At 72.1% G+C, this 55,662-nt stretch carries 52 protein-coding genes, 1 tRNA gene and 1 pseudogene; 26 read left to right on the top strand and 28 right to left on the bottom strand.

Annotated features, from left to right (window positions below; all coding sequences use genetic code 11):
- Positions 1-215: 215 nt before the first annotated feature.
- The 4 genes from ACWCPW_RS44140 to ACWCPW_RS44125 form a co-directional block, all read right to left on the bottom strand.
- Positions 216-1,340, bottom strand: coding sequence for a nitronate monooxygenase (locus tag ACWCPW_RS44140; RefSeq protein WP_449767275.1), 1,125 nt, complete (start codon positions 1,338-1,340; stop codon positions 216-218).
- A gap of 177 nt (positions 1,341-1,517) precedes the next feature.
- Complete coding sequence (locus ACWCPW_RS44135; RefSeq protein ID WP_395864239.1) at positions 1,518-2,675, bottom strand: thiolase domain-containing protein; 1,158 nt, start codon at positions 2,673-2,675, stop codon at positions 1,518-1,520.
- The gene (locus ACWCPW_RS44130) at positions 2,672-3,811 is read right to left on the bottom strand and encodes a lipid-transfer protein (RefSeq protein WP_449767274.1); all 1,140 of its coding nucleotides are present in this window, start codon (positions 3,809-3,811) and stop codon (positions 2,672-2,674) included. The genes ACWCPW_RS44135 and ACWCPW_RS44130 overlap by 4 nt, the downstream gene beginning before the upstream one ends.
- On the bottom strand, positions 3,811-4,806 hold the full coding sequence (locus ACWCPW_RS44125; RefSeq protein WP_449767273.1) for a Zn-ribbon domain-containing OB-fold protein: 996 nt from the start codon (positions 4,804-4,806) through the stop codon (positions 3,811-3,813). Before ACWCPW_RS44125 ends, ACWCPW_RS44130 begins: the two co-directional genes overlap by 1 nt.
- Before the next feature lie 165 nt (positions 4,807-4,971).
- Here ACWCPW_RS44125 and ACWCPW_RS44120 point away from each other — a divergent pair, with 165 nt between their 5' ends.
- On the top strand, positions 4,972-6,570 hold the full coding sequence (locus ACWCPW_RS44120; protein ID WP_449767272.1) for an AMP-binding protein: 1,599 nt from the start codon (positions 4,972-4,974) through the stop codon (positions 6,568-6,570).
- 112 nt (positions 6,571-6,682) lie between these two features.
- Here the strand turns inward: ACWCPW_RS44120 and ACWCPW_RS44115 are convergent, their stop codons facing one another.
- Complete coding sequence (locus ACWCPW_RS44115) at positions 6,683-7,498, bottom strand: SDR family oxidoreductase (protein ID WP_449767271.1); 816 nt, start codon at positions 7,496-7,498, stop codon at positions 6,683-6,685.
- Between the two features lie 398 nt (positions 7,499-7,896).
- Between ACWCPW_RS44115 and ACWCPW_RS44110 the strand changes: the two genes are divergently transcribed.
- Positions 7,897-8,961 carry a saccharopine dehydrogenase NADP-binding domain-containing protein gene (locus ACWCPW_RS44110; RefSeq protein ID WP_449767270.1) on the top strand — a complete coding sequence of 355 codons (1,065 nt, stop codon included), beginning with the start codon at positions 7,897-7,899 and terminating at the stop codon, positions 8,959-8,961.
- Positions 8,962-9,290: 329 nt separating this feature from the next.
- Here the strand turns inward: ACWCPW_RS44110 and ACWCPW_RS44105 are convergent, their stop codons facing one another.
- Positions 9,291-10,106, bottom strand: a complete 816-nt coding sequence (locus tag ACWCPW_RS44105) for an AfsR/SARP family transcriptional regulator (RefSeq protein ID WP_449767269.1) — start codon at positions 10,104-10,106, stop codon at positions 9,291-9,293.
- A 499-nt stretch (positions 10,107-10,605) separates the two neighbouring features.
- On the opposite strand from ACWCPW_RS44105, the gene ACWCPW_RS44100 reads away from it, so the two are divergent.
- Complete coding sequence (locus ACWCPW_RS44100; protein ID WP_449767268.1) at positions 10,606-12,873, top strand: ATP-binding cassette domain-containing protein; 2,268 nt, start codon at positions 10,606-10,608, stop codon at positions 12,871-12,873.
- Between the two features lie 199 nt (positions 12,874-13,072).
- Positions 13,073-14,062, top strand: coding sequence for a response regulator transcription factor (locus ACWCPW_RS44095; protein WP_449767267.1), 990 nt, complete (start codon positions 13,073-13,075; stop codon positions 14,060-14,062).
- A 22-nt stretch (positions 14,063-14,084) separates the two neighbouring features.
- Here the strand turns inward: ACWCPW_RS44095 and ACWCPW_RS44090 are convergent, their stop codons facing one another.
- Entirely contained in the window at positions 14,085-15,140 is a 1,056-nt protein-coding gene (locus tag ACWCPW_RS44090) for a cupin (protein ID WP_449767266.1), read from the bottom strand.
- Between the two features lie 101 nt (positions 15,141-15,241).
- A complete protein-coding gene (locus tag ACWCPW_RS44085; protein ID WP_449767265.1) occupies positions 15,242-15,364 on the bottom strand; it encodes a hypothetical protein in 123 nt (40 codons plus the stop codon).
- A 166-nt stretch (positions 15,365-15,530) separates the two neighbouring features.
- Here ACWCPW_RS44085 and ACWCPW_RS44080 point away from each other — a divergent pair, with 166 nt between their 5' ends.
- The gene (locus ACWCPW_RS44080; RefSeq protein ID WP_449767264.1) at positions 15,531-15,767 is read left to right on the top strand and encodes a hypothetical protein; all 237 of its coding nucleotides are present in this window, start codon (positions 15,531-15,533) and stop codon (positions 15,765-15,767) included.
- Here ACWCPW_RS44080 and ACWCPW_RS44075 read toward each other — a convergent pair.
- Complete coding sequence (locus tag ACWCPW_RS44075; RefSeq protein WP_449767263.1) at positions 15,754-15,891, bottom strand: hypothetical protein; 138 nt, start codon at positions 15,889-15,891, stop codon at positions 15,754-15,756. The two genes, ACWCPW_RS44080 and ACWCPW_RS44075, sit on opposite strands and share 14 nt — an antisense overlap.
- A 27-nt stretch (positions 15,892-15,918) precedes the next feature.
- On the opposite strand from ACWCPW_RS44075, the gene ACWCPW_RS44070 reads away from it, so the two are divergent.
- The 3 genes from ACWCPW_RS44070 to ACWCPW_RS44060 are packed head-to-tail and all read left to right on the top strand — an operon-like array spanning position 15,919 to position 18,121.
- Positions 15,919-16,239, top strand: a complete 321-nt coding sequence (locus ACWCPW_RS44070; protein WP_449767262.1) for an ABC transporter permease — start codon at positions 15,919-15,921, stop codon at positions 16,237-16,239.
- Complete coding sequence (locus ACWCPW_RS44065; RefSeq protein WP_449767261.1) at positions 16,236-17,492, top strand: sensor histidine kinase; 1,257 nt, start codon at positions 16,236-16,238, stop codon at positions 17,490-17,492. Before ACWCPW_RS44070 ends, ACWCPW_RS44065 begins: the two co-directional genes overlap by 4 nt.
- Positions 17,489-18,121: a response regulator gene (locus ACWCPW_RS44060; protein ID WP_449767260.1), complete on the top strand. Its 633-nt coding sequence runs from the start codon at positions 17,489-17,491 to the stop codon at positions 18,119-18,121. The genes ACWCPW_RS44065 and ACWCPW_RS44060 overlap by 4 nt, the downstream gene beginning before the upstream one ends.
- Positions 18,122-18,161: 40 nt before the next feature.
- On the opposite strand, the gene ACWCPW_RS44055 is transcribed toward ACWCPW_RS44060, so the two are convergent.
- Positions 18,162-18,665 carry a flavin reductase family protein gene (locus ACWCPW_RS44055; RefSeq protein ID WP_449767259.1) on the bottom strand — a complete coding sequence of 168 codons (504 nt, stop codon included), beginning with the start codon at positions 18,663-18,665 and terminating at the stop codon, positions 18,162-18,164.
- A 240-nt stretch (positions 18,666-18,905) separates the two neighbouring features.
- On the opposite strand from ACWCPW_RS44055, the gene ACWCPW_RS44050 reads away from it, so the two are divergent.
- On the top strand, positions 18,906-19,481 hold the full coding sequence (locus tag ACWCPW_RS44050) for a TerD family protein (RefSeq protein ID WP_449767258.1): 576 nt from the start codon (positions 18,906-18,908) through the stop codon (positions 19,479-19,481).
- A 192-nt stretch (positions 19,482-19,673) separates the two neighbouring features.
- Here the strand turns inward: ACWCPW_RS44050 and ACWCPW_RS44045 are convergent, their stop codons facing one another.
- Entirely contained in the window at positions 19,674-20,849 is a 1,176-nt protein-coding gene (locus tag ACWCPW_RS44045) for a 4-hydroxybenzoate 3-monooxygenase (RefSeq protein ID WP_449767257.1), read from the bottom strand.
- A gap of 231 nt (positions 20,850-21,080) precedes the next feature.
- Between ACWCPW_RS44045 and ACWCPW_RS44040 the strand changes: the two genes are divergently transcribed.
- Entirely contained in the window at positions 21,081-21,755 is a 675-nt protein-coding gene (locus tag ACWCPW_RS44040; protein WP_449767256.1) for a hypothetical protein, read from the top strand.
- A gap of 128 nt (positions 21,756-21,883) precedes the next feature.
- Positions 21,884-22,489, top strand: a complete 606-nt coding sequence (locus tag ACWCPW_RS44035; protein ID WP_449767255.1) for a hypothetical protein — start codon at positions 21,884-21,886, stop codon at positions 22,487-22,489.
- Positions 22,490-22,582: 93 nt separating this feature from the next.
- Here ACWCPW_RS44035 and ACWCPW_RS44030 read toward each other — a convergent pair whose 3' ends face one another.
- The 6 genes and pseudogenes from ACWCPW_RS44030 to ACWCPW_RS44005 form a co-directional block, all read right to left on the bottom strand.
- Positions 22,583-23,392, bottom strand: coding sequence for an IclR family transcriptional regulator (locus tag ACWCPW_RS44030; protein ID WP_449767254.1), 810 nt, complete (start codon positions 23,390-23,392; stop codon positions 22,583-22,585).
- A gap of 140 nt (positions 23,393-23,532) precedes the next feature.
- Positions 23,533-24,674, bottom strand: a pseudogene (pcaDC, locus tag ACWCPW_RS44025) (bifunctional 3-oxoadipate enol-lactonase/4-carboxymuconolactone decarboxylase PcaDC).
- Positions 24,671-26,032 (bottom strand): 3-carboxy-cis,cis-muconate cycloisomerase, encoded by a 1,362-nt coding sequence (gene pcaB, locus ACWCPW_RS44020; protein ID WP_449767253.1) that lies wholly within the window; start codon positions 26,030-26,032, stop codon positions 24,671-24,673. Before pcaB ends, pcaDC begins: the two are co-directional and overlap by 4 nt.
- Positions 26,022-26,606 (bottom strand): protocatechuate 3,4-dioxygenase subunit alpha, encoded by a 585-nt coding sequence (pcaG, locus tag ACWCPW_RS44015; protein ID WP_449767252.1) that lies wholly within the window; start codon positions 26,604-26,606, stop codon positions 26,022-26,024. The genes pcaB and pcaG overlap by 11 nt, the downstream gene beginning before the upstream one ends.
- The gene (gene pcaH / locus ACWCPW_RS44010; RefSeq protein WP_449767251.1) at positions 26,603-27,349 is read right to left on the bottom strand and encodes a protocatechuate 3,4-dioxygenase subunit beta; all 747 of its coding nucleotides are present in this window, start codon (positions 27,347-27,349) and stop codon (positions 26,603-26,605) included. The genes pcaG and pcaH overlap by 4 nt, the downstream gene beginning before the upstream one ends.
- 10 nt (positions 27,350-27,359) lie before the next feature.
- Positions 27,360-28,547: a thiolase family protein gene (locus tag ACWCPW_RS44005; RefSeq protein WP_449767250.1), complete on the bottom strand. Its 1,188-nt coding sequence runs from the start codon at positions 28,545-28,547 to the stop codon at positions 27,360-27,362.
- Between the two features lie 300 nt (positions 28,548-28,847).
- Here ACWCPW_RS44005 and ACWCPW_RS44000 point away from each other — a divergent pair, with 300 nt between their 5' ends.
- The gene (locus ACWCPW_RS44000; protein ID WP_449767249.1) at positions 28,848-29,477 is read left to right on the top strand and encodes a hypothetical protein; all 630 of its coding nucleotides are present in this window, start codon (positions 28,848-28,850) and stop codon (positions 29,475-29,477) included.
- Between the two features lie 51 nt (positions 29,478-29,528).
- Here the strand turns inward: ACWCPW_RS44000 and ACWCPW_RS43995 are convergent, their stop codons facing one another.
- From ACWCPW_RS43995 to ACWCPW_RS43985, 3 genes are all read right to left on the bottom strand, one after another.
- Positions 29,529-30,107: a pyridoxamine 5'-phosphate oxidase family protein gene (locus tag ACWCPW_RS43995; protein ID WP_449767248.1), complete on the bottom strand. Its 579-nt coding sequence runs from the start codon at positions 30,105-30,107 to the stop codon at positions 29,529-29,531.
- A gap of 120 nt (positions 30,108-30,227) precedes the next feature.
- Positions 30,228-31,757, bottom strand: a complete 1,530-nt coding sequence (locus ACWCPW_RS43990) for a putative PEP-binding protein (RefSeq protein WP_449767247.1) — start codon at positions 31,755-31,757, stop codon at positions 30,228-30,230.
- 367 nt (positions 31,758-32,124) lie between these two features.
- Positions 32,125-32,631, bottom strand: coding sequence for a MarR family winged helix-turn-helix transcriptional regulator (locus ACWCPW_RS43985; RefSeq protein ID WP_395864291.1), 507 nt, complete (start codon positions 32,629-32,631; stop codon positions 32,125-32,127).
- Between the two features lie 214 nt (positions 32,632-32,845).
- Between ACWCPW_RS43985 and ACWCPW_RS43980 the strand changes: the two genes are divergently transcribed.
- Positions 32,846-33,607 (top strand): SDR family NAD(P)-dependent oxidoreductase, encoded by a 762-nt coding sequence (locus ACWCPW_RS43980; RefSeq protein ID WP_449767246.1) that lies wholly within the window; start codon positions 32,846-32,848, stop codon positions 33,605-33,607.
- Between the two features lie 79 nt (positions 33,608-33,686).
- Positions 33,687-34,988: a cytochrome P450 gene (locus ACWCPW_RS43975; protein ID WP_449767245.1), complete on the top strand. Its 1,302-nt coding sequence runs from the start codon at positions 33,687-33,689 to the stop codon at positions 34,986-34,988.
- Here the strand turns inward: ACWCPW_RS43975 and ACWCPW_RS43970 are convergent.
- The gene (locus ACWCPW_RS43970) at positions 34,966-35,817 is read right to left on the bottom strand and encodes a YidB family protein (protein ID WP_449767244.1); all 852 of its coding nucleotides are present in this window, start codon (positions 35,815-35,817) and stop codon (positions 34,966-34,968) included. The genes ACWCPW_RS43975 and ACWCPW_RS43970 overlap by 23 nt on opposite strands.
- A gap of 169 nt (positions 35,818-35,986) precedes the next feature.
- Entirely contained in the window at positions 35,987-37,030 is a 1,044-nt protein-coding gene (locus ACWCPW_RS43965) for an alcohol dehydrogenase catalytic domain-containing protein (protein WP_449767243.1), read from the bottom strand.
- A gap of 194 nt (positions 37,031-37,224) precedes the next feature.
- Here ACWCPW_RS43965 and ACWCPW_RS43960 point away from each other — a divergent pair, with 194 nt between their 5' ends.
- On the top strand, positions 37,225-37,956 hold the full coding sequence (locus ACWCPW_RS43960; protein WP_449767242.1) for an acyltransferase: 732 nt from the start codon (positions 37,225-37,227) through the stop codon (positions 37,954-37,956).
- A 104-nt stretch (positions 37,957-38,060) separates the two neighbouring features.
- Here the strand turns inward: ACWCPW_RS43960 and surE are convergent, their stop codons facing one another.
- A complete protein-coding gene (gene surE / locus ACWCPW_RS43955) occupies positions 38,061-39,014 on the bottom strand; it encodes a 5'/3'-nucleotidase SurE (protein ID WP_449767241.1) in 954 nt (317 codons plus the stop codon).
- A 411-nt stretch (positions 39,015-39,425) separates the two neighbouring features.
- Between surE and ACWCPW_RS43950 the strand changes: the two genes are divergently transcribed.
- The 6 genes from ACWCPW_RS43950 (at position 39,426) to ACWCPW_RS43925 (ending at position 45,266) form a co-directional block, all read left to right on the top strand.
- On the top strand, positions 39,426-40,208 hold the full coding sequence (locus tag ACWCPW_RS43950; RefSeq protein ID WP_449767240.1) for an SDR family oxidoreductase: 783 nt from the start codon (positions 39,426-39,428) through the stop codon (positions 40,206-40,208).
- A gap of 149 nt (positions 40,209-40,357) precedes the next feature.
- Positions 40,358-41,137, top strand: coding sequence for an HAD family hydrolase (locus ACWCPW_RS43945; RefSeq protein WP_449767239.1), 780 nt, complete (start codon positions 40,358-40,360; stop codon positions 41,135-41,137).
- A complete protein-coding gene (locus ACWCPW_RS43940; protein ID WP_449767238.1) occupies positions 41,134-43,518 on the top strand; it encodes a glycoside hydrolase family 65 protein in 2,385 nt (794 codons plus the stop codon). Before ACWCPW_RS43945 ends, ACWCPW_RS43940 begins: the two co-directional genes overlap by 4 nt.
- Before the next feature lie 117 nt (positions 43,519-43,635).
- On the top strand, positions 43,636-44,139 hold the full coding sequence (locus ACWCPW_RS43935; RefSeq protein ID WP_449767237.1) for a MerR family transcriptional regulator: 504 nt from the start codon (positions 43,636-43,638) through the stop codon (positions 44,137-44,139).
- Positions 44,139-44,486 carry a thioredoxin gene (trxA, locus tag ACWCPW_RS43930; RefSeq protein ID WP_449767236.1) on the top strand — a complete coding sequence of 116 codons (348 nt, stop codon included), beginning with the start codon at positions 44,139-44,141 and terminating at the stop codon, positions 44,484-44,486. Before ACWCPW_RS43935 ends, trxA begins: the two co-directional genes overlap by 1 nt.
- A 9-nt stretch (positions 44,487-44,495) precedes the next feature.
- On the top strand, positions 44,496-45,266 hold the full coding sequence (locus tag ACWCPW_RS43925; RefSeq protein ID WP_449767235.1) for an SAM hydrolase/SAM-dependent halogenase family protein: 771 nt from the start codon (positions 44,496-44,498) through the stop codon (positions 45,264-45,266).
- Here ACWCPW_RS43925 and ACWCPW_RS43920 read toward each other — a convergent pair.
- Positions 45,259-46,011, bottom strand: coding sequence for a CBM35 domain-containing protein (locus ACWCPW_RS43920; RefSeq protein WP_449767234.1), 753 nt, complete (start codon positions 46,009-46,011; stop codon positions 45,259-45,261). The genes ACWCPW_RS43925 and ACWCPW_RS43920 overlap by 8 nt on opposite strands.
- 486 nt (positions 46,012-46,497) lie before the next feature.
- On the bottom strand, positions 46,498-48,144 hold the full coding sequence (locus tag ACWCPW_RS43915; RefSeq protein ID WP_449767233.1) for a diguanylate cyclase domain-containing protein: 1,647 nt from the start codon (positions 48,142-48,144) through the stop codon (positions 46,498-46,500).
- 470 nt (positions 48,145-48,614) lie between these two features.
- On the opposite strand from ACWCPW_RS43915, the gene ACWCPW_RS43910 reads away from it, so the two are divergent.
- Positions 48,615-50,009: a class I adenylate-forming enzyme family protein gene (locus ACWCPW_RS43910; protein WP_449767232.1), complete on the top strand. Its 1,395-nt coding sequence runs from the start codon at positions 48,615-48,617 to the stop codon at positions 50,007-50,009.
- Between the two features lie 196 nt (positions 50,010-50,205).
- Positions 50,206-50,736, top strand: a complete 531-nt coding sequence (locus tag ACWCPW_RS43905; RefSeq protein WP_449767231.1) for a flavin reductase family protein — start codon at positions 50,206-50,208, stop codon at positions 50,734-50,736.
- Positions 50,737-50,756: 20 nt separating this feature from the next.
- On the opposite strand, the gene ACWCPW_RS43900 is transcribed toward ACWCPW_RS43905, so the two are convergent.
- Together ACWCPW_RS43900 and ACWCPW_RS43895 are read right to left on the bottom strand one after the other, a co-directional pair.
- Positions 50,757-51,632, bottom strand: a complete 876-nt coding sequence (locus tag ACWCPW_RS43900) for an acyl-CoA thioesterase (RefSeq protein ID WP_449767230.1) — start codon at positions 51,630-51,632, stop codon at positions 50,757-50,759.
- Positions 51,633-51,768: 136 nt separating this feature from the next.
- Positions 51,769-52,032, bottom strand: a complete 264-nt coding sequence (locus ACWCPW_RS43895) for a GlsB/YeaQ/YmgE family stress response membrane protein (RefSeq protein ID WP_449767229.1) — start codon at positions 52,030-52,032, stop codon at positions 51,769-51,771.
- A 176-nt stretch (positions 52,033-52,208) separates the two neighbouring features.
- Here ACWCPW_RS43895 and ACWCPW_RS43890 point away from each other — a divergent pair.
- A tRNA-Thr gene (locus tag ACWCPW_RS43890) sits at positions 52,209-52,282 on the top strand.
- 51 nt (positions 52,283-52,333) lie between these two features.
- Here the strand turns inward: ACWCPW_RS43890 and ACWCPW_RS43885 are convergent.
- Complete coding sequence (locus tag ACWCPW_RS43885; RefSeq protein WP_406297943.1) at positions 52,334-53,371, bottom strand: LacI family DNA-binding transcriptional regulator; 1,038 nt, start codon at positions 53,369-53,371, stop codon at positions 52,334-52,336.
- 236 nt (positions 53,372-53,607) lie between these two features.
- Here ACWCPW_RS43885 and ACWCPW_RS43880 point away from each other — a divergent pair, with 236 nt between their 5' ends.
- Positions 53,608-54,717, top strand: a complete 1,110-nt coding sequence (locus tag ACWCPW_RS43880; protein ID WP_449767228.1) for an ABC transporter ATP-binding protein — start codon at positions 53,608-53,610, stop codon at positions 54,715-54,717.
- 429 nt (positions 54,718-55,146) lie between these two features.
- Entirely contained in the window at positions 55,147-55,575 is a 429-nt protein-coding gene (locus ACWCPW_RS43875; RefSeq protein ID WP_449767227.1) for a PPOX class F420-dependent oxidoreductase, read from the top strand.
- Positions 55,576-55,662: the final 87 nt, after the last annotated feature.

The following is a 55,662-nucleotide window of genomic DNA, read 5'->3' as shown; positions in this document are numbered from 1 at the left end:
CGGATTTTACCGACATCTCGCCGCTGACGCCCCCAAAACGCTCAGGTTGCGGAAATACCGAGACAGTTCGCGATACCCATAGGCGCGGGACCGGTGTCACTCACTCCCGTGGCCCGCCGACCGCCGGGCCGTGCACGCGAGTCCTCCCGCGCGCCCGGCCCGGCAGGTCTCGGCCGGATCGAAGTCGCCGCCGGATCCGAATCGCCGCGGCGCGCTCAGTCGTCGGCGAGGAACGCGCTCAGCCGCTCGGTCGTCTCGATCCACTCCTCGACCAGGGACAGGACGACCTCCTGCGTCGGCCGCACCCGGTCGAGCATGCCCACGACCTGGCCCACCGGCCAGCCGTTGAGCTCCTTGTTCTTCGTCCGGGTGAACCGCCGGGACGCCGCGTTGTAGATGATGCCCTGGAGCGGCATCGGCAGCGGGTCGGGATTCGCCGGGTCCTCCCACGCCTCGGTCCACGCGCTCTTGAGCTGGCGGGCCGGCTTGCCGGTCATCGCCCGCGAGCGCACGGTGTCGGTGGACCTGGCCTCCAGCAGGTTCTGTACGGCCACCTCGTGGGTGTCCGCCTCGGCGACGGTGAGCCACAGACTCCCCGTCCACACCCCCTGCGCACCGAGCGCCAGTGCGGCGGCCATCTGCCGACCACCGCCGATGCCGCCGGCCGCGAGCACCGGGACGTCCGGGCCGACCGTGTCCACCACCTGCGGGATGAGCACCATCGTGGAGATCTCGCCGCAGTGCCCGCCGGCCTCGGTGCCCTGCGCGACCACCACGTCCACGCCCGCCTCGACCTGCTTCTGCGCATGCCGGGGGCTGCCGCACAGCGCGCCGACCAGGACGCCCGCCGCGTGGCACGCGTCGATGATGTCGGCCGGCGGCGGGCCGAGCGCGTTGACGAACATCTTGACCAGCGGGTGCTTGAGCGACACCTCGATCTGCGCGCGCGACTCCAGGTCCACGTTCAGCCCGGCGGCCTTGACCGGCTTGTCCGTCAACTCGGCGGGCAGCGCCGGGATCCCGTGGTGCTCCAGCAGTTCGTCGACGAACTTCCAGTGCTGCTCCGGGATCAGCTTCTCCAGATTGCTCGGCAGCGCGGCGTCGCCGCCGCCCTTGCCGATGTACGCCATCGGGATCGCCAGGTCGACGCCGTAGGGCTTGCCGTCGGTGTGCTCGTCGAGCCAGGCCAGCTCGATCTCCAGTTGCTCGGGATCGAACGCGAGCGCGCCGAGGACGCCGAAGCCGCCGGCTCGGCTGACCGCCGCGACCACGTCACGGCAGTGGGAGAACGCGAAGATCGGGAAGTCGATCCCGAGCCTCGCGCAGATGGGGGGCTTCATCGCCAGAACCTCCGGTCACCGGGTGAAGGCCCCAGAATAGGAAGGCTCCTTGACCAAATCAAGGTCAAGGAGCCTTACCATTTGCCGGTCGACACCTCGCTCGACACCTCGCTCGACACCTCGGCCGTCGCGCCGAGCCGGGTTCCCGCGCGATGTCGCCGGTGCGGCGCGGGGCCGCTAGGGCTTGTCCGCGCCCACCGCCCACATCGCGAAGTACTGCGCCGCGGCGCCGTACGCCTGCGCCAGCGCGACCTTCGCGCCGTCCACCTGGTGCTCCCCGGCCGCGCCCCGCACCTGGAGGGCCGCCTCCAGGAAGCGCAGCATGCCGGACGCGCCGATCGGGTTGGAGGACAACACGCCGCCCGACGGGTTCACCGGGAAGTCGCCGTCGAACGCGGTCTCACCGCGGTCGACCATCTTCCAGCCCTCGCCCACGGGCGCGATGTCGTGGCCCTCCAGCCACATCGGCTCGTACCAGGAGAACGGCACGTACAACTCGGCCACGTCGATCTGCCGGCGCGGGTCGGTGATCCCGGCCTGCCGGTAGACGTCCCACGCGCAGTCGACGCCCGCCTGCGGGCGGATCGGGTCGCGGCCGTTGAACGAGGACGGCTCGGAACGCATCGAGGTGCCCAGGATCCAGGCCGGGGCCCGGCCGTCGGCCGCCGCCGCGTCGCCGCCCGCCTCGTCGGTCAGCACGATCGCGCCGGCGCCGTCCGAGGACGGGCACGACTCCAGGAAGTGCAGCGGGTCCCACATCATCGGCGACTCGCGGACCTTGTCGATCGAGATGTCCTTGAGTTGCAGGTGCGCGTACTGGTTGCGCAGCGCGTTCTGCCGGTCCTTGACCGCCACCTGCCAGCCGATGTGCTCGGGCGCCCCGGACTTTTGGATGTAGGCCCGAATCCAGGGCGCGAACGCGCCGCCCGCGCCGATCGATCCGGACTTGCCGCCGCCCAGGCCGAATTGCGCGTTGCCCTCGGACTGCTTCTCCCACGCGACGGCCAACACCCGCTTGTGCACGCGACTGCTGATCAGGTGCGAGGCGACGATCGCGGTGGACCCACCCACGCTGCCCGCGGTGTGCACCCGAAACACCGGCTTCCCGGCCCCGCCGAGCGCGTCCGCGAGGTAGAGCTCGGGCTTCATCACACCCTCGAAGATGTCGGGCGCCTTCCCGATCACCACCGCGTCGATGTCGCTCCAGGTCATCCGCGCGTCGTCGAGCGCGCGCTGGGCGGCCTCGCGGACGAGGCCCGCGATGGACAGGTCGTCCCGCCGCTTCTTGTGCTTGGTCTGGCCGATGCCGACGACGGCAACGCGCTCATGGGTCATCGGTTGTCACCTTCCAGGACACAGACGAGGTTCTGCTGGAGTGCCGGACCGGACGTGGCGTGCCCGAGCGTGCGCGAGTGGCCGTCGACCAGGATCCGGTCGGCGGCGGCGGCGATCCGGACCAGGCCGGTGGCCATCAGCGGGTTGCCGGTGAGCGCGCCGCCGGAGGGGTTGACCAGCACGTCGTCGGCCAGGCCCAGGGACTGCCGCAGGATCACCTCCTGCGCGGTGAACGGAGCCATCAGCTCGGCCACCTCGACGCCCGCCACACCACCGGCGCGCTCGGCGGCGATCCGGGTCGAGGGCGAGTCGGTCAGGTCGCGCAGCGCCGGGTTGTGCACCTCGCTGCGGTGGTCGAGGCCGGTGATCCAGGCCGGACGCCCGGTCAGTTCGGCCGCGCGCGGACCGCGGACGAGCACCACCGCGCACGCGCCGTCCGAGATCGGCGGCAGGTCGCTCTTGCGCAGCGGGTTGCGCAGGTAGGCCTCGGCGAGCAGCTTGTCCACGTCCTGCTCGGCGTTGCGCACCTGCTGTTTGGGATTGCCCGCCGCGTCGCGCCGCGAGCGGGCGGCGATCTCGGCGAGTTCGCGTTCGGTGGTCTTGCCCGACTCGATCAGCCGCCGGGCCTGGAGCGCGGCCAGCGAGACCGGGTCCAGACCGAGCGGCGCGAGGTAGTACGGGTCGAGTTCCTGCGGGTAGATCGCGGCCGGGTCGCCGGTGGAGGACTTGCCCGAGCCCATCGCCACCGCGATGTCGATGTCGCCGTGCTTGAGCCGCACCCAGGCCTCGTACATCGCCCACGCGCCGTCCATCTCCACGTGCGACTCGTGGATCGGCGGCCACGCGCCCATCGCGTCCAGGTTGGGCACGAACGAGAACGTGCCGCCGGAGATGTAGTCGCACGAGCCCTGGCAACTGAACCCGATGTCGGAGCGCTTGAGGTCGACCTTGCCCAGGGCCTCGTCCACGACCATCAGCAACATCTCGGTCTCGGTGAGCTCCTGCCGGCGCACCGCCGGGAGCTGCGCGGTCGCGACGATCGCGATGTCGCTGTCCTGCCGCACTGCCGTCTCCCTTGTCTCGCCCGCCTCTTGGCCGGTCCGGCCGGTGCCGTCCGCGTTGTGACGCGCCGTCATCAGAACACCCGGTTCATGTACTGCTCGGCGGGCTCGTCCGGCTCGCCGGTGTGCCGCCAACCCTTGACGAAGCCCGAGACCGTGCCCCAGCCCTTGCTGGTGATCTCCGCCGCGTCCCGCTCGGCTTCGGGCATCCACTCCGCCTGGACCCGCATGCCGACCCGGATCTCGGACACCGGGATGTCCAGGATCTGCTGCTGCGCGATCACCATCTCGTCGCCTTCGAGCACGACGGAGGCCCGCGCGAACGGCTCGGTCTCCTTCTGCCCGGGGTAGGGCGTGGGGGTGATGATCGTGTAGTTGGACACCACGCCCCGGTCCGGCAGCACCTCGTCCAGCTCGGGGCCGAGCAGGATGGCGTCCACCGAGCAGTAACCCCGGCCCAGGAACACGCGGTTGCACTGCGGGCAGCGCTGGCCGGTGAGCCGGCCGGCCCGCAGGTTGTTCGCGTAGCGGACCAGGGTGGGCGAGAGCACGTCGGTGTAGGTGATCTTGGAGAAGTACTCCATCGTGGTCACCTCCTGCGCCTCGCCGGGCTCCCCCGCCGGGGTCTCGGCGCTCTCGCCCGGCACGAAGCAGACGATGTCGTCGATCCGGCCGACGGGCTCGTCGCGCCAGCGCGGCGCGACCCGCATGCCGGTGCTCACCGCGTCCTCGCCGCCGGCGTCCAGCACGTGCACCAGGTCGGTGTCCGCGCCGTCCAGCCGCACCAGCACGAAGGCGAACGGCCGGTCCAGCGGGTGCGATTCGATCGGTTCGGCGACCCAGGTCCAGGACCGGACGGTGCCGGCCGGACCCACCTCGACGAAGTCGTGCGCGAGCTCGTTCCCGGTCTCCGGGTCGTACTCCATGGGCGGCACGATCACCCGCTCACCGGAGCGGATCCCGACGATGCGACGGGCGGTCAGCTCCGAGAAGAAGCGGCCCATGACCGGTCCGAGTGTGCGCTTGTAGGGGAACTGGATAGTACTGACGGTCTGTGTCGACACGGTCATCCTCTCGGCCTGGGAACGAGGTCGGCCACCGGCCGAACGATAGGTAAGGTTCCTTGACGAGGTCAATGGATGGCGAAAACATGTTCTCGTACGGCGACGCCTTCGGCGTCCGCCACGGTCCGCCGCCGTCCGTCATCGTCCACCGCCTCCGAGGGGAAGCCGCAGATGTCGTACGACCTGCCCGCCGCGCTGCACCGCCCGGTATTCGTCCCCGATCTGCTCCTGCACGCGCTGACCAGGCACGCCGACAAGCCGGCCGTCTACCTGACCGACCGACCGGCGGGCGAGGACGTCTTGACGGCGCGTCAGGTCCGCGACGAGATCAGCCGGTACCAGCAGGCGTACGCGTCGCAGGGCGTGGTCAAGGGCACCATGGTCTCGGTGCTGTCCGCGAACCGGCCCGAGGTGTTGTTCGCGACCGGCTGCAACATGCTGACCGGCTGTCGCGCGACGCCGCTGCACCCGATGGGTTCGCTGGAGGACCACGCGTACGTGCTGGCCGACGCCGGTGTCGAGGCGCTGATCTACGACCCGGGACCGTACGGCGAGCGGGCCGCGGCGCTGAAGGAGCGGCTGCCGCACCTGAAGCTGCTCGCCTTCGGGCCGACCGCGGACGGGCTCGGGGTCGATCTGCTCGCGCTGGCCGCCAAGTTCGAGCCGGGTGCGATCACGCCGCCGGAGGTGAGCGCCGAGGACGTCTCGGGCTACGCGTACACCGGCGGCACGACGGGGCGGCCCAAGGGCGTGATGTCCACGTACCGTTCCGGGGTGACCCTGCCGACCATCCAACTCGCCGAGTGGGACTGGCCGGACGAGGTGCGCTTCCTGGTCGCGACGCCGCTGTCGCACGCGGGCATGTCGGCCTTCATCCCGACGCTGCTGCGCGGCGGCTCGATCGTGGTGTTGCCGCACTTCGATCCGAAGCAGGTGCTCGCGGCGATCGAGAAGTACCGGATCACCGCGACGATGCTGGTGCCGACCATGCTGTACGTACTGCTGGACCACCCCGACCTGGACAAGCACGACCTGTCCAGCCTGGAGACCGTGTTCTACGGCGCCTCCGCGATGTCGCCGGCGCGGCTCAAGGAGGGTATCGAGCGGCTGGGCCCGATCTTCTTCCAGTACTACGGTCAGGCCGAGTGCCCGATGACGATCACCGTGCTGCGCCGGGACGAGCACGACCCGAACGACCCGGCGCGCCTCGCCTCGTGCGGTCGGCCGGTCCCGTACCTGACGGTGCGGCTGCTCGACGACGACCTGAACGAGGTGGCCCAGGGCGAGCCGGGCGAGATCTGCGTACGCGGGCCGCTGGTGATGGCGGGCTACCTGAACAAGCCCGAGCAGACCGAAGAGGCGCTGCGTGGCGGGTGGTTGCACACCGGGGACATCGCGCGGGCGGACCCGGACGGCTTCCTGACCATCGTGGACCGCAAGAAGGACATGATCATCACCGGCGGCTTCAACGTCTTCCCACGCGAGGTCGAGGACGTGATCTCGGCGCATCCGGCGGTGGCGGCGGTCGCGGTGGTCGGCGTGCCGGACGACAAGTGGGGCGAGGCGGTCAAGGCGGTCGTGGTGCTCCGGCCGGGCCTGGAGGTGGATCCGGCGGAGCTGATCGCGCTGGTGAAGGAGCGCAAGGGCGCGGTACAGGCCCCCAAGTCGATCGACTTCGCCGATGCGATTCCGCTGTCGCCGCTGGGCAAGCCGGACAAGAAGACGCTGCGGGCCCGGTATTGGGGGGAGGGCGGGCGGCAGGTGAACTGAGTCGGGGCACCGGGGCGGGGCCTTCCGTGGGTGTGGCGCGTTGCGCGCGTGTCGCGCGTTCCGGTGGAAGGCCCAACTCGGCGTAGGGTCCGGCCCTGGGCCCGGCCACGGACTACTTCGCGCCCGTGTTCGCGTCCGCGTTCGGCTTCGCGTTCGCGTTCGTGTTCGCGTTCACACGCTCGGCGAGGAAGTCCTCCCAGGTGCGGGTACCGAGTGTGGCGCCTTCCAGGGTCAGGTTCTCGCCGGCGCGGTACGCCCGACCGGCCTTTCCCGGGAAGCGCACCGGCATCATCGGCCGACGCCGGCCGCGCGCCCGCAGGTAGCCGCGGCTCAGCTCGCGCATCCCGTACACCTTCGGGCCGGCCAGGTCCCGCACCAGCCCGGCCGGCTCGCCGAGTGTCAACTCGACCAGCCGCTGGGCCACGTCGCGCGTGTCGACCGGCTGGAGCCGGACCCCGCCCGGCACCGGTACCACCGGCAGCTTGGTCATCTTGTCGACGGCGGTCAGCATCAGGTCGTGGAACTGGGCGGCGCGCAGCGTGGTCCACGGCAGACCCGACTCGGCCACCGCCCGCTCGGCGCCGAACTTGGCCTTGAAGTAGCCGAGTGGGACGCGGTCGGCGCCGATCACCGAGATGTAGACGAGGTGCCGTACGTCGGCGTCCTTCGCGGCCCGGACCAGGTTGCGGGTGGCCTCGTCGTCACCCTTGGGGCCGCCGGCCAGGTGCAGAACGGTGTCCACGCCGGCCACCGCCGCTTCGACGCCCTCGTTCTCGAGCAGGTCGGCGGTCACGTACTCGACGCCTTCCGCGGCCGGGCCGCCGGTGCGGCTGAGCACCCGGATGTGGTGGCCCGCGTCGCGCAGCAGCGGGACGACCAGGCGGCCCAGGGTGCCTGTACCGCCGGTGACCAGGATCGACTTCGTCATGACAGCTCCCGTTGTGCGGACCGGGCTCGGTTCCCGGTCTGGGTGGAGCCCCGATGGGCTCCTGCCTCCATGACGGAAGGGCCGGAAAAAGTGTGACGGAGTGATCGGGGTCGGGTTCCACGGCGGACCCCGGACGGGCGGACGGGCGGGTTCGGCGGACGAAGCCGGACATGGCGGCCGGGCGGACGTCGGGCACTGTCCACAGGCTGTGCATGAAATCTGGGGATCAGTGGTGCTCGGGTGTGCGGAAGCCGCCCGGGCGACTCCGCGCACCGCTCGCAACCGGCCCGACATGGCGCACGCGCACGTGCGACCGACGTCGGACGGGGTGCGCCGTCGCTTCGCCGAGCAGCGCCGAAGGGCTGACCTGTGGATACCTGGGTGCCTATCATCGACCGATGAGCACTGTGGTGATCATCGGTGTGGGCGACATGGGTCGGCGGCTGGCGGCGGGGCTCGTCGAGGGGGGCCGGGTTCGGCGGATTGTGGTCGCCGGGCGGTCGCAGGGCACGGTGGATGCCGTGGCGAAGAGCATCGGTGGCGCGCCGGGTTGCGTGGTCGAGGGGGTTCGGCTCGATGCGCTTCGGGTCGACGATGTCGCGGAGTTGCTCGGGCGGACTCGGCCCGATCTGGTCGTGCAGTGCGCCGCCCTGCGTGGGCCGTGGGCGCTGGCCGATCGTGCGGACGCCACGGCGCGAGGGATCGTCGCCGCCGGGCTCGGCCTGCGGCTGCCCTACCAACTGCCCGTCGTGCTGGGCGTCATGCGCGCCGCGCGGGCCGCCGGCCATGCCGGTCCCATCGCGAACCTGTCGTTCCCGGACGTCACCGGGCCGATCCTCCGATGCCTGGGCCTGGCTCCGACGCTCGGGCTGGGCAACGTCGGGATGATGCTGGGCCGGGTGCGTACCGCACTGCACGCGGCCCGCCCGCACGCCGAGCCGCCGCTGATCCGCGTCCTCGGCCACCACTCCCAGGTCTTCGACGTGATGCAGGCCCTCGAGCCGGCCGACCCGGACGAACGCTGCCGCGTGTACCTCGACGAGGACGGGCGCCGCGAGGACGCACTCGCCTACCGAGCACCCGCGCTGGCACCGGGAGTTCGCTACAACCCGGTCACCTCGGAGGCCGCCCTTCCGGTATTGGAGGCCCTGTTGCCGGGAGCGGCCCCGCTGCGCTGGTCCACCCCCGCACCCAACGGCCTGCCCGGCGGCTACCCGGTACGGATCGCCGACGGCTCGGTCACCCTCGACCTGCCGACCGGTGTCACCGCCGAGGAGTCGATCATGTACAACGAACGCATGGGCCGCCGGGACGGCGTCGAGCGCATCGACGAGGACGGCACCGTGCACTTCACCGCGGCCTGCCACGAAGCGGTGGCCGATTTCGCCCCGGACCTCGCCGAACCCCTGCCGATCGCCGACCTCCGGGCCCGAGCCGCTCGCCTCGACGCGGTTCTCGCATAGCGACACCCGCCACGCTCGGCCCGCGCGAGGACTGCGCACGACCGGCCCGCCCCGACCGCCGTCCCCACGGCTTGGTACAACCACCGCCTTCCCGAACCACCGCCGTAGGCCCGAGCCGCCGTAGACCCCAGCCGCCATGGACCCGCCTCGCCGTGGACCGAACCACCGTGCGGACCCGACCTCGTCATGAACCCGACCCAGCCGTGGCCGAACCACCCCCGCGGGTCGGGCATCCCCCGCTCCGGGCACACCCCGTACGAACCGGAGGAGCCCGCGGCCGCCGAGCAGGGCCCGGTGGCGGGGCGCCGTGCCGACGCCCCGCCCGGCCGCTACCAGCGCCGGTGCGGCGAATCCCGGTGTGGGCAAGGGACGCGCAGTCGTCCGACGACGACGCCGCGTCGGCCCCGGCACACCGAGGCCGCCGGTTTCCGCTCGGGACCGGCCAGCGCCGGATCCTGTCGCAGGATCGCGGCCTGGAGTTCGCGCAGCCGAGGCCCCGGGTCCAGGCCCAACTCCTCCGCGCACAATCGCCGACCGGCCTCCAATACCGCCAGCGCCTCCGCCTGTCGGCCCGATCGGTAGAGAGCCAGGGCGAGTTGCGCCCTCGGTCGCTCGCGCAGCGGGTACTCCCGGACCAATACCATCAGGTCGCCGATCACCGACGCGTGTGCGCCGAGCGCGAGTCGGCACTCGGCCGCCTCCTCCGACAGGCCGGCGCGCTCCTCGGCCAGCCGCGCCCGTTCGGCCTGGGCCACCTCGTGATCGACCAACTCGGCGAACGGGTCACCCGACCACAACGCCACCGCCGCGCGGAAGAGTTCGTCGGCCCGACCGTACGCCCCCGCCGCACTCGCGGCCCGCGCCGCCTCGGCCAGCCGACGCCACCGGCCGGTGTCCAGCCCCCCGACCGGCACCTCCAGGGCGTAGGAGTCATCGCGCGTAGTCAATACCCGAAAGGGCGCCCGCCGCCCGGGCTCCAACACCCGGCGCAGGCCGGAAAGATACGCGTGCAACGTGGATCGCGCGCCGGGCGGCGGACGCCCGTTCCACAACTCCTCGGCCAGCCGGTCCACCGGGACCGCCACCCCGGGCCGCAGCAACAGCAGGGTCAACAACTCCCGTTGCCGCCTCGGTCCGATGTTCAACTCGCACCCGTCGGGGCCCAAAACGCGGGTCGGCCCCAACACATGGAAGGACAAGCCCCCCGATTCATCGTTGCGCGGTGGCTCCCCAACCTGCCCGCGCGACGGAATCCCCCTCGTCATATGGAAAGTGACGACACCTCAGGACATCGGGTTCCGTTCCCGCGCCGAGTCGAGGGACCCTCAGGCTCTTTCCGGCCCGCCCGGGTTCGGCGGCCGGCTCGAAGAACTCGTCGCCCGACCGATCACGCCAGGATCCCGTCGCCGATCCGGCGAGCCCGGACGCGCTCGTGCACCCGGGCGAGTCGGCCCACCCGGCTGCGTCGCCCCGCCACACGCGGTCGGCCCCGTCCCCACCCATCGGCCCACCCGCGATGTCGGTGCCATCCCGTAGTCTGCCGGACCCGGCCGCGTCCCCTCCCCGCCCGCAGACACGCGGTCCGGTCCGATCCGGACACCCGCCCTGGTCCGCCATCGAAGAGCCGAAGAGCTACGGAGCCGCATGATCAACGACATCGTCATCACCGGCGCGCGCGAGAACAACCTCAAGGACGTCTCGCTGCGCATCCCGAAGAACCGCATCGTCGTCTTCACCGGTCCGTCCGGATCCGGCAAGTCCTCGATCGTCTTCGACACCGTCGCCGTCGAGTCGAAGCGGCAGCTCAACGAGACCTTCTCGGCGTTCGAACGCAAGTTCCTGCCCCGCTACGAACGCCCGCACGCCGACGCGATCGAGAACGTGTCCCCGGCCATCGTGGTGGACCAGAAGCCGATCGGGTCCAACTCGCGCTCGACGGTCGGCACGATGACCGACATCAACCCGCTCCTGCGGGTGCTCTTCTCCCGCGTCGCCGAGCCCTCGGCCGGCACGCCCGGGATGTACTCGTTCAACGACCCCGGCGGCATGTGCACCACGTGCGACGGCATCGGTCGGACCGTACGGGCCGACTACACCCGCCTGCTGGATCGGTCCAAGTCGATCAACGACGGCGCGTTCCTGCTCGGCCTGCTGGCCGTCGGGCTCTACCAGGCGTCCGGCCTGTTCGACAACGACAAGCCGATCGCCGACTACACCGATGCCGAGTTCGCACTGCTGACCCGAGGCGACCCGGACCGGGTGATCAAGTTCAAGTGGGTCACCCCGGACGGCACGGCCAACGTGACCTTCGAGGGCCTGTACACCCGCTTCGACCGGCTCTACCTCAATCGCGACACCTCCTCGCTCAGCGCCAAGACCCGCGAGACGGTGGAGACCTACCTGACCGAGGGCCCGTGCCCGGACTGCGCCGGCGCCCGACTCAACCCGGCCGTTCTCGCCGCGCGCATCCACGGACTCAACATCGCCGACTACTGCGCGCTCGAAGTGGGCGACCTGATCGAGGTGTTGGCCCGGATCGAGGACCCGATCGGCGGCCCGGTGGCCGCGGCGGCCGCCGCGGCGCTGCGGCGGATCGTCGACATCGGCCTGTCCTACCTCAGCCTGGACCGGGAGACCTCGACGTTGTCCGGCGGCGAGGGGCAGCGGCTCAAGATGGTCCGCCACCTGGGCTCCAGCCTCACCGGCATGACCTACATCTTCGACGAGCCCAGCGTCGGCCTGCACCCGCGCGACGTGCACCGCCTGAACGAACTCCTGGTCGCACTGCGGGACAAGGGCAACAGCGTGCTGGTCGTCGAGCACGACCCGGACGTGATCGCGGTCGCCGACCACGTGATCGACATGGGCCCGCACGCCGGCTCGCACGGCGGCGAACTGGTCTTCGCGGGCACGGTCAAGGAGCTGATCGAGTCGGACACGCTCACCGGCCGCTTCCTGAACCGGGGCACGGTGGTCAAGACCGACTACCGCAGCCCCACCGGGCACATCCCGGTGCGCGGCGCGGATCTGCACAACCTCAAGCACGTCGACGTGGACATCCCCACCGGCGTACTGACCGTGTTCACCGGCGTCGCGGGCTCCGGCAAGAGCACCCTGGTATCCGAGGTGTTCACCGCCGCGCACCCCGGCACGATCGTCATCGACCAGGCCGCGATCGCGGCCAACTCCCGTTCCACCCCCGCCAGTCACATCGGCATCATGGACCCGATCCGGGCCTTGTTCGCGAAGGCGAGCGGGCAGAAGCCGGGCCTGTTCAGCTTCAACTCGGCGGGCGCCTGCCAGGCCTGCCAAGGGCGCGGCTCGGTCACCGTGGAGATGGCCTTCATGGACCCGGTGACCACGATCTGCGAGCGCTGCGAGGGTCGTCGCTTCGACGACAAGGTGCTGGAGTACCCGCTGCGCGGCAAGTCGATCATCGACGTGCTGGCGCTCACCGTCGAGGACGCGCACGAGTTCTTCACCGAGAAGCGCATCCGGCCGCACCTGGCCGCGCTCGTCGAGGTCGGCCTGGGCTACGTCACGCTGGGCCAGCCGCTCAGCACGCTCTCCGGCGGCGAGCGGCAACGACTCAAGCTGGCGGGCGAGTTGCACAAGACCGGCAGTGTCTACGTGCTGGACGAGCCGACCACAGGCCTGCACATGTCCGACGTGGACACCGTGATCGCGCTGCTGGACCGGCTGGTGGACGGCGGCAACACGCTCCTGGTGATCGAGCACAACCTGGACGTGGTCGGCCGCGCGGACTGGGTGATCGACCTGGGCCCGGACGGCGGCAAGCACGGCGGAACGGTGGTCTTCGAGGGCACCCCCGAGCAACTCCTGCTCGCCGAGCACTCGTTGACCGGCGAGTTCCTGCGCCGCAACCTCGACCGGGACGCGACCGGACGGTAGACGGGGCCGGACCCCTCCGGCCTCGGATCCGGAACCGGCCTTCGATCCATCCATGACGTGCCGAGGCGAGGGTGCGCAACTCGGTCCGCACACACCGAGATTGCCCACCCTCGCCTCATGCGTGTGATGAACCCGCGCGGCGAGTCGTCCAGTTGATCGGTACTGGACAACGCTCCAAAGGGTCGCGACCCTTGCCGGTATGACCGGCGTTTCAGGGGAAATCACCGATCTGGCGCACCATGTGACCTGCCCGGCGGAGTTCGGCGAGGGCATCGCGTCGGCCCTGGGCCGGGTGGTGGAGTTCGACGGCCGGCGTCTGCTGGGCATCGCCCCCGAGGGCGTCGTGCCGTCCTTCCACCTCGGCCGGGACAGCCACGGGGACTGCCGTCGGCTCTTCGAACGGGACCTGTACGGCTTTCGCGACCTGCAGCGTGCCCCGTGCCCCGCCCGTGTGCTCGGCGGCGACGGAGCCCTCGCCCGGGACTGCGGCCCGCTCCCGCACGACGAGATGGGGCCGCCCGGGGTGATCAGCGAGATGCGCATCGCGATCGGCACCGGCCGGACCCTGTTGGCCGGCCTCGTCCTGCTGCGCCGGCGCCCGCATCGCCCGTTCGCCGACCGGGAGGCGGATCGGGTCGGCCGGCTCGTGCCGATGATCTCGCAGGCGCTGCGCCGGCCCGTGCCCGCCGTCCCGCCCACGAGTACGCCGCTGCCGCCGGGCGTCGTCGTCCTCGATCGTCGCGGTCACCCCGACACGATCAGCGCCGCCGCGTACTCGTGGTTCGTGGAACTGGCCGGCGCGTCGCCCGTATGTCGCGACTCGGGCCTGCCCCATGTGGTGGTCCAGACCGGCCTGACCGCCGCCGCCCGGTCCGAAGCGGCCACGTGCCTGCAGACGCCGACCGGGCGATGGCTCCACCTGCACGGCTCCGCGTTGGACGACACGCGCACCGTCGTCGTCCTCCAACAGGCCACCGCGCGCCAGATCCTGCCGGCGCTCGCGCTGCGCCACGCCTTCACCCGGCGGGAGTGCGAGGTCCTGGACCTGGTGGCGCGAGGATGCCCCGACAAGCACATCGCCTCGGCGTTGGGCATCTCCCGCCACACGGTCAACGACCATCTCAAGTCCCTGTTCGCCAAGGCCGGCGTGCACCGTCGGGACGAACTCGTCGCGCGGCTCCTGAGCTGACCACCGGCCCGCCGGCGGCGCCCTACCGCCGATCGCTGAAGCGGATGTCCAGGCTGCGCAGGTAGGTCTGCAGGCCCGCGTCCTGGATCGGGATCAGATGCGCGGGGCTGCCGGACTCGTTGTGGTGGGCGTGCCACTTGCCGGGCGGTGTGACGAACGCGCCGCCCGGCTCCCAGTCCACCCGCTGCGGGTCGAGGATCTCGCCGCGCTCGTCCAACCGGTCGCCGAGCAGCGTGAAGCAGCCCGGCTCGCAGTCCAGGATCAGGTCCAGGGCGACCGACTGGTGCCGGTGCGGGCGCTGGATCTGGTCCACCGGGAGCAGGCCGAACATCGCCCACAGGGTGTGCGTGACGGTCAGCGTCTGGTCCTGGTCGATCGTGTTCAGGAGCACGCTGACCCGGTTCTTGGCGTTGGCGCCGGGCGCCTCGGCGATCCGGGTGAGCTCCTCGACCGCGCGGTGCCGGGAGAACTTGGTCGGCCGGAACCGGGCCCGGTTCGGGGTGACGCCGAGGTAGCGCAGCAACGGCTCGTCGTGCACCCAGTACAGCACCGCGGACTGCGCGGCGTGGTGGGTGATCTCGCCCAGGTCCGGCAGGACCAGGAAGTCGCCCTTCTCCCACTCCACCGCCTGCCCGCCGACCAGCGACATGCCCCGGCCGCACATCACGTAGTAGAGCTGCGACGTCGCGTTCGGCCGCACCGCGAGTCGGTCGCCCGCGTTGATCCGGACGAAGTTGGCCAGCAGCGCCGGGCTGGTCGCCGGACCGCCCGCGATCCGCATCGGCTCGGCCAGGTCGAGCGGGACCACCCGGGTCTCGCCGCCGGTGTGCAATGCGGCCGGAAAGCGCTCCACCGGAACGGGCGTCGTGTAGCCGGCGCCGATCGGATTGGCCGCCTTCGTGTACTCCCAGTAGACCGCGTCCTCGGACCACGCGGCCGCGGTCGCGGCGAGCGGTCCCTCGAAGCCGAAGCGGGCCACGTCGACCAGTGGCGGCGCGGCCACGGTGGGATCGAAGAGCGCGGCTGCCGGCTCTCCGGTCGGGTTCCGATCCGCCGCCGCCTGCGACTGCACAGTCATCCGAAATCCCTTCACGAGCGATTCCCCCGGGTCCTGCCATGGTGCCACCGCCCGATTGCCCCAAAAGAGCGGCAAGAGTCACACTCGCGGCGCGGTACGGCTCACACCCGCCCCGGGCAAAAGCCCGCCGGCCCGTCGGCCGACTGCGCGAAGGCCCGCTCCGCCTCGGCCACCGCCGTCGGGTGGACCTCGTCGGCGGTGGCGCCCTCGCGCCGCCTGTCCACCGTTCGATGGACAGGCGGTGTCCGTCGTTCGTACGTCCCGGCGCCCGCCCCGCACCCGACATCGTCGAGCCATGACGATGCGGCGAACGGACCCGGCCCGCGGGCGCGACGAAGTGGCGATCACGGTGCGGGGGTTGCGCCGGAGCACCTCGCGGACCGGATCGCGGTGATCCGGGACGGCCGGATCGTGGACGTGGACTCGCCCGAGCGGCTCGGTGGCCGGCATCCGGCCCGCGCGGTGCCGCGCCGGCGCGACGCGGAGGGCGCGCACACGGTGGAGAGCGCCGAACCGACCGCCGACGTGGCCCGGTTGGCCGCGCGCTACGGCGGCGAGGTACCGGAGCCGACCGTCACCCGCCCCTCGCTCGAGGACGTCTACCTCGACCTGATCAAAGCCGCGTGATGTCGATGTCGGCGATCGTCGTGGAGCGCTCCCGTCCGGAACTCAGGCAGTTCGCCCGGCAGCGCGCGCAGATGGCGGTGACCTTCGGGATGCCGGTCCTGCTGCCGGTGCTGCTGGGCGTCATCGGCGGTGGCACGTGCGGGGCACGAACGTGTCCGAGAGCCGACTGCACGCGGCCGGGATGATCGCGGTCGGCATCGTCTCGGCCGGCTTCCAGGGGCCGGCGCTCTCGGTCGCCGCCGAGCGCCACGACGGCGCACTCAAGCGCTTGCGCGGGACGCCGATCCCGCCGGCGGCCTACCTGCTCGGCAAGATCGTCCGGGTGTTCCTGGTCAGCCTGACCCAGGTCGCGGTGCTGCTCGTGGCCGGCACCTGGGAACTCGCTCGGGTGGCGCTGGTCCTGGCCGCATGGGGTGTGATCGCCTTGGTCGTGTGGATCCGGACCTTCGAGTGGAGCGGGAACGAACGGTGAACACGGCAAACCCCGCGGACGCGACCGGCGGGGCGGGGGCGATCGGTGCGGCGGGCGCGCCGGGCAAGCCCGCCTCCGTCCGGCCCGACGAGGAGGAGACCGTCTTCGGCGGCAAGCTGCTCACCGCCTACCACTACGCGTACTTCGTGCTCGCCGCGATCACCGCCGCCGAGTTCGGCGCGGGCCGCCCGCCGTGGTGCGTCGCGGTGCTCGTGGTGCTGCCGGTGTCGTTCCGGGTGATGCTCCCGCCCGGCATCGATCCGAACGACTGGGACCGGCGCGGCCGGGCCCACCTGGTGCTCGCCTACGCCGGGGTGACCGCGCTCAGCCTGGCCGATCCCGACGGTATCGGGCTGATGTACGTGCTCGTGCCACTGACCTTCACGTTCATCGACAAGATGCTCCCGGCCATGCTGGCGAGCGTCTACCTCTTCGGCATGAACGGCGCGCTCCAGGCCCGGCAGGCGCACTGGGAGCACGGCAGGGTGGTCGCGATCCTGGTCGAGATGGCGATCGTGCTCGGGTTCAGCTATCTGATGGCCCGGCTGATCAACTGGCTCGCCGACAAGGTGCAGGAGCGCGGCCGGTTGTTGCGCGAGTTGGAGGCGACCCGGGCCGAACTTGCCCAAACGCACCACGAGGCGGGCGTGCGGGTCGAGCGCGAGCGGATGGCGCGCGAGATCCACGACACCCTCGCGCAGGGCTTCACCAGCATCCTGATGTTGCTCCAGGCCGCCGGGATCACCGTGGACTCGGACGCCGCCGCCACCCGCAAGCGGTTGGAACTGGCCGAGCGGGTGGCCCGGGACAACCTGGCCGAGGCACGCGCGCTGGTCGCCGCCCAGGGGCCGGCGCAGGGCGCGGACCGGGCCGAACCGATCGCCGACGTGCTCGGTCGCACGGTCGCCGGACTCGGCGAGGAGTTGGACGCGGCCACGACGTTCACGGTCACCGGCGCCGAGCACGAGCTGTCCTCGACGGTCCAGGTGGTGCTGGTCCGGGTGCTCCAGGAGTCCCTGGCCAACGTCCGCAAGCACGCCGAGGCCGCTTCCGTGGCGGTGGAACTGGCCTATCGTCCGTTCGCCACCCGGCTGACCGTGGTGGACGACGGGCGGGGTTTCGACCCGGGACCGGGAAAGGGGGGATACGGTCTTCCCGGCATGCGGGCGCGGCTCGCACAGGTCGGTGGCGAGGTCGAGGTGGTCTCGACACCCGGCCGTGGCACGACCGTACGGGTGGAGGTACCTCGGTGATCCGGCTGCTCATCGCCGACGACCATCCGGTGGTCCGGGAGGGGCTGGCGGGCATGCTCGCGGCCGAGTCCGACTTCGAGGTGGTCGGATCCGTCGAGGACGGTGCCCGGGCCGTGGACCGGGCCGCCGAACTGCGGCCCGACGTGGTGCTGATGGACCTGCGGATGCCCGGCATCGACGGGGTCGCCGCGACCCGGCGCATCGTCCGCGAGCTGCCCGGAGTGCACGTGCTGATTTTGACGACGTACGACACCGACGCCGACATCGTGCGCGCGGTCGAGGCGGGCGCGACCGGCTACCTGCTCAAGGACACCCCACGGGTGGAGTTGGCCGCCGCCGTCCGGGCCGCCGCGCGGGGTGAGACCGTGCTCGCGCCGCCCGTGGCCGCCAAGCTGGTCACCCGGCTGAAGGCACCGGTCCGCGACCCGCTGAGCCCGCGCGAGACACAGGTGCTCGGGCTGGTCGCGCGCGGGATGACCAACGCCGAGATCGGGCGGCGGTTGTACATCAGCGAGGCCACGGTCAAGACGCACCTGCTGCGCACGTTCAACAAGCTCGGCGTCGACGACCGCACCGCCGCCGTCACGGTGGCCATGGCGGACGGGCTGCTGCCCGACGCCGGCCGGTGAGCGCGGCCGGCCGACCGGTACCGCCGGCCGGCGGGTGCGGCTAGCCGGCGATCAGGCGCGCGTAGCGGCCCTTGTGAAACATCAGCGGGGCGGTGTCGCGCGGCAGGTCCAGCGTGGTCACCGCGCCGATCACGATCACGTGGTCGCCGCCGGGCAACTCGTGCGCGATGTCGCACTCGATCCAGGCGACCGCGCCGGCCAGGCGGGGCGCGCCGTTGCCGGCGGGCGTCCAGTCGACGCCCGCGAACTTGTCGCCGCCGCTGCGGCCCATCGCGCGGCACACGTCCTGCTGGTCCTCGGCCAGGATGTTGACCACGAACCGGCCGGCCGCGCGGATCCGGGGATAGGTGGTCGAAGTGAGCGCCGGGGCGATCGAGATGTACGCCGGTTCCAGCGACAACGACGTGAACGACTGGCAGGCCATGCCCACGGGCGCGCCGTCGTCGACCGCCGTGACCACCGTGACGCCGGTGGCGAAGTGGCCCATGACCTGGCGCATCCGCGCCTGATCGATCCCGGCCGACGGCGTCGTTGCGCTGGACATGGCAGCCCCCAGGGGTCGAAAGCTGGATATGACTAATAGTCATATCCCTGTTTGTATTCGCCATTGAACGGCGGAACTGACGAACCGTCAATAACCTCGCGCCGACTTCCGCCCCGTGATCACCGCCACCTTGACGGCCCCTTTCGGCGTGTTCGGGAACTTAGGCGTGCCTGCTGCACGTCCGGATCAGTAGCAGTAGCGTCGTCCGCGACGTCATACATCCTCTGGAAGGAAACACCCATGGCCGTGAGCCTGAGCAAGGGCGGAAACGTCTCCCTGACCAAGGAGGCCCCGGGCCTGACCGCGGTCGTCGTCGGCCTCGGCTGGGACCTGCGCACGACCACGGGCGAGGACTTCGACCTCGACGCGAGCGCGATCGTGGTCAACACGACCGGCAAGGTCTACTCCGACCAGCACTTCGTGTTCTTCAACAACATGAAGACCCCGGACGGCACCGTCGAGCACACCGGCGACAACCGCACCGGCGAGGGCGAGGGCGACGACGAGCAGATCAAGGTCAACCTCGCGCAGCTGCCCGCGGACGTCGACAAGGTCGTCTTCCCGGTCTCGGTCTACGACGCGGACAACCGCAAGCAGTCGTTCGGCCAGGTCCGGAACGCGTTCATCCGCGTGCTCAACGCCGCGGACAACGTCGAACTCGCGCGCTACGACCTCTCCGAGGACGCCTCCACCGAGACCGCGATGCTCTTCGGCGAGCTCTACCGCGCGGGCACCGACTGGAAGTTCCGCGCCCTCGGCCAGGGCTACGCCTCCGGCCTCGCAGGCATCGCCAAGGACTTCGGCGTAAGCGTCTGACCCTCACCCCCCGAACGCCGGCCGGCCAACCACACCCCGGCCGGCGTTCGCACACCCCCACCAGAACCGAGCCCAACCAGGCCCGGCCGGCGCATGAGGCCAATCAGCCCCGCCGGCGCTTGAGGCGAAACAGCCCCGCCGGCGCATGAGGCGAAACAGCCCGTCCATCTGAGCGCGTGAGGCCAACCCACCTCACTCGGCCCACGTGTACCCGACATAGTTCTCCGCCAGCGAGTCCATCGCCGCAGACGAATCCGCCACATACCGAAGGTGCGCAACCTGCGCCCGCCCATCGAACGCGCTCGCGCCCGAATCGTGGTGCAACAACGTGGTCATCCAGTACGAGAAGTGCTCCGCCCGCCACACCCGCCGCAGACACGTCTGGCTGTACGAGTCCAACCCCTCCCGCACCCCGCTCTCGAACCACCGCCCGAACGCGTCCGCCAGCACCCGGACATCCGCCATCGCCAGGTTCAACCCCTTGGCCCCCGTGGGCGGCACGATGTGCGCCGCGTCGCCCGCCAGGAACAGCCGTCCGAAGCTCATCGGCTCGGCCACGAAGCTCCGCATCGGCGTGATGCCCCGATCACTGATCGGCCCCTCGTCGAGCGTCCATCCCGGCAGCGCCAACCGCTCCCGCAGCTCCGCCCAGATCCGCTCGTCCGGCCAGTCGGCGAGGTCCGCGTCCGGGTCCACCTGGAGGTAGAGCCGGCTCACCCGCGCCGACCGCATGCTGTGCAGCGCGAATCCGCGCTCGCTGTACGCGTAGATCAGGTCGTCGGTGGACGGCGCGACGTCCGCCAGCACACCGAGCCACGCGAACGGGTAGGTCCGCTCGTAGGTCCTGAGCACGTCGGCCGGGATCGCCGGCCGCGAGACCCCGTGGAATCCGTCGCAACCCGCGACGAAGTCGCAGTCGAGGGTCTCCTCGACCCCGTCCCGGACGAACCGGACCCGCGGCGCGTCGCCGTCGATGCCCTCGATCGCGGTCACCGGCGCGTCGAAGTACAGCCGCGCGCCCTCGTCGAGCCGCTTGGCGATCAGGTCCTTGACGATCTCGGTCTGCCCGTAGACCGTCACCGACCTGCCACCGGTCCGACTCGGGAAGTCGATGTGCCGGTTCTCGCCGGCGAAGCGCAGGTGGATCCCGTGATGCACGAGCCCCTCGCGCTCCAGCCGATCCGCCGCGCCGGCCTCGCGCAGCACGTCGACCGTGGCCTGCTCCAGCATGCCCGCGCGCTGGCGCTGCTCGCAGTACTCCCGACCACGCGCCTCCAACAGCACCGAGTCGATCCCGCGGTTGTGCAGCAGTTGCGACAGGAGCAGTCCCGCCGGCCCCGCACCGATGATCGCGACCCGTGTCCGCATCCGCCCGCTCCTCACGCCGCCGTACCGATTCGCCCAGGCTCGCCCATCGCGGACACCGGGGGTGTCCTCGCCTTCCGGTGGCCGGAAACCCGGTCCCCCACCGGAGTTTGGCCCCGCCGGACCCGGCAAGGCATGAGATGCCGAGCACGAGTGGAAAACCCCGATATACGGGGTGCGTCCGCTGTTCCACCGAAAGGCACGATCCGAGACCCGACCCCTCTGGGAGTTCCCGTGAACACGACAGCGACCGTCATCCTGATCGTGGTGATCGTCGTCGTCCTCGCCGCCGCGGCCGTCTTCGTGGGCCGTCCCATGCTGCGGCGCAGGCACCTACAGACTCGATTCGGTCCCGAGTACGACCGGGCCGTCGAGCAGTACGGCGACCGGCGCCAGGCCGAGCGCAACCTGGTCGAACGCGAACGTCGGCACAGCGAGCTGACCCTGAAGCCGCTGGACCCGGGCGCGCGGGACAAGTACGCGGCCGAGTGGACCTCGGTCCAGGAGCGGTTCGTCGACGCTCCGGACGACGCGGTACAGGAGGCGGACGAGCTGATCACCCGGCTGATGCACGAGCGCGGCTACCCGACCGGCGCGCACGACAAGCGCATGGAACTGCTGTCCGTCGAGCACGGCCACACGCTGGAGCACTACCGCCAGGCACACGAGATCGCCCGCCGCAGCGAGGCCGGCCATGCCGGGACCGAGGATCTCCGGCAGGCGATGATCCACCACCGGGCCCTGTTCGACGACCTGCTCGGGCAGCCCTACCAGCCGCGGCACAGCGCCGCGACGACGACCGCTCCCCGTACGGCCGACCCGGAACCGGAGGAGCGCGCCGGCACCTGGGCGGCCGAGAAGGACGCGCAGCCGCCTCGGCTGGACACCTCGAAGCCGGAGACCCACTGACCGGGCATCCGCCTGGGTAGCCATGGACAGTGGGTAGTCATGGACAAAGGGGAGAGCGGTCCTGAACGGGGGAGCGCTCGCAGGAACGGCGCCACAGTCAGTCGTACCGGACGAGAGGACCCATACCGATGCGCAAGCACAACACCCCGAGCGGGCCGGGCGCTTCCGGTCCCGGCCGGGACGACGCGCCCGTCGTCGAACGTGACGAGCGTGACCGCGCCGCCCGGCAGGCCCGGGTCACCGACGGCCCCGGCCCGGGCTCCGACGGGATCCCGCCGGCACCCACCGAGCCGCCCGCCGTGGCCGGCCTCCCCCACCGACAGCACGACGACGTGGAGCCCTACGGGACGACGGTCCTCCCGGCGCGGAACGCGGTCAAGAGCGCGCCGTCGGCGGGAGCCGGCACCCGCGCCTCGTCCCATCGCACGCCGACCGCGCGCAAGTCGACGCGGCGCACGAGTACCGCCGCGGAGCCCCTGTTCGACCGGGAGACCGGCGAGGAGCTGAACACGCGCTTCCGGGACACGCTCGCGACCTTCGTGGACAGCCCGACGGAGGCGGTCTCCGACGCCGACGACGTGGCCGCGCAGATCACCAAGCTGGTGACCGACGCGATCCAGGCCCGGCGGGCCGAGTTGGAGCAGGCACGGCGCGCGGCCGGCGACGACACCGAGCAATTGCGACTCGCGCTGCACAAGTACCGGTCCTTCGTCCAGGCGATGCTGAAGCTCTGATCGGTCGGTGGCCCGGCTCGGTGGTTCTGCTCGGGCCGAGGCCGCGGCCGACCGGGCGGGAGCGCGCCGGACCTCCGGAGGCACGGGCGGCTGTCACCCACGTGGGTGACAGTCCCCGCCCGCACCCTCGTCCGCGTCCCCGCCGATGTCCCCGCTCCCGGTCCAGTGCTGCGCCACATCCCGCGACAGCGCCCGCGCGGCGGTCGTCACGCTGGGGATCAGCCGCCGCAGGTCGGCCGTACGGCGTCCGGTCACCAGGGACAGCGCCGCGACCACCGTGTCGTGCCGATCCCGGATCGGCGCCGCCACCGAGTGCGCGCCCACGGTCATCTCACCGGACGTGGTGGCCACGCCGGTACGCCGGACCTCGGCCAGACACTCGCGCAGCCGAACCGGATCGGTGAGGGTCCGCGCCGTGTGCGCGGCGAGCGGCTCGGCCAACACCCGTTCACGCAGCCGCCGCGGCCCGTACGCGAGCAGCACCTTGCCGACCCCGGTGGCGTGCAGCGGCAGTTCGGCGCCCACCCGGGTGACGATCGGCATCGACCGGGTGCCGCGCAGCCGCTCCAGGTACAGCGCCTTGCCGTCGCGCAGCACCGCGAGCTGCACGTTCTCGTGCGTGGCCTCGTACAGGTCCTCCATGTGCGGCAACGCGAGATCCCGCAGGTCGGTCGCGGCATGCGCCTGCGCGCCGATGTGCCACAGCTTGACCCCGACCCGGTACGACCCGTCGTCCAGCCGCTCCAGAAAGCCCCCGCCGACCAACTCGGCCACCAGCCGATGCCCGGTCGCCAGGGCCAGGTCGGCCCGCCGACACACCTCGGTCAGCGTCAAGCGCCCGTCCCCCGCCGCGAACGCCCCGAGAATGGCCATCACCTTGCCGGCCACGGTGACGGGTGTCATCGGCACACCTCCGGGGTCGAGGACTTCTCGTTCGGTCGGGGACTTCCATTCAGTGGAACCCACATCCCCCGACCCGCCAAATCCCCGACCCGCCCGAGGGACGAGACCCGGCCAGCCGCGGGCCCCGCCGCCCTGCCCGCCTACTCGCCGAGTTCGGTCCGCACCCGTTGGGCCACCGCGAACGCGCTGTTGGCGGCCGGCACTCCGCAGTAGATCGCCGTCTGCAGCAGCACCTCCTTGATCTCGTCCCAGCTCAACCCGTTCGTCCGCGCCGCGCGCAGGTGCATCGCGAGCTCGTCCATGTGGTTGTGCGCGACCAGCGCCGTGAGCGTGACGCAGCTTCGGGTGCGTCGGTCCAGGCCGGGTCGGGTCCAGATCTCCCCCCACGCGTAGCGGGTGATCAGGTCCTGGTAGTCGGCGGTCAGCTCGGTGGTCCCCGCGACCGCCCGATCCACATGCGCGTCGCCCAGCACCTCGCGGCGCACCCGCATACCCTCCGCGTGGCTCACGCGCGCACCGCCGTCAGGTGCGCCAGCATCGCCGACGTGACCACGTCGGCCTGCTGGATGTTCGCCAGATGCGCCGCGTCGGCGACCTCGAGCAACCTCGCGTTCGGGATCCCGGCGGCGAGTTCACGAGCGTGCTCCAGCGGCGTCGAGGGGTCCCGCTCCGCGCCGATCACCAACGTGGGCACGGTGATCCGGCCCAGCTCCGCCCGCAGGTCGTAGTGCGCCAGCGCGTCGCAACAGCCCGCGTAGCCCCCGGGCGGGCACCGGTACAACATGTCCAGAATCCGCTGTACGGCGGCCGGCTCGCGCTCGACGTACTCGGGCGTGAACCAGCGTTGGATCACCGTGTCGGCGAGTTGCCGCATGCCCCGCGCCCGCACCGTCGCGGCCCGGTCCAGCCACGCCCGCGGCTCGCCGAAGCGCGCCGACGTGCAGCACGCGATCAGCGCGGTCAGCCGCTCGGGATGCCGCGCGCCCATCCACAGGCCGACCGCGCCGCCGAGCGAGACGCCGGCGTACGCGAACCGCTTGACGCCGTACGAGTCGGCCAGTGTGAGCACGTCGCCGACCAGGTCGCCGACCGAGGCCGTGCCCGGTACCGGGTGGGATGTGCCGTGCCCGCGCAGGTCGTAGCGCAGCACCCGGTGGTCCCGGGACAACTCCGGGATCTGCGCGTCCCACATGCCCATTTCGGTGCCGAGCGAGGGGCCGAGGATCAACACCGGGGCGTCGGCCGGGCCGTCGAAGCGGTGGTTGAGCGTGGCGATCGTCATTGGTCCTTCTCTTGGAACACGGTGCGATGGTGCGCGAGCGCCCGGTCGATCAGGGCCGGGGCCGAGCCGATGTAGGCGGCCGGGTCGAAATCCGCCTCGTGCAACGGCCCCAGCAGATCACGAAGGTGTCGACCGGTCCGCGCCGAGGTCCGGGACGCGTCGGCGAGCAGGCGCCGGGCCTTTGCCTTGCCGAGTTCGGCGGCCAGCTCGACGGCCAGCCGTTCGGAGACGATCTGCCCGCGGGTCAGCTCCAGGTCGGCCCGCATCCGGTCCGGGAAGACCTCCAGCCCCTCGGCCAGTTCGGCCGCGGTCTCGGCCGCGCCGCCCGCCAGCCGCAGCGCCGCGCGCAGCGGTTGCCACTCGGCGTGCCACGCGCCGGCCGGGCGCTCGTGTTCGGCGCCGGCCATCGACGCGATCAGCGTCGACACATACCCGGGCAGTTGCCGGGCGGCCGAGACGATCAGCACCGAGAGCACCGGATTGCGCTTGTGCGGCATCGCGGACGAGCCGCCCCGGCCCGCGCCGGCCGGTTCGGCCACCTCGTCCACCTCGGTCTGGCCGAGCAGCACGACGTCCCCGGCGAACTTGCCCAGTGCGCCGGTGACCTGCGCGAGCGCGCCGGCCAGGTCCAGGATCGGGGTGCGCAGCGTGTGCCAGGGCAGCACCGGCTCGGCCAGCGCGAGCTCGGCGGCGAACGGCGCGAGCAGCGCGATCCCGTGCTCGCCGAACGCGGCCAGCGTGCCCGCCGCGCCACCGAGCTGCGCGGGCAGCGTGGCACGCACCGCGCGGGTGCGCGTGTAGGCGTCGGTCGCCAGAACACACCACCCGGCGGCCTTGAGCCCGAAGGTGGTCGGCACCGCGTGCCGGCCCAGCGTGCGGCCCGCCAGCACCGTGCCCCGGTGCCGCTCGGCGAGGTCGGCCAGCGCGGCGGCGGTCCGGGCCAGGTCGGGCAGGATCGTCTCCAGCGCGCGGGCGGCCACCAGCATCGCGGCACTGTCCACGATGTCCTGGCTGGTCGCGCCCAGGTGCACGTGCTCGGCGGCGGCCGGGTCGATCGCCCGGACGGCCGCGGTCAGGTCGTGCACCAGCGGTACGACCGGGTTGCCCGCGCCGCGTGCCCGGCGGGCCAGGTCGACCGGGTCGAACCCGGCCCGCGCGCCCGCCTCGATCGCCGCGGCGGAGCCGGCCGGAATCAGCCCGATCCGGGCCTGCGCCCGGGCCAGCGCGACCTCGACGTCGAGCAGGGCCCGCAGGTGCGCCGCGTCGCTCGTGACCGCCTCGACCGCGGTCCCGGCCCGGACCGGCTCCAGCAGCCCGGCGTCGAACGAAGGCGCGTCGAACTCAGCGTCAAACAGCAAGGAAAACGGTCTCCTGCTCGCCCTGGATACGCACGTCGAAGCGGTAGGAACCGGATTCCTCCCGCACCGCGATCAGCGTCTCATGCCGCGTCGCCGGAACCACCGAGAAGAGCGGGTCCGCGTGGCGGTCGTCCTCGGGGAAGTACACGCGGGTCACCGCCCGGCGCAGCATGCCGCGCGCGAACACCGACATCGCCAGGTACGGGTTCGCGTCGGCGCTCGGTGCGCCGGGTCGCACCGTGGTGAACGTGTACCTCCCGAGCCGGTCCACCGCCGCGCGCCCCCACCCGGTGAATGTGGCGCCGTCGCGCGCGAACGAGCCCGGCGCGCGCGGCAACCGGCCCGCCGGGTCGGCCTGCCAGATCTCCAGGACGGCGTCCGGGACGGGCGCGCCCGCACCGTCGTACACACTCCCGTGCACCCGGATCGCGCCCGGGGTGTGCGCCGGGACCAGGTCAGGGCCGCCGGCGTAGGGCAGCGCGTAGCCGAAGAACGGCCCGACGGTCTGCGACGGGGTGAGCCCGCCGTCCCGATTCGGCGTGCCGCCGTTCGCGTCGGTCGGCCAGGTGTTCATCGATCCTCCGTCGGGGTCGCGCTCGCGCCGCCGAGCACGATGTCCCACCGGTAGCCGAGCGCCCATTCGTTCTCGGTGGTGCCCATGTCGAACGCGGCGATCATCCGGCGCCGCGCCTTGTCGTCGCGGACCGAGTTGAAGATCGGGTCGTACTCGAACAGCGGGTCGCCGGGGAAGTACATCTGGGTGACCAGGCGCTGGGTGAAGGCGGTGCCGAACAGCGAGAAGTGGATGTGCGCGGGACGCCAGGCGTTGTGGTGGTTGCGCCAGGGGTACGCGCCGGGCTTGATGGTGACGAAGCGGTAGTTGCCCTCGGCGTCGGTGAGGCAGCGCCCGGCGCCGGTGAAGTTCGGATCCTGCGGCGCCGGGTGTTGGTCGCCTCGATGCCGGTAGCGCCCCGCCGCGTTCGCCTGCCACACCTCGACGAGTTGCCCGCGCAGCGGGCGGCCGGATGCGTCGAGGACCCGGCCGGTGACGATGATCCGCTCGCCGAGCGGTTCGCCGACGTGTTGCCGGGTGAGGTCGAAGTCGAGCGGGTGTACGTCGTCGACGCCGAATACCGGCCCGGTGAGTTCGGTGTCGCCACTCGGCGCGAGCACCAACGGCTGTCGGGGGCTGCGCAGTTCGGTGCTCTTGTAGGCGCCGAAGTCGAACTCCGGAAGTCTGAGCGGGGGTTGCCGGCGCGACGATCCGCCGTCGGGACGGTGTGGGGCGGCGAGGGGCCGCGGTTGTGGGCTGCTCATGGGCGGGTCCTCACTTCTCCAGCGTGACGGCGAGGCCTTGGCCGACGCCGATGCACAGCGCGGCCATCCCGAAGCCGGCGCCGCGCCGGTGCAGTTGGTGGGCGAGCGTGCCCAGCACCCGGGCGCCGGACGCGCCGAGCGGGTGGCCGAGGGCGAGCGCGCCGCCGAGCGGGTTGACCGAGGCCGGGTCCAGGTCGGCCCATTCGCCCAGGCAGGCCAGCGCCTGGGCGGCGAACGCCTCGTTGAGTTCGAGCACGTCCAGGTCGGCGAAGCCGCGACCGACCTTGGCCAGCGCGCGGCGGCCCGCCTCGACCGGGCCGATGCCGAAGTACCGCGGTTCGACGGCGTGCACACCGCTCGCGGTGATCCGGGCCAGCGGTTCGCGGCCGAGTTCGCGCAGTCCCGCCGCGTCGGTGACCAGGACCGCGGCGGCGCCGTCGTTGAGCGGCGAGGCGTTGCCGGCGGTGATCGTGCCGTCCGACCGGAACGACGGCTTCAACGTCGCCAGCACCTCGGGCGTACTGCCGGGCCTGATCGACTCGTCCCGGGAGAGTTCGACGCCGGCGACCGGCACCACCTCGTCGGTGAACGCGCCGGCGGTCCACGCGGCGTCGGCCCGGGCGTGCGACGCGGCCGCGTAGGCGTCCTGCGCCGGTCGGCTCACCCCGTACTTCGCGGCGAGTGCCTCGGTGGCCTCGCCGAGGCCGACGGTCCACTCGGCGGGCATCCGCGGGTTGACCAGCCGCCAGCCGAGCGTGGTCGAGTGCAGTCTCTCGTGGCCGGCCGGATAGCCCTTGCCGGGCTTGGCCAGCACCCACGGCGCGCGCGACATCGACTCGACCCCGCCCGCGAGCACGATCGACGCGTCGCCGACCGCGACGGCGCGCGCGGCCTGGATCACCGCCTCCAGGCCGGATCCGCACAGCCGGTTGACCGTCACGCCGGGCACCGAGGTGGGCAGGCCGGCCAGCAGCACGGCCATCCGCGCCACGTCCCGGTTGTCCTCGCCGGCCCCGTTGGCGGCGCCGAGCACGACGTCGTCGATCCGCGCGGGGTCCAGTCCGGGCGAGCGGTCGACCAGTGCGCGCAGCACGGTCGCGGCCAGGTCGTCCGGCCGCACCCCGGCGAGCGCGCCGCCGTAGCGCCCGATCGGCGTTCGTACGGCGTCCACGAGATAGACGTCCCTGAGCCCGTTCATCCGGTCTCCCCTGTGGCGGCGGCTGCGATGTCCTACCCCACAAGGTGCCCGGTCGGGGCAGGTCGGACGCTGCTCCTCTTCCGCTCACCGGAAGCCACCGATCCCGATCGCGCCCGGCCCCGCCCGGTCGCGGGCCGGATCCCGCGCGCCGGATCCCGCGCCGGATCCCGCGCCGGGTCTCGCGCCGGCCGGGCGCGGGATTCTTTGCCCGCCCGCGACCACCGTGCCCCGGCCGCGCCGCTAACCTCTGATCGCCCCGTCGCGTCGGCGGCGGCGGCCCCACGGGGAGAGGTGACGCGCATGGCGGTCCGCAAGGCGACGATGCAGGCACAGATCACGGAAGCGGTGGCCGCGGCCAACCCGGGCGACCAACCACTCTCCACGATGTTCGTGGTGCGCGGCCCGAACCCGATGTTGTTCGCGCTCTTCGGCGCGATCGGCGCGCTGATCGGGGCGTCGATGTCCGACTACTACTTCCTCACCGTCACCCGGCAGGGCGTGATGTTCCACCGCGCGAGCGCGCTGTCCAGCCGGCCCAAGGAACTCGCCTACGCACTGACCCACGCGCAGGCCGGCGCGCTGCTCTCCGACCTGAAGATCAACGCGACCTGGAGCCGGATGTACTTCCTGTTCCCCGGCCGGGACAAGCCCGCCAAGCTCAACTTCCCGCGCCCGTGGCGCACCGAGGGCGAGTGGATCTTCCGCTTCCTCACCGACGCGTACGCGGCCTCCGGGGCGCCGCAACAGCCGTACGGCGCGCAGGTGCCCCCGCAGTACGCGCCGCAGCAGCACCAGTACCCGGGCCAGGCACCGCAGCCCCCGATGGTCCCGAACCACCCCCCGGCTCCGCCCGTCGGATATCCGGGCCAGGCGCCGAATCCGTACCCGGCCGGCCCGCCGACACAGCCGGGCGGCCCGTATCCCGGCTGAACCCGGCCGGGCGCGATCGCAGGGGGATCGAAGACACGCCCCAGGGCGTACCTAGCCGCGCAGTGGCATCGGGAGCGGCACCGCCGGCAGGCCGTCGATGCTCGCCACGTTGTAGGGCTTGCCGGCGGTGTACTCGACGAACTCCTCGTCGGTCTTGCGGGACATGAACTCCTCGTGCAGCGTCCGCTCCTCGCGGTAGTCCATGAACGGGACCGCGTAGCCGCAGGTGTCGCTGATCAGGTTCGCCCGCACGACCACCACCGCACGCAGTCCACTCGCGTCCGCGTCGCCGAACCGGGCCACCAGGTCGGCGAAGCGCGGGTCGTCGCGGAAGACCGCCTCGCCGACCCCGTGCACCCGGACGATCTTCGGCGGCCCCTCGAACGCGCACCACATCAGCGTGATCCGGCCGTTCTCCCGCAGATGCGCGATGGTCTCCGCGTGGCTGCCGCCGAAGTCCAGGTAGGCCACAGTGCGTTCGTCGAGCACGGCGAGCGTGCCGGCGCGGCCCTTGGGCGACACGTTCACGTGCCCGTCCTCGGCGAGCGGCGCGCTCGCCACGAAGAAGACCGGCTGCGCCTCGATGAACTTCCGCAGGCGGTCTTCTATCCGCGTATATGTCTTTCCCATGTCCGCATTATCCGAGCCGGCAACGATCAGCCCCATCGAATCGTCGGGCAATCCCGATATACGGACAGAGATCTCACTCTTCGGACACTGTGGCCCGGCTCCCGCTCCCGACACCGCACGTCAGCAAGCCCGCACCGCCGCCCGCACCCGCGCCAGCGCGGTCGGGGCCACCGAGACCGCGTCGCAGCCGAGCCGGACCAGATGCGGCAGCACCACCGGATCCGCCGCCGCGTCGCCGCACAGCGAGACCGCGCGACCGCGCGCGTGCCCCGCCCGGATGGTCTGCGCGATCGCGTCCAGCACCGCCGGGTCGGCCGCCGAGGCGGGCGTCAGGCGCGGGTCGTCCCGGCTCAGCCCGAGCAGCCGCGAGGTCAGGTCGTTGGTGCCCAGGGCCAGGAAGTCGGCGTGCTCGGCGAGATCGTCCACCTGGTCCAGCACCTGCGGCAGTTCCACCATCGCGCCCAGCGGCGGCGGCGCGAGACCCAGGTGCGCGCACGCGTCGGCGAGCAGACCCCGGACGTGCTTGATCCGCCGCGGGTGGTCGACCATCGGCAGCAGCAGCGCGACCTCGACGCCGGTATCCGCCGACGCGCGCATGATCCCGCGCAGCTGCGCGGTCAGCGCGTCCGGTCCGGGCAGGGTGATCCGCCGGTCGTGCAGAAACGGCGGACGCTTGTCGCCGGTGAAGTCGAGGGTGCGCACCACCACCGGCCCCGGCGGCACCGAGGCCAGCACCGGCGTCAACATCGCCACGTGCCGCTCCTCGTCGGGCCAGCCGGACTCCTCTGCCAGGAAAGGGAGTTCGGTACGCAGCAGGCCGACCCCCTCGGAGCCCGCCTCGACCGCCGCGAGCGCGTCCGTGACGGTCGCGACGTTCGCCCGCACCCGGATCCGCCGCCCGTCCCGGGTCATCGCCTGACCGGCGCCGCCCCCGGGCACCCGCCGTTGCGCCGGGATCGTCCGCACCCGCGCACCGGCGTTGGCCTCGACCGTGCCCGCCTCGCCGTCCACCAGGATCAGGTCCTCGGCGAGTTCGGCCAGCGCCGCGATCGGGATGCCAAGCACCAGCGGGATCCCCAACGAGCGGGCCACGATGGCCAGATGCCCGGTCTGCCCACCGCGCTCGGAGATCGCCGCGGCCGGTCGGGCGCCGCGCAGCAGGTCCATCGCGGCCAGTTCCGCGCCGACCAGCACCGCCGGTGCTCCGCCCGCGAGTTGCCCACTCGTGGGGTCCTCGCCGCGGAGCAGCGCCTCGGCCTGACGGCCCACGTCGCGCACGTCCACCGCGCGCTCGGCGAGCAGTTCGTCGTCGAAGCCGGCCACCAGGTCCGCGAACTCGCGCACGGCCTCGGCCAGCGCGTCGATCGGTGCCAGGCCCGCCGCGAGCTGCCGGGCCGCGCCGTCGCGCAGTTCCCGGTCGCGCGCGATCAACGCGGCGAACTCGACGATGTCGGCCTCCGCCGACCGCCCTCGGGTCCGCAAGGCCCCGGCCAGGTCGTCCATGTGCCGGGCCACGGTGTCCAGCGCCTCCGGGATGCCGGTCGGCGCGGCGGGGGCGATCGCGCCGCCCGATCCCGCGACGCGCGCCGGCACGAGGCGGCCGACCGCCGAACCGGGCGCGGCTCCCGTGCCGCGCAGTACCACGCTCACGCGACGCCCGCGCGGTCGTGGCCGGCCCAGTGCAGCTCTCCCACGGTGCGTCCCCTTCTTCCCTCTTCGTCCAACCCGCCGCACGTCGGCACGCGCGCTTGTGGGCACGCGAGTTCGACCCGGCGAACGACAACCACCCGGTCCCGCGTCACAGTCTGGTGGACGCGCGGACCGTGTCCAGCCGAGTCGCGCGCAAAGGGGGCGGATGGGGACGGTGGGACACGCGGAAGGGGAAGTGGGGGACGTGCCCGGGGAATCGGCCCGCGGCTCGGTCGTCCCGGCTCGCCCCGGCGCGTCAACGGGGCTCGTCCGCCTCGGTCGAGCCCGGCCGGGAATCGGCTCGCGGCCCGGTCGGATTCGGCCGACCTCAGCCGGGCTCGTCCGCCTCGCGGAAACGAACGGCGGAGAGGTCGTCGACGAACCGGCCCATCAGCGTGCCGAGCGTGGCGAGATCCTCGTCCGTCCAGCCGGACAGCGCCTCCTCGAAGTGCCGATCGCGCACCCGGCGGAGCCGGCGCACCACACCGCGCCCCTTGGGGGTGAGCCCGACCCGGGTGATCCGACCGTCGCGCGCGTCGGTGGTACGGGTGACCAGCTCGTCCGCCTCCAGCTTGCGCAGCTCCCGGCTGACCAGCGACATGTCCATCCGGGCCAGCTTGGCCAGGTCCCCGATCGCCAGCCCGCCGCCGCCCGCCTGCAACCGGGTCAGCAGCACCACCGCGGGCTGCGAGACCTGCGCGCGCGAGGCACTGGTCAGTTCGCCGTGCACGCGGCGGCTCTGCTGGAGCCGGATCAGGCGCTCCAGCGCGGTCTGGACGTGGTGCCGCGACTCGTGTCGTTCCGGAGGAGTGGGCGACTCGGCTGACGGGGGCACTGGACGAGTCCTCCAGGAGGGGAACAACGCCATACGGTTTCGTATGGCGGAGGCGGGCGTTCCACAGTCTAGGTGCGCACGCCGACCTCACAGAAGGTAATTGATGGAGTCCAGCATTGACACGTGTAGGGGCCGATGGTTGGCTGCGCGCGTCAAGATCGACGCCGCGAGAACCCGCCGTCGTCGAGCCCATCGACCACCCCGGGGGACCCGCGTGTTCGCACTCGACGGCAGGACGGCACTGGTCACCGGCGCGGGCCAAGGCGTCGGCGCGGGCATCGCCCGGCTGCTCGCCGCGCGGGGCGCGATCGTCGCGGTGAACGACCTCGACGCCGAGCGCGCCGAGCACACCGCGGAGACGATCCGGGCCGCCGGCGGTCGCGCCTTCGCCGCCGTGTTCGACGTGACCGACGCCCGGGCGGCGCTCGCCGCGGTACGGGCCTTCGAGCGGGCGGTCGCGCCGATCGACATCCTGGTCAACAACGCGGGCAACGGCGGCGCCGAGGGCTTTCGCCCGACCGTGTTCCGCCGGAGCGCGCCCGAGGACTGGCAACGCTTCGCCGACGTCAACCTGTTCGGCGTGATGGCCTGCACCAAGGCGGTCCTGGACGGGATGTGCGCGCGCCGCTTCGGCCGGGTGATCACCATCGCCTCCGCCGCCGGCGTGAGCGGGCAGAAGTTCGGCATCTCGCTGTACGGGGCCGCGAAGGGCGGCGCCATCGCGTTCATGCGCCACCTCGCGATGGAGAGCGCGCGCGACGGCGTCACCGCCAACACCATCGCGCTGGGCCTGATGGACCCCCGCCCCAGCGGCCGCGAACTCGCGCACACCGCCGACCAGGCCGCACACATCCCGGTGGGCCGGCTCGGCACCCCCGAGGACGCGGGCGCGGCCTGCGTCTTCCTCGCCTCGGACGAGGCCGCCTGGATCACCGGCCAGACGATCCAGGTGAACGGCGGCGCGATCACCACCTGAGAGCCCTGGATCGGCGGACGCATGTGTGCTGCACTGATATCCGAACCCGCGGGTAACAACGCGTGATCGGAGTGACGGCATGGCAGCCGAGGCGGCTGGACCGAGCACGACCGACCCCAATCCCAGGACCTGGCCCACCGACGTCCCGCTCACCGACCTGGACTTCTGGTCGGGCCCGTTGGCGGACCGCGAGGCGGGCTTCGCACGGCTGCGCGACTCGTGGCCGATGCCGTACTACCCGGAACCGGAGAGCCCGCTGGAGCCCGGCCCCGGCTTCTGGGCGCTGACCCGACACGCGGACGTCGCGGAGGCGACCCGCCGCCCGGAGGACTTCTGCTCGAGCCGCGGCGCCACCCACATCCCCGACTTCCCGCCGGGGTTCGGCGAGTTCTTCGGGTCCATGATCGAGATGGACGATCCCCGGCACCAGCGACTGCGCCGGATCGTCGCGCGCACGTTCACGCCCAGGATGATCAAGAAGTTCGCGGACGACGTGGACCGCACCGCCCGCACCATCGTCGACGAGGTGGCCGAACGCGGCTCGTGCGACTTCGTCACCGACGTCGCGGCCCGACTGCCGCTGCGGGTCATCTGCGACATGATGGGCGTGCCGGAGCGGGACCACCGCTTCGTCTTCGACCGCTCCAACGTGATCCTGGGCGTCGCGGACCCGGAGTACGTCCCGCAGGAGGGCGGCGGCCACATCGAGGCGCTGCTCACCGCGGGCGCCCAGCTCGCCGAACTGATGAAGGACCTGGCCGAGTTCCGGCGCGGCACACCCACCGAGGACGTCACCTCGGCACTGGTGAACGCGGAGATCGACGGGGAGAGTCTGAGCGGGGACGAACTCGCTTCCTTCTTCATCCTGTTGCTCACCGCCGGCAACGAGACCACCCGCAACGCGATCTCCCACGGGTTGTCGCTGCTGACCGAGAATCCGGACCAACAGCGGCTCTGGCTGGGCGACTTCGAGCGGTACGCGCCGACCGCCGTGGAGGAGATCATCCGGCTCGCCTCGCCCGTGGTGTGGATGCGGCGCACCGCCACCAGGGACACCGAACTGAACGGCAAACGGGTCCGCGACGGCGACAAGTTGCTGCTGTACTACTGGTCGGCGAACCGCGACGAGGCCGTGTTCGCCGACCCGGGGCGGTTCGACATCACCCGCGACCCGAACCCGCATGTCGGCTTCGGCGCCCGCGGGCCGCACTTCTGCCTGGGCGCGCACCTGGCCCGGCGGGAGATCACGCTGCTGTTCCGGGAGTTGCTGACCCGGCTGCCGGACATCCGGGTGGTCGGCGAGCCGCGGCGACTGCGGTCCAGCTTCATCAACGGCATCAAACACATGGACTGCGAGTTCACACCGGCTTCTCGGGCCTGACCGCCGACCCGCGCTCGGCACCCGCCCCGAACTCGGCACCCGACTCCGACTCGGCGTCGGGTGCGGCCTCGGCCTCGGCCTCGGCATCCGACGCGGGCCGGTCCTCGGCCGCCGACCCGGGCTCGGCGTCCGACTCCGACTCGGCCTCACCCTCCGACCCGACCTCACCCCCCGCCGCGGGCTCGCTCTCCTCCGCGGGCACATCCCCCGACTCCGCGGGCACATCCCCCGACTCCGCGGGCACGCCCCCCGCCTCCGGCTCGGCCGCCGACTCGTCTTCGAACCCGGCCTCGCCCACAGCGGCCTCGCCCGAGACCGGCGCCTCGCCCGAGACCGGCGCCTCGCCGGAGACCGGGGCCGGAACCGAGCCCGCCGCCGAAGCCGGGGGAATCGGCCCCGAACCCGCCGCGGCAGCCGCCGGATCGATCAGCGCGTCGATCTGCCCGGCGGCCGGCAACTCGCCCTCGGGCGTCATCGCGTCCACCACCCCGGGCAACGTCGCGGCGAGCGCCGCCGCGGTCTCCTCCTTGGTCATCCCCGCCTCGCCGGCCAGCCGGACCATCTCGTCCTCGCCGAGCGCGTCGGTGATCTCCTTGCCGCTCACCGGCTGGTTGCGTCCGGTCTCCACCCAGGACTTGGCCTGGTCGCCCAGGCCGCCCGCCTGAAGGCGCCGCATCAGCGCGCCGAGGCCGCCCGAGTCGCCCTGCTTGGTCAGCATGCCCAGCACGACCCGTACGAGTCCCTGGTGGCCGCTGCCGCCCCGTCCACCGAGGAGTCCGCCCAAGAGGCCGTCGAGCCCACCGGGAACACCCATTCCGCCGCCGCTCATCCGTCCACTCCCTGCAGAGGTCGCCGCATCCGGCTCTCATAGTGGGGTAAATAGGACATGACTTCGCGGTGGGCACGTCGGCGGTACGCCCATCCGGGCGGACGAAGGCACCCTCCCCGGCGGGCCGGGGCGCCCCGGCCCGGCCCACCGGCGAGGCCGTGAGCACACGTCAGCGAGTCGGGTCGAACAACACCTTGAGGCAGCCGTCCGTGCGGTCGGCGAAGGTGCGATACCCACTCGCCGCCTCGGTCAGCGGGAGCCGGTGGGTGAACACGTCCACCGGCTCGAGCCGCCCGTGCCGGATCAGCGGGATCAGCGTGGGCCAGGTCGCGGCCACCGGCGCCGTGCTGAAGCGCAGCGTGACGTTGCGGATGATCAGCAGCGGAACCGCGAGCGGGAACGCGAAGTTCGCGTCCACGCCGACCACCGAGACCGTGCGCGAGGTACGCACCGAGGAGATCGCGGCGGCCAGCGTCGCGTCCTGACCGACCGCCTCGATCACCGCGTCCGCACCCCGCCCGCCGGTCGCCGCCATGACCTGCTCGACCAGGTCGCCCCGGGTCCCGTCGATCGGCTCCGCGCCCAGCCGCTCGGCCATCGCCAATCGCTCGGGCACCCGGTCCGCGGCCAGGATCCGCCCCGCGCCGAGCACCTGCGCGGCCTGGAGGGCGTACAGCCCCACCGGCCCGAGCCCGATCACCAGTACCGTCGCCCCCGGCGTGATGTCGGCCCGGGTCGCCGCCGTCCAGCCGGTCGGCAGCGCGTCGGTGAGCAGTACCGCGTGGTCCGCGGCGATATCCCGCGGCACCGGCGACAACCACGCGTCGGCGGCCGGGATCGCGACCGCCTCGGCATGTCCGCCGGGCAGCCCGAGGTCGCCGCCGAGCACCCGCACTCCCCCGCCGACGCAGTCGATCGGGTTGCCCACCGCACAACCCGCGCACCGTCCGCACCCCAGCACCGGCGAGACCAGGACCCGGTCGCCCACCGCGATCCGGCCCACGTCGGCGCCGGTCTCGATCACCGTGCCCACCACCTCGTGCCCCGGCCGCAGCCCGGCGGCCGGGAACTCGCCCTCGTAGAAGTGCAGGTCCGAACCGCACACCGCGCTCGCCTCGACCCGCACGATGGCCCCGTCCGGACCGGTGAGCACCGGGTCCGGGACCGTCTCCACACTCACGTCCCGGGTTCCGTTGATGACGACGGCGCGCATGTCCACTCCCTGACTGGTTCGCCCACCCGACACCGGGAAGCACCGGCGCGGCTGCCGGCGACACGGCCACCGGCGTCGGTAACACTGTTACAGAAGCCGTCGGAAGCCAACCCCCGAGCGGCCTCGATCGGCCCGGCGTGACGTTCGTCCCAAGCCCGGCCGACGTCCGCGCGGGCGTCGGTACCGTGATCTCCATGTCGCTGTCGCAAGCCCTGCGCGGGCACGCCCGGGGCGCCGTGTCGCGCGCCGCGCACCGAGGCTGGCGCGCGCTGCAACGCGCGGCCTCGATCACCGCGGAGCAGCCCGGCCCGTACCGCTTCCGACAGTTGGGCGCGCGCAGCAAGCTCGCCTTCCCGGTCGGCTCGGTGTTCGGCGAGCAGTGGATCACGGTGGGCGCGGGCTGCGTCATCGGCGAGCACGTCACGCTGTCCGCCGGACTGGCCCCGGGGCACGATCTGGGCACGGCGGCGGTGGTGACCATCGGCGACCGGTGCACGATCGGTCGCGGCAGCCACATCGTCGGACACCGCTCGATCACCATCGCCGAGGACGTGTGGACCGGGCCGTACATCTACATCACCGACCAGAACCACAGCTACGCCGACCCGGATCGGCCGATCGGCACCCAGTGGCCGATCAACGACACCGTGGAGATCGGCCCGGGAAGCTGGATCGGCGCGGGCGCGATCATCCTGCCCGGCGCCAAGCTCGGCCGGAACGTGGTGGTCGCCGCGGGTTCCGTGGTGCGCGGCACCGTCGCCGACCACAGCGTGGTCGCCGGCGTACCCGCGAAGGTGGTCCGCCGGCGTACCGAGTCCGGCTGGGACCCGCCGCTGCGACACACTCCCACGCCGCTCCCGGACGGGATCACCCACGACGAACTGGTCGCCCTGCTCACCGAGTACGACGCCTCCGGCGGCCAGTAGCCCCCGGGTTCCACGTGAAACCCCAGGCCGGCGCCCGATCGGCGCCGGCCGTACGGGGGTGGGGTCGCGCGGGACCGACCCCACCCCCCGGAATCAGCGCGGCGTCACGCCTTCAGGCCCGACAGGCGCAGGTGCACGCCGACCGCGTCCACCACGCGCATCTGCTGTCCCCGCTGCCAGCCCGGCACCGTCCAGTCCGCGTCCAGCATCGAGATCGACACCGATCCCCTGCCGAGCGCGGTGGTGTCCGCGTTGCCCACCGGCTCGGTCGCGCCGGGTGCCAGACCCAGGTTCAGCTTGTAGCACGTGTCGCAGGACGGGTCCTTGACGTAGCTCACGGACAGCGCGTCGGCCTCGCCCACGTTCGTCGTCTCCACCCGGCCGGTCGGCTTGGCCGGGTAGTTCACGTTGAGCGTGGTGTGCGCGGGCAGCACCGGCCCGTTCCGGCTCGTCGTGGCCGCGAGCCGGTCCACCAGGCGGGTCGCGAAGGAGATCGCCTGCGCCATCTGCGGGAACGGGTTGCGCGGATCGGCGGTGCTGTACTCGGCGCTGAACGCCACCGCCGGGACGCCCTTCTCCGCGGCCGTGATCGAGGCGCCGACCGTGCCCGAGTGATTGGTGGTCACGCCGATATTCTGGCCCGGGTTGACGCCGGTGACCACCAGGTCGGGCTTGCGGTCCCGGTACACGTTCGCCAGCGCGAAGGAGATCGCGTCGGCGGGGGTGCCCTCGACCGACCAGATGCCGGGCTCGACCTCGCCCGCCTTGACGATCGAACCGGGCGTCGCGTTGATGCCGGTGCCCTTGCCCGACTGGTCGGTGGCGGGTGCGACGATCACCGCGTCGTGCCCGGCCGCCTTGAGCGCCCGCTGGAGGGCGCGGATGAACGGGCCCTGGTGACCGTCGTCGTTGCCCATCAGGATGCTGAGCTTGCGCGGCGCCTGGGTGCCGCGCGCGTCGTCGCTCGCCGCGGCGACGGGCGCGCTCGCCGCGAGCAGTGCGGCGGCGGTGGCGCCGGCCGCGAGGGTGAACACGTGTTTCCTGCCGAAAATGGCCATTCTCGTCCTCCGTAGGCAAGAAGGTCGGCACGCCGAGGAGCGCCGAACCACGCGGGCTCGACACCTCGGGTCTCGTGCGTGCAGCGGAACCGACCGCGCGAACCCGTTACCGACCCAACCGAACGGTGGGTGAAATTCGGGTCGAACAACGTGTACGGAGGGGTGAATCGGACGGAATGCACCCTGCGATTCGACACGTGCCAGTCGGCGGATAGCGAAAATAGGGTCATCGGTCGGACATTGCAATGGGCGGAGCCGGGTGGTTCGTCCGGATGCGCGATCCGGGACACCTCCCGGCCCCGTTCACCCGCCCCGCCGCCCGGGTCTGGCCAAAGCCCTTGCCCCGAAACTAATCTGACGCAGCATCAGCCAAGCCTCCGGCTCGGCCGGGTCGAGTGGGCGGAGCTCCGGATGATCCTGGACGGCAAAACGGTGATCGTCTCGGGCGTGGGCCCGGGGCTGGGCCGCCGGGTGGCGCTGGCCGCCGCACGGGACGGCGCCAACGTGGTGCTCGGCTCGCGCACCGAGACCAACCTGGTCAAGACCGCCGAGGAGGTCGATCCCACCGGCGAGCGGGTCGCGTGGGCGGTGACCGACATCACCGAGCACGAGACCTGCCACGCGCTGGTCGAACTCGCGATGCGGCGGTTCGGCGCGGTGGACGGATTGGTCAACTGCGCCGCCCTGGACACCGTGTTCGGCGGTCTGGAGGCGACCGACTTCACCGAGTTGCGCCACGTGGTCGAGGTCAACCTGGTCGGCAGCCTGGCGATGACCAAGGCCGCACTGCCCGCGCTCAAGGCCGCCGGCGGCGCGGTGGTCTTCATCGCCACCCAGTCCCAACTGGTGCCACCGCCGCAGGCCCCGCAGATGGCGTACGCCGCGTCCAAGGGCGGGCTCACCTCGGCCACGTACGCGCTCGCCCACGAGCTCGGCCCGTACCGGATCCGGGTCAACTCGGTGGCGCCGGGCTGGATGTGGGGACCGCCGGTGGAGAACTTCGTGAACTACCGGGCGCAGGCGACGGGCGTCCCGGCCGCCGACGTCCTCGCCGGCCTGGTGGCGCCGATGGCCCTGCCCGAAATGGCCACCGACGCCGACGTGGCCGAGGCCGTCGTCTTCTTCCTGTCGGACCGCGCCAAAGCCATCACCGGCCAGATGCTTCTGGTCAATGCGGGCCATGTGGTCCGGTAGCCGCCCCACGCGTGCCACGTGTGGAATTCAACATCATTTCGGTCAAAACGTGCTCAAGCACCACACGTGACACGCCATCTCGTCCCAGGCGTCATCCGAAAAGATCACCGCACGGATAACCACCCCGCATCGGGGGCAGGAGATCCGCCATGTTGGGGCTGCCGAACACCATCCACGCGCTTCTCTTCGACCTCGACGGGGTCTTGACCCAGACCGCCAAGGTGCACGGCGTCGCCTGGAAGGAGATGTTCGACCACTTCCTGCGCGAACGCGACGGCGCCGGCTTCACCCCGTTCGACCCCAGACGGGACTACGACACGTTCGTGGACGGCAAGCCGCGGCTGGACGGCACCCGCTCCTTCCTGGAGTCGCGCGGCATCGAACTGCCCGAGGGCGACGAGGGCGACCCGCCCGGGTCGTTCACGGTGCACGGGCTGAGCAACGCCAAGAACGAACTGGTGCTGCGACTGATCCACGACCGGGGCGTCGAGGTCTACCCCGGCTCGGTGCGCTACGTGCACGCCGCGCGCGCGGCGGGACTCCCGTGCGCCGTGGTGTCCTCCAGCGCGAACTGCGAGGACGTGCTGCGCGCGGCCGACATCCACGACCTGTTCGACGCGATCGTGGACGGCGTGGTGGCCAAACGCGACCACCTGAAGGGCAAGCCCGCGCCGGACACCTTCCTGGCGGGCGCCCGGGCCCTGGGCGTGGCCCCCGCGCACGCGGCCGTGTTCGAGGACGCGTTGGCCGGCGTCGCGGCCGGTCGGGCGGGCGACTTCGGCCACGTGATCGGCGTGGACCGGGTCGGGCAGGCCGAGGAACTGCGCAGGCACGGCGCGGACGTGGTCGTATCGGATCTCGACGAACTGCTCGACGGCGCGACCGGCGACGCGTCGAGCACGCGGACCACGGCGGAAGGCACGGCATGACCACCGGACACCCCTACACGATCGAGCCGTGGGGGATCACCGAACAGACCCTCGACCTGGACCACCTGCCCCAGTCCGAGTCGGTGTTCGCCCTCTCCAACGGCCATATCGGGCTGCGCGCCAACCTCGACGAGGGCGAGCCGCACGGCCTGCCCGGCACCTACCTCAACGGCGTCTTCGAACTGCGCCCACTGCCCTACGCGGAGGCCGGGTACGGCTACCCCGAATCCGGCCAGAGTGTGATCAACATCACCAACGGCAAGATCATCCGACTCATGGTCGACGACGAGCCGTTCGACCTGCGCTACGGCCAGACCCAGGACCACGAGCGCTCGATCGACTTCCGCGAAGGCGTCCTGCACCGCCGCGCGTTGTGGACCTCGCCGGCCGGCCGCACCGTCCGGGTCACCTCCAAGCGGCTGGTCTCGCTCACCCAGCGCTCGATCGCCGCGATCGAGTACGAGATCGAGCCGATAGACGGCCCGGCCCGGATCGTGCTCCAGTCGGAGCTGGTCACCAACGAGGAACTGCCGCTGCCCAACGCCGATCCGCGCGCGGCCGCGGTGCTGGAGGCACCGCTGCGGCCCGAGGAGCACACGCACAACGGCGGCAAGGCGATCCTGGTGCACCGCACCGAGCACAGCGGCCTGCGCGTCGCGGTCGGCATGGACCACGAGATCGATGGCCCCGAGAGCATGTACGTGGAGACCGAGAGCGCCGACGACCTGGCCCGGTTCAGCGTGACCACGGTGCTCGACCGCGGACAGAAGCTGCGGATCGTCAAGTACATCGCGTACGGCTGGTCCTCCACCCGCTCGCTGCCCGCCCTGCGCGACCAGGTCGCCGCCGCGCTGACCGCCGCGCGGTACACCGGGTGGCACGGTCTGGTCGACGAGCAGCGCGGCTGGCTCAAGCGGTTCTGGGACAACTCCGACATCGAGGTCGAGGGCGACGTCGAGCTGCAACAGGCCGTGCGGTTCGCGATGTTCCACGTGCTCCAGGCCGGCGCCCGGGCCGAGGAGCGGGCGATCCCGGCGAAGGGACTGACCGGGCCCGGGTACGACGGGCACTGCTTCTGGGACACCGAGGTGTTCGTCCTGCCGGTGCTCACCTACGGACTGCCGCACGCGGTCGCCCAGGCGCTGCGCTGGCGGCACTCGACGCTGCCGCTGGCCCGCGAGCGGGCCGCGCAACTGGGGCTCAAGGGCGCGCTGTTCCCGTGGCGGACCATCCGCGGCGAGGAGTGCTCCGGCTATTGGCCCGCGGGCACCGCCGCGTTCCACATCGGCGCGGACATCGCGGTCGCCGTCGCGCGCTACGTGCGCGCCACCGGGGACCGGGACTTCGAGCGCGACTTCGGCCTGGAGATCCTGGTCGAGACGGCGCGCATGTGGCGCTCGCTCGGTCACCACGACGCGGCCGGCCGGTTCCGGATCAACGGGGTGACCGGCCCGGACGAGTACAGCGCGCTCGCCGACAACAACGTGTTCACGAACCTGATGGCGCAGTCCAACCTGCTCGCCGCGGCCGACGCGGTCGCGCGCCATCCGCACGAGGCCCGCGCGCTGGAGGTGAACACCGAGGAGACCGCGAGCTGGCGCGACGCGGCGCACGCGATGTACATCCCCTACGACGAGGACCTGGGCGTGCACCCGCAGGCCGACGGCTTCACCAAGCACCGGATCTGGGACTTCGAGAACACCCCGCCCGACCACTATCCGCTGATGCTGCACTACCCGTACTTCGACATCTACCGCAAGCAGGTGGTCAAGCAGGCCGACCTGGTGCTGGCGATGCAGGTGCGCGGCGACGCGTTCACCGACGAGCAGAAGCGCCGCAACTTCGACTACTACGAGGCGCTGACCGTGCGCGACTCGTCCCTGTCGGCCTGCACGCAGGCGGTCATGGCGGCCGAGGTCGGCCATCTCGAACTGGCTCTGGACTACACCGCCGAAGCCGCCCTGATGGACCTGCACGACCTGGCCAAGAACACCAAGGACGGCCTGCACATGGCCTCCCTCGCGGGCACCTGCACGGCGCTGGTCGCGGGCTTCGGCGGGTTGCGCGACCACGGCGAGTGCATGTCCTTCAAGCCGCGCCTCCCGGTCGGCCTGACCGGCCTGGCCTTCTCCCTGTCGGTGCGCGGCGCCCGGCTGCGGGTGGAGACCACCCACGAGCACACCACGTACACGCTGCGCGAGGGTGACGAGCTGGCGATACTGCACCACGGCGAGAGGCACCTGCTGATCCCGGGCAAGCCGATAACACTCGACATCCCGGAGATCGCCCGCGACGTGCCGCCCGGCCAGCCCGCGGGCCGGGCCCCGGTGCACCGCCAGACCGCCCCCGACACCCACCCCACGGGCCCCAGCCCGAGCTGACCGATCCCTCGGCGTACGCCGGGCCGGCCCCGACGCCGGCCCGGCGTTTCGTCGTCCCCGACCCGGTCGCCGAACGCCCTGGCCTTGACGTCCACGTCAAGGTCTACCGTTTCGGACATGCGCATCGGAGAACTGGCGGAGCGCGCGGGGACCAGCACCCGAACCCTGCGCTACTACGAGGAACGCGGCCTGCTGTCGGCGCGGCGCAACAGCAGCGGCTACCGCGACTACGACGAGGACGACGCCCGACTGGTGCGCGAGATCCGCACGCTCCTGGGCATCGGCTTCGACCTGGAGGAGACCCGCCCGTTCGTGGAGTGCCTGCGCGCCGGGCACGACGCGGGCGACGAGTGCCCCGCGTCGGTGGCGGTCTACCGCCGCAAACTCGCCGAGCTCGACGCGTGCATCGACCGCATGCGGGGCATCCGGGCCCACCTGGCCGCCCAACTCGAGCAGACCGAGCGCGCGCACGGCGCGACGGACGACGCCGCGCCCCCGCATGCCGCGAGCGCGGATGCCGACCCGGCCCCGACACCGGCCGCCTCGGCCGCCGCCGGCCTGCCCGACCCACCGGAGCCCCGCTGCGCGCTGACCGCCGGCCCGCTCACCAAGGAGTCCTGATGACCACGAACGTGCACGACGCCACCGACGCCGACTTCGACACCGCCGTACTGGGCGCCGACCGCCCGACCCTGGTCGAGTTCACCGCCGACTGGTGCGGCCCGTGCCGGCAGATGGCCCCGGTGCTGGAGGAGATCGCGATCGAGGAGCCGGGCCTGGCCGTGGCCAAGCTCGACGTCGACCGCAACCCGGACACCGCGGCCCGCTACGGCGTGTTGTCCATGCCGACCTTCATGGTCTTCAGCGGCGGCGAACCGGTGCGGCAGTTCGTCGGCGCCCGGCCCAAGCGCCGGATCCTGGCCGAACTCGCCGACGTGCTCGGGGAGAACCCGGCCGCCGCTCGATAGATTCCGGGGATGGCCATCCCCCGCCGGATCACCTTCACCACCGACTACGGGCTCGCCGACGGCTTCGTGGCCGCCTGCCACGGCGTGATCGCCGGCATCGCGCCGGACGTACCCGTCGTGGACGTGAGCCACCTGGTGCCGCCCGGCGACGTGCGGCGCGGCGCGCTCGTCCTGGCGCAGACCCTGCCGTGGTTCCCGGCGGGCAGCGTGCACATCGCGGTGGTCGACCCGGGCGTGGGCACCGCCCGCCGGGCGATCGTGCTGCGCGCCGGCGGGCACCTGCTGGTGGGGCCGGACAACGGCCTGCTCCTGTGGGCCGCGCGCGAGTTGGGCGGTGTGCGGGAGATCCGCGAGATCGCCGATCCCGCGCTCACCCTGGCGAAGGTCTCCCGCACCTTCCACGGCCGCGACGTGTTCGCGCCCGTGGCCGCCCACCTCGCGCTGGGCACGCCGGTCGCCGAGGTGGGCCCGGTCGTGGCCGACCCGGTCCGGCTGCCCGAGCCGGTGCCCGGCGAGGTGCTCGCGGTGGACCACTTCGGCAACGTGCAACTCGCTTACACGCTCTCCGACTTCGCCGGAGCCGACGAGCTCCGGATCGAGGTGGGCGGACACACCCGTCGGGTCCCGTTGCGGAGCACCTTCGGCGACGTGCCCCCGGGGGAACTCGTCGGCTACGAGGACTCCGCCGAACTGCTGGCGATCTCGGTCAACGGCGGCGACGCGGCCCGGTTGCTGGGCCTGCGGGCCGGCGACCGGGTCGACGTCTCGCCCGCTACTTGAGGTTCGGCTGCTGGTTCTCGAACCAGACCTGGTCCAGGGCCGCCTTGCAACTGTCCCCGGACCCGCACGTGAGGGAGACGTCGTTCGAGCCCTCGTTGAGCTGCACCATGTTCCAGGTGCCGGTGACGCTGGTCGACGTGCCGTAGTTCTTGAGCTTCACCTTGTTCGTGGTGTCCTTGCCGTTCACCAGGATCGACAGATTCTGCTGCTCGGAGCCCGCGTTGAGGAACTTCACGGCCAGGTAGTACGTGCCCTTCTTGGGCACCTCCACCTTCCAGCTGATGCTCGACCCCGAGGCCGACATGTCCAGCATGCCCTTGCCCGAGGAGTTGGCCACCCCCGGAACCTGGACCGCGCCGCCGCCGGGCGAAGCCTCCTCCGCCTCCAGCACGGCGAACTTGCCGCCGGGTGCCGTCGACGGCGCGCTGGAGGGCGACGTGGTCTGCGACGGGGCCGCGGAGCTCTGGGCGCCGCTGGGCGTGGTCGGCGACTTCGCCTTGTCGTCCTTGTCGTCGCCGCGGGTCATCAGTACGCCCGCGATCACGGCGATCACGAGCACGATCGCCACCGCCGCGCCGATCACCGCGCCGCGTCCACCGCCGCCGCCGCTGCCGCCGCGCGGCGACGGGGACTGCGGCGGGGGCTGCGCGCCGCCGTGTTCGTGCTGCGCCGGGATCGCCACCTGGGGCTGCGTGTGCGCGGCCGGCGGGTAGCTCATCTGCCCGACCTGCACGTATTGCGGCATCATCCGATTGGCGGAAGAACCGTACGCACCGGTTGTCCCTGTCCCCTCGGCCGCTTCCTCACCCGGCGCCGGCCGATAGAGGTACCCGTACGGGTCTTCAGGTTCACCGTTGGTACCCGCCGTCATCGGGTAGTCCTCCCTACGTTCGCCAGGCCAAGCTTTGTCAATACCAGGCATCACACTAACGGGCGACGGGCGGGACAAGTGGCGTTGTCCGAGTGACGGGACTGTCACGAAAAGGCCCTACTGATGCGTATGGCGACCGGTCGCAGACCCGTTCCCGGTCCGTTCACGCCGGTGTCACCCGACTGTGAACTCGCACCGATTCGGTGACCGAATTCACCCGTGGCGCGCAATACGTCCGCCATCGTGGGGTGGCCCGCGCCAAGGCCGGATCGCCGACCGCCGCCCTCCCGAACCGGGCGGCCCGGCCGGCGCCGACGGTGCCCCGGCTCCGACGGTGCCCCGGCTCCCCGGCTCGGCGGTCTAGCCCGCCCGACGCTGGGCCCGGTCGCGACGGCGCTTGTTCGCGTACATGTGCTCGTCCGCGATCCGCAGCAGATCCTCGGGCTCGGCGGCCTCCTCCGCCCAGCCGATCCCGAAGCTCGCGCCCTCCAGCGGCACCGCCAGGCCCTCGGCCGGAATCGGCACGGACAGCGCGCGACGCAGCCGCACCGCCATCTCCTCGGCCTCCTCACGCCCTATCCCGTCGGCGAGCACCACGAACTCGTCGCCGCCGAGCCGAGCCACCGTGTCGCCCTCGCGCACGGCCGCGGTGAGCCGCTCGGCGACCGCCTTGAGCACCACGTCGCCGATGTGGTGGCCGAAGTTGTCGTTGATGTGCTTGAACCCGTCCAGGTCGCAGAACAGCAGCGCGACGCCCCGGCGCTCGGCGGCGGGCGGTTCGTCCACGACCACCACCGCGCCCTCAGGGATGCTCAGGATCGCGCCGGCGGGCACCGCCCACTCGTCCGCGTACGGCTCGCGCCCCTCGCCGACCGAGCCGACCGCCGCGACCGCCCCGTCCGGGTCGGCGGCGGGCATTCCGGGATCGAGGCCGAACCGCGCGGCCAGCCTGGCGCGCAGCTCGCGCCCGTTCGGCAACCCGGTGAGCGGGTCGTGGCTGGCCTCGTGCACGAGCGCCTGTTCGCGCTGCTTGCGGTCCTCGATGTCCTCCACGTGGGTCAACCCGAACCGCAGGTCGCCGAGCCCGTCCGCGACCTGCGAGGTCCGCAACGAGACCCAGCGGTACGTGCCGTCGCTGCGTGCGAGACGCAGCTCGGTACAACCCGCCACCGGAACCGTGCCACCCAGGTGTCCGCCGAGCAGCGGGCGGTCCTCCGGATGCGCCAGCGCGCCGAGCCCGAGCCGCTTGAGCACCGGCGCCGGGTAGCCCAGCATCCGGCACAACGCGTCGTTGGCGCGCAGCAGTTGGCCCTGCTCGTGCCCGCGCACCCCGGTCATCACCATGCCGCTGGGCGCGTACTCGAAGGCCTGCCGAAAGCTCTCCTCACTGGCCCGCAGCGCCAACTGCTCGCGCTCCAGCCGGGCCACCGCGCGCTGCATGTCGCTGCGCAGCCGCGCGTTGTCCACCGCGATCGCCGCCTGCGCGGCGAACATCCCGAGCACCTCGCGCCGCCACGGCGCGGGCCGCAGGCCGTCCACCGGCAGGTCCACCGACAACACGCCGACCAGGTCGCCCTCGGGCGTGTGCAGCGGCGCGAGCAACGCGTCGCGCGGATGCCAGGCCTCGGGGTGGTCGCCGATCGGCAGGTCGGGTATCCAACTCGGGACGTCCCCCACGTCGGCCAGCCCCGTGCGGTGCCCGAGGAAGCGCAGCGGACCCCACGGCTCGGCGGCGGCCAGAATACGATCCCAGCCCTCGCGCGAGCCGATCTGGCCGGCCATCGCCTTGCGCAACTCGTCGTTGCCGGCCACCGCCGCGACCTCCAGGTCGCCGTCGGCGCGGACGAGATTGACCGCGGCGACCCCGAACCCGAGGCCCGAAACCACTCCGTCGACGACGGCTTGGAGGGTGTCCTTGAGGTCGCGCGTGGCGTTCAGGTCGGCGACGACGCGGTTCAAAAGGCGCAAAGTCGCCAACCGGACGTGGGTCTCCGTCTCGGCTGTCATGGGTCTCCCCCAGGGGTCGACGCCGGTGTCTTCTGAACAGATATCGTCCGTTTACCAGAGAAACTGAATCACAGCGGGCTTCGCATTGGCGACGTTCCGTCATCGATCAGACTGTCACTGTGAGCCACCTCACGCTTCATACCGTATCGAGTCGGACCGCCGAGCCGCCCCGGAATCGCGTCCTCCGCCGGCATCCACCGCGCATCGTACGAGGCGGGAGCCCATTTTCGGGAACTAACCCGGGGTTCGCCACGCCGACCTGACGACCAATCAGATTCCGTACGGGCCGTTCGCTATGCGTCAGCGAGCTGAGGCACAGTCGATCCGGAGCATGATCGCGAACCTCTCTTCCCAGCGGACGGCGGAGTCCCTACCGTACGTCCGTCAGGTCTCCGTACGATCTTGCGCGCGCGTCGCGGAGGGCCGATACGGCGAACACCATCGCGCGTCGAGCGACAGGGGTTGGGCCCATGACCGGTCTGGTCGTCGGGGAGGTCTTCGCCAACGCGGCCCGCGCCGCCGCGGACCGGATCGCGATCGTGCTCGGCGAACGCTCGCTGAGCTTCGCCGAAGTCGACGCGGCGGCCGAACTCGGACTGCGCCGACTGCTCGCGCTCGGCGTCGAGGCCGGCGACCGGGTCGGCTGCGGGCCGATCTCGACCGGGCCGGGCATCGCCGCCGTACCGCTGTTCGCGGCGCTCGCCCGGCTGGGCGCGGTGCTCGTCCCCGCCGACCCCGCCCACCCGGGCGCGTACGCGCCCGCCCTGGTCCTGGACTCGGCCGCGACGGCCGAAGCGCTCATCGCCGACCTCGACGACGAGGACCCCGAGGACCTCCCGGAGCCCTCGGACGTCGAGCCCGCCGAGACCGACCCCTGCCTGATCGCGCCCGCCGGACGCCGCGGCGCGCTGCTCTCGCACCGCGTCCTGGTGCTGCGCTCGCACCCGGGCGCGCTCGCCGAATCGCGCGGGGCGCACGTGCTCGCGGCCGACCTCGACGACGCCCGGACCTGGACACTCGCACTCGCCCAGTGGCACGCCCGGGACACCCTGGTCCTGGTGCCCGGCGGCGATCCGGCCGCGCTGCGCGCGGCGGTGCGCGAACACGCCGCGACCCGGCTCACCGCCGCGCCCACCGTGTGGCGAGCGCTGGCCGAGACCGCGCCCGAGCGGCCCGCCGACGACGAGGCGCTGGCCACGCTGCGGTTCGCCGACACCGAACCGACCGAGACCGCCGTGCTCGCGGAGATCGCCCGGATCGCGCCGAACGCGACCGTACGGGTGGTGCTCGACACGCCGGAGACCGGCCCGCTCACCGCGCTGTCCGGCCCGGACCTGTTCGCCCACCCGGGCGCCTGCGGGATCCCCGGCCCGCTGCAGTACGTCGCACTCGACCCGGACGGCGAGATGTGCGTGCGCGGCCCGCTGCTGTTCGACGGGTACGCCGACGACCCGGCGGCCACGGTCGAGGTGCTCGCCGACGGCTGGTACCGCACCGGCGACCTGGCCGTGCTCGACGAGGCCGACGGCGTGCTGACGGTGACCGGCCGCGCGGCCGAGCTGATCCGGATCGACGGCAAGGCGGTGGGCCCGGGCGAGGTGGAACGGGTCCTGAAGGCCCACCCGGACGTCCGCGACATCGCGGTCATCGGCCTGCCGCACCCCACCGACGGCCGACTGCTGGGCGCCGTGGTGGTCGCCGAGGATCCCGCCCGGGTACCGGGCCCCGCCACGCTGCGTGCCGCGTGCGCGAAGGCCGGTCTGGCCGCGCACAAACACCCCGTCCGGTTCTTCCACGCCGACGAGCTCCCGTCCGGACCCACCCGGCGCGAGGACCTGACCCGGGAGATCACCGCCGACCGGTGACCGGGGCGGGCCGTTGCGTCGAGCCGGACCGGACCGAGCGGGGCCCGACACCGACCGCCGACACGACCGGGCGACCCGACCGCGCGACCGGGCGGCCGACGGGGAGCGAACGCGCCCGTCGGCCGCGACCGACCCGACCCGGCCCACCGGCGAGGCCGATCCCGGGTCGGGCGCCCGGCCCGCATACCCTGGAGCCGTGTCCGTGCCACCCCCGCAGCCCGTCGACGAAGCCGCCTTCAAGACCGCGATGTCCCGTTTCGCCTCCGGCGTGGTGCTGATCACCGCCGTCGAGGGCGATCCCGGCGACGGGGGTCCCGTGGACGACGTGGGGATGACCGCGACCGCGTTCATGTCGGTGTCCCTGGACCCGCCGCTGGTGCTGATCAGCCTGCGCCGCGAGGCGCGCATGCGCGACGTGCTGGACGAACAGCCGTTGTGGGCGGTGTCGCTGCTGTCCCGGAGCCAGAGCCGGATCGCCGCCCGCTTCGCGATCCCGGGCCGGATCAGCGACCGGCTGATCTTCGCCGACATCCCGCACGACCGCGGCCGGGCCTCCGGCGCCGCGCTGGTCGGCGGCGCACTGGCCACCCTGGAATGCCGCACCCACCAGGTGGTCGAGGCGGGCGACCACGTCCTGTACGTCGGCGAGGTGCTGACCACGGCACTGCCCGACCCGGAGGGCCCGCCGCTGCTGCACTTCCGCGGCCGCTACCGAAGCCTGGACTGAGCCCGGGCCGATACAGGTCGTTACGGGCGCGGCCCCGGCCGCATCAGCCCGTCCGCGGTCACCGAGGCCACCAGGCGTCCCGCCCGGGTGAACACCCGGATCCGCCCGTGCATGCGCCCGTCGCCCGCGTACTCGCTCGCGCACCGCAGCAGCAGCCACTCGTGCGCGGAGAAGCCCTCGTGGAAGGTGATGTTCTGGGCCAGCGCGACCGACATCGCCCGCCCGCCCCGCCGCTCGATCTCGGCGCGCGGATACGGCCGCAGCGCCACCGGGCCCAAAAAGCCCTCGGTCGACCAGGCCAGGATCGCCCGGGCCATCGTCGCGGTGTCCGCGACCCCGGTGCAGCGCGTCCACAGGTCCAAGCACGGCGGCCCGGCCAGGTCCGGGTCCAGCGCGGCCGGCCCGCCCACCGTGCGCACCTCCCACGGCAACATCGACACCGGCAACTCGGCGCAGTCCTCGGGTCCCACCACCTCGGCCGGCAACGGGTCCGCGTGCCGTACCAGTTCGGGCCCGACCACACCGAGCGTCACGAACGCCCGGTAGTGCTCGTGCCCGCCCTGCCGAAAGCCCACCTGGAGCATCGCCGCCGACCGGCCCTGATGCAGCCGCTCGACCCGCACCTCCACCGGCTCGGCCGGATCCCCCGCACGCGGGAACACCCCCTGGAGCGTCTGCACCGCCATGTGCGGAACCACCCGCTCGGCCGCCACCACGGTCTGCGCCAACACCTGCGCGCCGAGCGTGCGCGGTATCCGAGTCACGATGTTGCGCGCACCGAAAGTGGTCACCGCGCCGGGCCCGCCCGAGTCCGCGAGGTCCGCCGGCGTCAGTTCCAGCGCGTCCACCAGGTCGGCCGTCGCGATATTCGGCCACATCGACACTCCACCAGCCATGCGCGCATGATCGCAGCCCGCCGAACACGCACGACGCGGGGGCGGAGCCGCTCGGCTCCGCCCCCGCGGTGGGCCTCTCCCGTCGTAGCCCGTGCGCCGGAATCGGCTGCGCGAGGGGATCGGCGGTGCGAGGGAATCAGCGCCTGGCACCCTTTCCGGTGAACTTCACCACCAGCGAGACCAGGAACACCGCGACCGCGATGCTGATGATCCAGCGGATCCAGTCGATCCCCCTGGTGTCCTCGACGCCCAGGGCCGCGGCGATGCCGTAGCCGATCAACGTGCCCACGATGCCGACCGCCATCGTGGCGAGGAAGCCGATCTTCTGGTCGCCGGGAAGGAAGAGGCGCCCCAACGCGCCGATGATGATGCCCGCGATGATCAGGGAAACGATCGTCATGGTTCCTCCAGCGGACCACCCGACAGCCGTACAAAGTACCGCCGACCCGGACGTTTCCGGGCAGGTGTCTCCTGTTCCCCACGATCACCGCGCGTTAACACGGACACTCCCGTGTCACAAAGCCCTAAGGTGGTTGCGCCCGCCGGGTGGCCACGGTGCAAAATGGTCCGGTACACGCCTCGATAGCTCAGTTGGCCAGAGCACGCGCCTTGTAAGCGCGGGGTCGTCGGTTCGAACCCGACTCGGGGCTCGATGGGGCCGCAGGCTGCGGAAACGCGGCCGGCGGCCCTTTTTCGCGCCCCTATCCGCCCGGCCGGCGACGGCGGTCCGGGGCCGGCCCGGTCGAGCCGCGGACCACCAGTTCCGGCCGGTAGATCAACTCGGTGCGCGGCGCCCGACCCCCGCCGATCTCGTCCAGCAGCGCGCGCACCGCCGCCGCGCCCATCGCCTGTACCGCCTGGCGCACCGTGGTCAGCGGCGGATCGGTGAACGCCACCAGCGGCGAGTCGTCGTAGCCCACCACCGAGACGTCCTGCGGCACCCGCAACCCGCGCTCGCGCGCCGCCCGTACCGCGCCGAGCGCCATCAGGTCGCTGCCGCACACGATCGCGGTCGCACCCCGGTCGAACAGCGCGCCCGCCGCCGCCTGACCGCCCTCGACCGAGAACAGCGAGCGTTCGATCCAGCCGTCCGCGTCCGCGTCCTCGACGCCGAACCGCTCGGCGAGCCCACGCCGGAAGCCGGCGATCTTGCGCGCGGTCGGCACGTACCGCTCCGGTCCGACCGCGAGCCCGATCGCGGTGTGCCGCAACGAGGCGAGGTGCCCTATCGCCAGTTCCACCGCGACCGCCTCGTCGCTGGAGATGAACGGCGCGTCCACCCCCGGCGCGAAGCCATTCACGAACACCATCGGCAGACCGCGCTCGACCAGGCGCAGGTAGCGGGACAGGTCCGCGCCCGAGTCCGAGTGCAGGCTGGAGACGAACACGATCCCGGATACCCCGCGTTCCAGGAGCAGTTCGGTGTAGTCGTCCTCGGTGACCCCGCCCGGGGTCTGGGTACACAACACCGGCGTGTAGCCGTGGTGCGCCAGCGCCCGCTCGATGACCTGCGCGAACGCCGGGAAGATCGGGTTGTCCAACTCCGGGAGCAACAGCCCCACCAGGCCCGCGCTGCGCCGCCGGAGGCGGGCGGGACGTTCGTAGCCGAGCACGTCCAGAGCGGTCAGGACGGCCCGCCGAGTGTCGTCCGCGACCCCGGGTTTGCTGTTCAGGACCCGACTCACGGTCGCCTCGCTGACCCCTGCCTGCGTTGCGATGTCCGCCAGTCGAGCCTTCATGCCCGCAGCCTAGTGACAGTTTCAGCAGGATTTCGCAGGGCCTTGCGGCCTGCGCAAAACATTTCGGACGATCGGGACTGCTGACAGATGCCGTGCGCCCGGGTACGGTGATCGCTAGTTCATGCACAGTGGACTAGACCACTTTGCCCGGGGCGACCCGGGCAGCCCAGCACCGGGTACCTCACCCTCCACTCGGATCGTCCGGCACGTTCCTGCCGGTGGAAGGACACATCACCATGGCCACGGTCAGCTACAAGCAGGCGACCTGTACCTACAAGGGCGCCGAGCGCCCGTCCGTGAACGCGCTGGACCTGGAGATCGCCGACGGCGAGTTCCTGGTCCTGGTCGGCCCCTCCGGTTGCGGCAAGTCCACCTCCCTGCGCATGCTCGCGGGTCTCGAGGAGGTCACCGGCGGCTCGATCCACATCGGCGACCGCGAGGTCACCAACCTGGAGCCCAAGGACCGCGACATCGCGATGGTGTTCCAGAACTACGCGCTGTACCCGCACATGACGGTCGCCGAGAACATGGGCTTCGCGCTCAAGATCGCCGGTGTCGACAAGAAGCAGATCCGCGCGAAGGTCGAAGAGGCCGCGAAGATCCTCGACCTCACCGAGTACCTCGACCGCAAGCCGAAGGCGCTCTCCGGCGGTCAGCGCCAGCGCGTCGCGATGGGCCGCGCGATCGTCCGCGAGCCGCAGGTCTTCCTGATGGACGAGCCGCTGTCCAACCTGGACGCCAAGCTGCGCGTGCAGACCCGTACCCAGATCGCCGGCCTCCAGCGCCGCCTGGGCATCACCACCGTGTACGTCACGCACGACCAGGTCGAGGCGATGACCATGGGCGACCGGGTCGCGGTGCTCAAGGACGGTCTGCTCCAGCAGGTCGACACCCCGCGCAACATGTACGACCGCCCGGCCAACGTGTTCGTGGCCGGCTTCATCGGCTCGCCCGCGATGAACCTGATCGAGGTCGACCTCGCCGAGGACGGCATCCGCTTCGGCGACGCGGTCGTGCCGGTCTCCCGCGAGGCGCGCGAGGCGGCCGTGGCCGAGGGCGCGAAGAAGGTGACCCTGGGCGTGCGCCCGGAGCACCTGAAGATCAACTCGGCCGAGGGACTGTCCAAGGACAGCAAGGGCCTCGCGGTCTCGGTGGACGTGGTCGAGGAACTCGGCTCGGACGCCTTCGTCTACGGCTCGGTCACCATCGACGGCGAGACCAAGCCGCTGGTCGTGCGGGTGCCCGGGCGCGAGGTGCCGGAGAAGGGCGGGGTCCTGCACGTGGTCCCGACCGTCGGCGAGACCCACCTGTTCTCCACCAAGAGCGGCGAGCGACTGCACGACTGATCTGTCGGGCGACTTCGTCGCCGGCTCGCGAGGGGAGAGGCCGGGTCGTGGGGGCGGCGAGCCCGGGCGGCCGGAATCGTGTTCGGTGGCGCTGCTGCTTGTCGGGCGACTTCGTCGCCGGCTCGCGAGGCACCGCTTTTTCTCTCCCCCGCAAGCTCCTCCGAGAAAAAGCGGCGCCTCGCTCGTGACTTCGTGTCCCTGCGCTTCGCTCCGGGCCACGAAGTCGAAGGTCTGCGGCTCCGCCGCTCTCCGCGCTTCGCGCGTCGATCATGAGGTCTCGCCTGTGTCGGGGGCGCTGACGCGCCGGGTGGTAGGTCTCCGGGTGAGGGCGGGTCGGGGCTGGTGGGCTTCGGGGGTCGTGCGGTGATCGTCGGGGTGCGTTTGGCGGGGCTACCGGGATTCGGGGCGTTTTGCGGCGAGACTCGGGGCATGGAACGCATGACCGAGACTCAGTGGCGGGCCTTTCTGCTGGCAGGACCGCGCACCGGGAAGCTCGCCACCGTACGCCCCGATGGTCGGCCGCATGTGGCCCCGATCTGGTTCGATCTCGATGATCGTGGGGACACGGTCGAGCTTGTCTTCACCACGTTCGGGTCCTCGGTCAAGGGGCGCAACCTTGCCAACGATCCGCGGGTGAGCCTGTGTGTGGACGACGATCGGCCGCCGTACGCGTATGTCGTGGTCGAGGGCGAGGCGCGGATCTCGGCCGATCCGGCCGATCTGCGGGTCTGGCCGAGTCGGATCGCCGCGCGGTACATGGGCGCGGACAAGGTGGTGGAGCGCGAGCCGGTCGACGGCGAACAGGTGGTCCACGTGCACATCCACCACGTGGTGGCCGATCGCAACATCGCCGGCTGAGGATCTCGCCCACGACGTGCCGCGGGCCCGCACTCGTCCGGGGTCGTGGTCCGTCCGCGCCTGGATCGACGGGACGGCGAGACGGTG

It is taken from the genome of Embleya sp. NPDC001921, assembly GCF_053594475.1.
The sequence above is the reverse complement of the archived record's forward strand: the minus strand, read 5'-3'. Positions and strand labels throughout refer to the sequence as shown.

Bases quoted from the DNA above. Each gene is read 5' to 3' on its own strand.
- ACWCPW_RS44140 (WP_449767275.1), bottom strand. From the start codon at position 1,340: ATGAAGCCCCCCATCTGCGCGAGGCTCGGGATCGACTTCCCGATCTTC.
- ACWCPW_RS44135 (WP_395864239.1), bottom strand. From the start codon at position 2,675: ATGACCCATGAGCGCGTTGCCGTCGTCGGCATCGGCCAGACCAAGCAC.
- ACWCPW_RS44130 (WP_449767274.1), bottom strand. From the start codon at position 3,811: ATGACGGCGCGTCACAACGCGGACGGCACCGGCCGGACCGGCCAAGAG.
- ACWCPW_RS44125 (WP_449767273.1), bottom strand. From the start codon at position 4,806: ATGACCGTGTCGACACAGACCGTCAGTACTATCCAGTTCCCCTACAAG.
- ACWCPW_RS44120 (WP_449767272.1), top strand. From the start codon at position 4,972: ATGTCGTACGACCTGCCCGCCGCGCTGCACCGCCCGGTATTCGTCCCC.
- ACWCPW_RS44115 (WP_449767271.1), bottom strand. From the start codon at position 7,498: ATGACGAAGTCGATCCTGGTCACCGGCGGTACAGGCACCCTGGGCCGC.
- ACWCPW_RS44110 (WP_449767270.1), top strand. From the start codon at position 7,897: ATGAGCACTGTGGTGATCATCGGTGTGGGCGACATGGGTCGGCGGCTG.
- ACWCPW_RS44100 (WP_449767268.1), top strand. From the start codon at position 10,606: ATGATCAACGACATCGTCATCACCGGCGCGCGCGAGAACAACCTCAAG.
- ACWCPW_RS44095 (WP_449767267.1), top strand. From the start codon at position 13,073: ATGACCGGCGTTTCAGGGGAAATCACCGATCTGGCGCACCATGTGACC.
- ACWCPW_RS44090 (WP_449767266.1), bottom strand. From the start codon at position 15,140: ATGACTGTGCAGTCGCAGGCGGCGGCGGATCGGAACCCGACCGGAGAG.
- ACWCPW_RS44075 (WP_449767263.1), bottom strand. From the start codon at position 15,891: ATGACGCCCAGCAGCACCGGCAGCAGGACCGGCATCCCGAAGGTCACC.
- ACWCPW_RS44055 (WP_449767259.1), bottom strand. From the start codon at position 18,665: ATGTCCAGCGCAACGACGCCGTCGGCCGGGATCGATCAGGCGCGGATG.
- ACWCPW_RS44050 (WP_449767258.1), top strand. From the start codon at position 18,906: ATGGCCGTGAGCCTGAGCAAGGGCGGAAACGTCTCCCTGACCAAGGAG.
- ACWCPW_RS44045 (WP_449767257.1), bottom strand. From the start codon at position 20,849: ATGCGGACACGGGTCGCGATCATCGGTGCGGGGCCGGCGGGACTGCTC.
- ACWCPW_RS44035 (WP_449767255.1), top strand. From the start codon at position 21,884: ATGCGCAAGCACAACACCCCGAGCGGGCCGGGCGCTTCCGGTCCCGGC.
- ACWCPW_RS44030 (WP_449767254.1), bottom strand. From the start codon at position 23,392: ATGACACCCGTCACCGTGGCCGGCAAGGTGATGGCCATTCTCGGGGCG.
- pcaG (WP_449767252.1), bottom strand. From the start codon at position 26,606: ATGAACACCTGGCCGACCGACGCGAACGGCGGCACGCCGAATCGGGAC.
- pcaH (WP_449767251.1), bottom strand. From the start codon at position 27,349: ATGAGCAGCCCACAACCGCGGCCCCTCGCCGCCCCACACCGTCCCGAC.
- ACWCPW_RS44005 (WP_449767250.1), bottom strand. From the start codon at position 28,547: ATGAACGGGCTCAGGGACGTCTATCTCGTGGACGCCGTACGAACGCCG.
- ACWCPW_RS44000 (WP_449767249.1), top strand. From the start codon at position 28,848: ATGGCGGTCCGCAAGGCGACGATGCAGGCACAGATCACGGAAGCGGTG.
- ACWCPW_RS43995 (WP_449767248.1), bottom strand. From the start codon at position 30,107: ATGGGAAAGACATATACGCGGATAGAAGACCGCCTGCGGAAGTTCATC.
- ACWCPW_RS43975 (WP_449767245.1), top strand. From the start codon at position 33,687: ATGGCAGCCGAGGCGGCTGGACCGAGCACGACCGACCCCAATCCCAGG.
- ACWCPW_RS43970 (WP_449767244.1), bottom strand. From the start codon at position 35,817: ATGAGCGGCGGCGGAATGGGTGTTCCCGGTGGGCTCGACGGCCTCTTG.
- ACWCPW_RS43965 (WP_449767243.1), bottom strand. From the start codon at position 37,030: ATGCGCGCCGTCGTCATCAACGGAACCCGGGACGTGAGTGTGGAGACG.
- ACWCPW_RS43960 (WP_449767242.1), top strand. From the start codon at position 37,225: ATGTCGCTGTCGCAAGCCCTGCGCGGGCACGCCCGGGGCGCCGTGTCG.
- surE (WP_449767241.1), bottom strand. From the start codon at position 39,014: ATGGCCATTTTCGGCAGGAAACACGTGTTCACCCTCGCGGCCGGCGCC.
- ACWCPW_RS43950 (WP_449767240.1), top strand. From the start codon at position 39,426: ATGATCCTGGACGGCAAAACGGTGATCGTCTCGGGCGTGGGCCCGGGG.
- ACWCPW_RS43945 (WP_449767239.1), top strand. From the start codon at position 40,358: ATGTTGGGGCTGCCGAACACCATCCACGCGCTTCTCTTCGACCTCGAC.
- ACWCPW_RS43940 (WP_449767238.1), top strand. From the start codon at position 41,134: ATGACCACCGGACACCCCTACACGATCGAGCCGTGGGGGATCACCGAA.
- ACWCPW_RS43935 (WP_449767237.1), top strand. From the start codon at position 43,636: ATGCGCATCGGAGAACTGGCGGAGCGCGCGGGGACCAGCACCCGAACC.
- trxA (WP_449767236.1), top strand. From the start codon at position 44,139: ATGACCACGAACGTGCACGACGCCACCGACGCCGACTTCGACACCGCC.
- ACWCPW_RS43925 (WP_449767235.1), top strand. From the start codon at position 44,496: ATGGCCATCCCCCGCCGGATCACCTTCACCACCGACTACGGGCTCGCC.
- ACWCPW_RS43920 (WP_449767234.1), bottom strand. From the start codon at position 46,011: ATGCCGCAATACGTGCAGGTCGGGCAGATGAGCTACCCGCCGGCCGCG.
- ACWCPW_RS43915 (WP_449767233.1), bottom strand. From the start codon at position 48,144: ATGACAGCCGAGACGGAGACCCACGTCCGGTTGGCGACTTTGCGCCTT.
- ACWCPW_RS43910 (WP_449767232.1), top strand. From the start codon at position 48,615: ATGACCGGTCTGGTCGTCGGGGAGGTCTTCGCCAACGCGGCCCGCGCC.
- ACWCPW_RS43900 (WP_449767230.1), bottom strand. From the start codon at position 51,632: ATGGCTGGTGGAGTGTCGATGTGGCCGAATATCGCGACGGCCGACCTG.
- ACWCPW_RS43895 (WP_449767229.1), bottom strand. From the start codon at position 52,032: ATGACGATCGTTTCCCTGATCATCGCGGGCATCATCATCGGCGCGTTG.
- ACWCPW_RS43885 (WP_406297943.1), bottom strand. From the start codon at position 53,371: ATGAAGGCTCGACTGGCGGACATCGCAACGCAGGCAGGGGTCAGCGAG.
- ACWCPW_RS43880 (WP_449767228.1), top strand. From the start codon at position 53,608: ATGGCCACGGTCAGCTACAAGCAGGCGACCTGTACCTACAAGGGCGCC.
- ACWCPW_RS43875 (WP_449767227.1), top strand. From the start codon at position 55,147: ATGGAACGCATGACCGAGACTCAGTGGCGGGCCTTTCTGCTGGCAGGA.